Below are 56,290 nucleotides of genomic sequence, written 5' to 3'. Positions count from 1 at the left end.
TAAGTGGATGCACGCGGTTAACGATCATATGAATATGCGGCTGCGGCTCATCGTGGTGGCAAGCGATCAAGGTCTGGTGCTCTTCTAGGCCAAGGCGCTTGAGCGACTCCTTGGCAGCTTGCATCATTTCACGCCTGGTCGGGGATTGCTCAGGGTGCCAGCTTAGCGAATAGGTGAAGACAGGTTTTTCTAATTTACGGCCTGTGTTCTTAACGCAAGCGGCCTGCTTTAGACGATCATGACTTTGGGCGGTGTAAGCCATAAACCGCCATGCTTTTTCGGCGGTATCCGCCATCAAATTCAGCGTTTCTGTCCACGCAACCCGCGCATCGGTCAGCGCGTCTTTGTCATGACAATAATACAGGAACGCCCCTTTAAAGGACGTTCCCATGCCTGCGATTACAGGAACCATTTTGATTTCTCCCTAGAGTTGCGCTTTATCCATCAGCGCATTGATGCGTTTGCATAGCGTTTCCAGATGCCTCGGGGTGTTGCCCGTGATATGAAACCGCTTGGTGATCTGGTTGAGGTTCACGCCGATATGGTGAAGCTGCTGGATCAGCGCGGGGTCGGCGTGATTATGCGTTCTAACCTGAACCGTTTCTGACCCGCCAAGAGCCATTTGCCGCGCCAGCGCATTAACGCTTACTCCCATCGCCGCCGCTTTGTGTGATAAGCGAAGGTATTCGCTTTGAGTAATCCGAAAGATCACGGTCGCAGATTTTTACTGGTCAGCATGTTTCTTTGGTCTAGCCATCTAGTATCCTTTACGCTTGGCAGGTGGGCGTGAACGACAGACACAAAAAAACGCGCTCAATGGCGCGTTTTGTCTTGGGTCTGAAATGGGGTTAGTTTGAAGGGGCAGCGCCCCATCATTCAGGGGGAGGTTCAGGAGCGGGGCAAAGCCCCCTCCGACAAGATGTAGCGAAGCGGTTTTTGTTTACAAAAACACATCTTGCTACGCACTCAAGGACACAACGCTTATGACAACATAAGTTCGTCGTGTATTTTGAATCGCCTCCTTACAAATTCATTATTTTTGCGAATACCTAAATTCCGCGGCCTCTGAAATTCTACTTTGAAAACGCTATCAATCTGCTTAGATTTCAACCCGAGTAGATAGACACAATCCGACAAAAAAATAGCCTCTTCGATATCATGTGTGACGAGAACAATAGTTTTGCCACTATTCTCACACGCACTGAGCAAATCAGTATAAAGCTTTTCTTTTAGAAGCGGATCTAGACCGTTAAACGGTTCATCGAGGAGTAGAATATCCCCATTCGAAACAAATGCTCGTGCTAGAGCAACCCTTTGCTTCATTCCCCCGGAGAGAGTATCTATTGAGCTCTTTTCTGCGTCCCTAAGACCAAACCGATCCAGCCACGTATTAACATGGTTTACTATTTCATCAGATGACAACCTTTGAAGCTTAAGAGGTAGTGCAATGTTTTCGCTAACATTTAGCCATGGAAATATTGAAAGATCTTGGAAAATCACCGACCTTGAGGTGGATGGGCCAAGGACATTTATGTTTTTGTGGCGAATACTACCTGTTGACGCTGGCACAAGACCGGCGATTGCGTGTAATATAGATGATTTCCCGGATCCAGATTTTCCAATAATTGTGGAGAAGCTTCCCGCTTCTATTTTTAAATTAATATTCGCAACAACAGGATTATCTCTAGCAGCATCGTAGTTAATCGAAACATTCGATAGTTCAACAGCAACTTTTTTCATGATACCCTCCTAAAAAAGGAAATGTCGAAAAGTAAAAGCTGGGCCACATAATTACAGAAACCCAATGAAACGATACCTATTATCATCCTTTCGACATTGTAAACTTGGTTCGATACATCGATCCGATATGCGATTCCATGAGTCGCACCCGCTATTTCTGCCGCGATCAAACAATAAAAAGAAATTCCCAGCGCAATCCGAAGACCGTTTAGAAGAGCATTCTTATTTGCTGGCAAATAAACATATCTAAGTTTCTCCAAGAAATTCATCCCAATAGTCTCTCCATACCAAATATATTTCTTATTCGTTTGAGAAAGTGAATAGTGGGTCGTTGTCCAGATAGGAACTACAGCACCTATGAAAACTAAAAAATATTTTGAACTCTCACCGAGTCCCATAAAATAGACAACAAAAGGAACATAAGCAATCGGAGGTATAGGCCGAGTGATCGATATAAGGACGCCTACGGTATTGTTTGCAATCTTGGAGAAAAAAGTAAGCAAACCCAAAGGTAATCCTATAGCAACTGCAGCTATAAAACCGACACTTACTCGTTTGAGACTTGCTATTAGATCTTCCACGAAAAGACCTGTTTTTAAATCTTCTAAGAATTGGTGTAATACACTGCTAGGAGCTGGAAAAAAGGTAGTATCGTAGAACTCAAAAATAGAGGCAATGTGCCAGATTATCACTACAGAAAGTAGAGTGATATATTTCATGATCTGTTACACCTCCTGCGCGATGAAAAAACTTAACTGTCGCACCGAATATATCTTTTCGACCTATTCTTGAAAGAATTTGATAACTCTGGCCAAGATTCATCTTTCACGTCTGATAGCTTGGTTGTTATCGAAGGCCTACCGCTAACTACCAATGAAAAATATCCTATTCTAGAATAACCGTTATTTAATAAGCTTTTTAACCACTCTAAGCAAGGGACTGTTTTGGGAAGCCAATCATAGAATCCTAAGATGTCAACGTCACCGACTTCGTAAACTTGATCAATTGAAAATACAAACGACTCCGGTAGGTTCATGAGACTATTCTCGATAATAGGGCGATTATTCTTTAGCAAACTGAGCATAACCATATGAAGCTCTCCGTCTTCGGATAAGAATTCAGGGAGTCTTTTTACTAGACGAAAATACACCTCCAAACCATCACTGCCGCCATGAGAATGCACAAAATAGTCGAAGCTCTTTGGTAGAGGCACAAATGGAGGATTGCAGGAAATCGCATCGAATTTCTCTTTGTTCGAAAGATGTTCGTAAACGTCGCTAAGAATGAATTCACACTTATTTTCTAAGCCGTTTAATCGAGCATTAAATTCAAACTCTTCTTTTGATTCTAGTGTTATGTCGGTCGCGACGACGTGGTCGGCAGAATACTTAGCTGCAGCAAGGGCAACGATGCCAGACCCAGTACCTACATCTAAAAATCTATGAGATTTTTTCCTTGTTGCAGACTCCGCTAACAATATCGATTCATCTTGAAAGGGAGGGAATACACGATTTAAGTTTTGATCATCGGGTCGGTCACTTACGATGAATAGGTCCCTAAACTTCGTAATCGATTTATTTGTGCTTACTAGGCTACTAGAATCATCAAGCAGCCCAATCTCGGAGAGTGGTTCAAGCTCTACTCCCTCAAGTTCTTCAGCTCGAATAGTCTTCCCCGTTTGAAGCACGTCATAAAATGCGGACCTGTGTAACCCATACCAATTCCTCAATTGAATATTAGCATGCTCAAAAACCGACTTATCAACTGTTATTATCATCTCAAATATTTTTAGTTAGACACAGTGTTTAGCGGGTTGCGATACATTAACTGGGAAAAATCAATATCTACTTGAGATGCTTTTTGTATTATTTTCTCAGATACAGCCCACTCATATTGGCTCGACAACAGATCTTCGAAGCCCGGCATTATCTCCACCTTAAAATCATAGTTTTCCCAAATATCAGAGAGCTCTTCGATTTCCATCCCTGTCTTCTTGGCAACTATTCTGATGGCTTCCTCTTTCTCAGTGTTTATAAAGTTCTGTGCATCTAATAGTGCCCTTAAAAACTTCACATGAACTTCATCATTGAGAGTTTCTGAATCTCCTACAAAAGCAATGTTGAAGGTTTCTGTGTAAAAAGAAGCCCCCGAGAAAAACGTCGCATCACTACCGATAGACTTCATACCCCTAGACGCATGGGGCTCCCACATCGCGTAACCATCAATATCTCCTCGCGAAAAAGCCGCGGGCATCTCAGTTGGCCTCATCGATAAAAATTCAATATCCGAAAAAGATAAGCCATTTTCAGAGAGGAACTTTGATAGAAAATAATGGGAACTGGTCCCTTGGAGTGCTGCTATTTTCTTCCCCTTCAGGTCTTTAGGATCTTCAATTCCTTTAATCGTATTTACTACTAGCTTACAATCGTCTGGTGAAGATGTGAAAGTGCCGAGAACTCTAACAGGAAGTGAACGAGCTCCAGCAAACATTATTGGAGTCTCCGCAACCGTCGCATAATCAGCAGAGCCGCCCAAAACTGCGTCAAGGGCAGCTTTTCCTGAGGAGAATGTAACTGTTTCAACATCAAGCCCATTGTCAACAAAATACCCATTGATCTGAGCGATTATCGTTATACTGGATAATGGAACTAGATTTTCTGCTAGAATTAAACGCTGTGATTCCTTTTCTTTAGGGACGCATGAACAAAAGCCTAGTAAAGCCAGTGTTACTATTACAAATGTGAAGGTTTTTTTAATCATAGTAAGTCTTAATTAATTTTGGCTATTTTCGAAAAACAAGCGCTCAATTCATCCAGCTCCTCCCTGTTAAAATCTATCCCATTCCTTTTTGAATTAACAGTTTTTTCAAAATCCGCCCAGGTCTTATGTTTACTGAAAAAGCCACCATTTTGTTCACGTCTCTTCTTAATCTCTTCCTCCATTTTATGAGTGAAAGTTCTTGCTGTAGACTCGCTCACGTCAGGAGGTTCAGTTGCTTCGACTCGTCTTCCAGCATCAACGTTTATATTCTGCAAAGAAAATACACCAGACATGCAGTTGTAATTCCATCTTTCATGCTGAAGTTTTTCATTCATAAAAAATAAATCATTCTCGAAGTGATTCTTTAGTCGCTCAATCTCGTCACCAAAGATATTTTCTTCACCATCATTTATTGCACTCATAGCGACGGGGATCTCTCGACCCAATGCAATCGCTTCTTCTTTTCTATGGGTAAAGCCTAACGAATGTAGCAAAAACACTGCAGAATCACCCCACATGTGCCAAGCTGGGTATGTATCTGTTCCTTTATATGAAATATAAATCGATACATTAGCGTTGAACCTATCATTTTCTGCCATTTTAGCGGATAAATTTTTTAATACTGTCAAAGCAAAGTGGCGAGCGGAAGCGACATAGGTATTGAGACCGTTTATTTCCGTCTGGTCCTCATCAACTAATCCCGGGCAAGCGATGAAGCACTCCTCAAACGGCAATGAAGATATACTACCAGAATTACTTGCGCAATTTTTTATTCTCTTGCGGTGTAAAGCATCAATACTTTCTACGAGGTCATATCCTTGTTTTCCAGATCCTCCAATCATCGTCCCGACAAGCCTAACTTGTTTTGTGTTAGTTGAGACCATATCGTCGCTAGCGATCAACTTGAGCATAGTTTTGTCAGCATTGTCGGTATAAAATATTCGACGTTTGGCGATCAGGTCCTCATAGTTTTTCAGTTTTTCGAAATCTGACGCGATCGTGTTCAGTTCTGCAGATAAGCTTCGAAAGGTATCAACTATCGATTCATTACCTTCATTTTGATCGACACTACTATGAATCAAACCAATGTTTGTTTCTAATCTCTTATTTGCATCAACAAGATCCCTGCTATGGTTCACAATCCAAGGAGGCTGATATAGTTGCAGCAGCCAAGCCACTACCAGAAAAGCTATTGTTACGAGAGTCCCGTAGAAAAAGACCAGCCCTAGGTATTTTAGATTCGTCAAAGACTCTTTGACTTCCGAAAACTCTGCGAACGCGTTATTTGTAAGAAATATTGTAACCGATACGGAGGCAAAAAGAAGTACGGTCGAACCGACAAATTTGCGAAGCTCGCTTCCGTCGACTGGTATCCCCTCTTTCATTTTATTACGCATAAATTTTGGTATTTGACATTATACACCCGCTATAATCAGAGAAGTCCCCAGCAATAAATATTCAATTCAAATAAGCCTGAGGCTAATATTTCATTTTAGAAGATCCACCTGAGACTCCTTCGCCTCCAATAAAAAAAAGTATTAAGTCTCAAATAATCGATATTTTGCAAATCGAAAAGCATCAATATCACAAGGCTAATAAAGTTTCCGAATCAAAGTAATAATCAATGCATTATATCGCTATGAGCGAATAGCATCAGCGTTCCACAGGCAGATCATCCTAAAACGGCGAATTAAGACGAGCCTATAAGGCATTTTTCTCAATCCAGCTTGAAAAAGCGCCAATGAGCATCCTCGAACTTTCTCCTCCAAGGTGCGCCATGGCTTTTTCAGGGTCGTTGATTTCTTTTAAGGCTTTGAAAGGTAAAGACAATTCTGGGGTTCGAAATCCCTCACCTCTCTCGTAGAACAACGGACTCGAAAAGGTCAATTCCGTAACAAAACCGCGCTTCTTCGGATCGCCGGAATGCCAGTAATTCTGCGGGTTTTGGAGGAATTTCAGGGCATGTTCGAAACCATTCCTGTCAGGTGTCTGTATCTTGGGGGCTTCCAGCTGCTCAATCACCTCTAGTTTTTGGCTTTCCAGTGCTGAAATCCGGTTTTCCATCGCACGGACAACGGTGTCGCTTTCGCTGGTTACGATGCGATCCACTAGCCCATCGATCTGATTTTCGATCTGCTGGCGCTGTTTGCGGAGCAATTGCCGCTCGTCTTTTTGGAGCTGGAGCTGTTGATCGGTGACATCGTTGACCAGCGCTCTAACCATATCCACGAGGTCAGCGCTGGGCGTAATATCTGTCAACAGCGCGTCGAACTCGGTTTCGATGCGCTGTTTGGGGATCGACTTGCGGCCATGTTCACAATCGCGGTTACGGCATTCGTAATAGGCGTATTTCGTGTGCCTGCCTTTCGCCCAATAAGCGGTGAGTTTTGTGCCGCAGCTCGCGCAGAAGACGGAGCCGCGCAGCGGGAAGTCTTCGCTCATATCTTTGCGGCGTGGTGTCGGGCGATAGTTGGCGTTGAGCTTGTCCTGTATCGCGTTGAAGGTTTCTACGCTGATAATCGGTTCATGATGGCCTTTTCGTCGTGTCACGCCCCACTCTGGCGCTTCGACCATTCCGGCATAAATGGGCCGCGTCAGCAGGTCTTTGATCCGTTGCTGTGGAATGGTTTTATTTGATCCATGCTTCGGGAAGGCCGCAGACGCTGATAAAAAGCATGTCACATCGGCCTGCGTGGAGAAACGTCCGGTCGCAAACCCCTCAAGCGCTTCTTTGATGATCGCAGCAGCAGGTTGATCAGGCACCAAGACTTTCCCTTGGCCGCGCACGGATTGATAGGCATAGCCGACTGGCGCTTGAAAACACCAATAACCATTGAGCATACGCGAACGCATGCGGTTCTTGGTTTGCTCGGCATTTTTCTGGCGCTGGTGTTGGGACACGCTCGCCAGTAGGTTCTCAACAAGGATGGAATCACTGTCTTCGCCAAATTCGATGGTGGGGCTTTCCAACTTTCCGCCAGCCTTTGCAATATCCGTGCGAAGCTCAATATGTGCCTGAACCCCGCGCGCGAGGCGCGAAACATCGTCGATGATGACAACAGGGTTCAACTTTTTGATCGAGCGGATAAATTTGAGCATCGCAACCATGCCAGGGCGTCGCTTAGTGGCTCCGGTCACATCATCACTAAAGACCTGCAGGACGTCGTAGCCTTTGGCTTTTGCAAATTCACGGCAGCGCGTTTCTTGTGATCCAAGGCCGTCTCCGCGCTTAGTTTGAGCAGCGCTAGACACTCGCGTGTATATAACGGCGACATGGTCTGTCGCTGGTAACGTATCGGGCATTCATAGCCTCCTTCTGCGAAATATGTATTGAGAAGGATTATACCACAGCCACACGCATAAGTCATGAAAATCACGACTTATCCCGATCAATATTGCAGGCATAAAGAGCCAGACGAAAACAGCTATTAAGAAGCTGCTGCTTTTGCTCTTCGCTCAGATCAAAGCGGTCTAAATACGGCCTGTATTTTTCGCGATTTAAGAGAATGCCATGATAGGCAGTCTCTGTGGAATCAGTCATAGAGTGCTCTTGAATGTGAATGCTAAAATCAGGAGGTGTGGGGAGGATGTGACCGTCTGGACGCAAACCGCCCATCCTATAAAGATCATACCGTATTATGCCGGAATGTGTTCGCACAACGGTGTGCGCATAGCGTTCACACTCTTGGTGGCTCCCGCGCTGAGAGCTTTCCGGTGATGAGGGCAATGGCGGCCTTATAATCCTGCCATAACGCTGTTTTCCCTTTGCTCAGCTTGTCTTCAATAATCTTCCACGGAATGCGGTTTGCCCGCATCCAGACGAGTTTTTGGCTATAGGGATCAAGCCAGCGCAGCCAGGCCATGATGGTTTCATGATAGGTGACTTCATGCGGCATGGGAGCGCCGAGGCGAGTTTTGGCGTTTATGGCATCATAGAGTCGCTCCCAGTCATCTTTGAGGGCCTCTGGCCAGAGATTGAAGTAGCCCTGCACCTTTACGGGCGGTAAGCGGCGGTGAATGGCGGCGGCCTCTTCCAGATAGGCCATGACCATTTTATCGCTCCAAATTGTATCAGTCATCATACCTCCCGGTGTCTCCGTAAAGGCGGTCACCCACCCCGATAAGCCAGTTTTTCTCTTCCAGACCGAGCAAGGGTTCGGATATCGATACGATCAAAACCCCGTCTTCCAGCCAGGCGCATGTGCGTAGGGCTTCGATGTCTTTGGCGTTATAGAACGCATTCATATCATTATAGCGCGTCATTCTTGCCTCCTGCTTTCCTGTGGGCGTCTTGCAATGCGCCATAGCTTTTTTCGTATTTGATGATTTTGAGCCAGTTCAGCAGCTGGGTTGCGTCGGCTTTACGGGCGACTGCCTCGTCAATGAAGCTATCCAGCCGATCAAACGGCAGTGCTTTGAGATCATCCGCTGTGACGTAACGGATATCGTCGTAAGTAATGTTTCCACTTAAAACCATGTGTTTTCCTCCTGTTGGTTTAACAATGCGGTCATCATCGCGCAGCTTGGGTGGTGCTGGCGTGGTGGAGGGTTGGTGCTGGGTTGGTGGAGGTCGGCACGCAGCTGTATGCGTCAAGATATGTCAGGTGGTGGAGAGGTCGTGGAGCCTTGGTGGAGGTGACAATGTTCTACAAAAGTTCTCCCAGCCCATTGACTCGAAAATCGCATTTGAGGCATAAGAAAAAACCACTGCGTGTGTGTTTATATTTTAATGACAAATTGAATGATCAGGAGGTTCGACAATGGAAAACCCATTGCCGGAGACAGTATTTTATACTTTAGACACTGCTAGACGTTCTATGAACATTCATAGCGATGATCTTGAACGTATGATTGTTGCTGGAGACATTCAGGCATGTGTTTGGCTTCCTCTACTGAGCGCCTTTGAACGATCAGGTTCGACCTATGGGGATCTTATTCATTTTGAAGGCTATGGCATCATCAGTCGTCATCTATGTTCACGGCTTTTTAGAATGGGAAACGCATCGATACGTGAATTTAGATGCATCAATAATCACATGACATATGTTTTGCCCGATTCTGTGCCTGATATCGGCATCGCAATCGATCATCTACGCATCGCTGATAACGAGCTTATTATGCCGCCCTATCGTGGATCATTGGATACGGATTTTCAGCGTGTCATCATTGACGATAAAACATATACGCTCGGCGCAGTGCAGGCAAAAATCTGTCACTTGCTGCATGAAGCTGCATTGGCAGGCACGCCGTGGCAGAATGGAAAACAACTTTTGCACAAAGCAGGATCACAGAGCCTCACTCTTGGTAATGTCTTTAAACGTCACCCAGCAAAACATCATTTGATTGAATCGGATGGTCGCGGCTATTATCGACTGCGCCTTGAGACGATCAACGCCATCCACCAAAAGAAATCTCCCGCAGGGTTCATGCGAAATGCGTGAAACCCTGCCTTTCTGGCGAAGAACGGGGGTGCAAGGTGCAATATAAAGCTGCGGCGGGCGCACAAGCGAAGCGCGGAGCCTCGGGAACCGCTGGTTTATCTTGTCGCCGCGCCGGGGGCAGCGCCCCAAGTTGACTGGTTTTGAGTGACATACTGCGCGCATCAGAGGCATTTTGTAACAACAATCTGATGACGTTTATTTGCTTCAAATATTCTCAAACCTGAATTTCTTCAGCTCTTCATTCAACCACTCGGGTTTCATGATTGGATAGTAAAAATAATCCGGGCTGAAGCCATAGGTCTTACAAAGCCTGAAGAGCTGAGCGGTGCTGATATTGGCCTGGCCTTTTTCGATCAAGGCAAGCTTTTCGGGTGAGATGTCTGCAAATAGGCACGTATCGTGAACTGGCAGATCACGATTGGCTCGAATGTGTTTCAGCATTAAGCCTAAAAGCTCGTTCAAAGATTCATCGTCGCGCACCCATTGATCATCCATGGAAACCTCCTCCTTTTTAGCGATTGCGGGTGAACACTTCATCGTAAAGTGTAAACCTTCAATTTCACATTAGCACAAATCATTGAAAATCAATAGGTTAATACGCCCGTGTGTCAGTGCCGCCAGAGCCTTGAGGCAAATTCGCGCTCCTCTTTGCCGATGATATCCAGATAAATGCGGGTCGATTCCAGCCGTGAATGACCCATAAATTTCTGCACCAATGTCAGCGGAATATTGTTTTCGATACAGGCCACAGCAAAGCCGTGGCGCAGCCCTTTTGAAGTCGCCTTGATTCCTGTGATCCCAGCACGTTTCATAAAATCTTTGACGATTTTGTAGACCCGTGTGCGCGAAAGCGGGAACAGCTTTCCGTTCAGACGATGAGCCAGCAGTAAATCTTCAATCAGGCTCTGAGGCACGGGCACAGCCCGATAGACGACTTTCTTCCTTTGTTTGAGGGTGCGGAACATGATCACATTTTCGCCTGTGTCGATATTGCTAATATCCAGCGCCGAGGCTTCGGATGGTCTGCATCCTGTGTAATAGAGCGTCAATCCAAGCGCCCGGTCGCGCGGATGATTGATCATGCTGACAGCGCGGTAAAAATCCTGCCGCTCTGCCTTATTAAGGTATTTTCGCTGCCCTTTGGCATCAAACAATTGTGTCTCTCCGGTCAAGAGGGTGAACAAAATACGATGAAGTGTTCAGCATACAGATGAACCTAAAAATATCATAACAGTTTCTAGGGCAGTTATTTGTGAAACCGCGACTGCGCTTCACCTGCTTTTGATGCTGTTCTTCTTCAAGCTATGGCAAGACACACATCTTTGATAGGTTGCCTCTGGGTAGTCGCCTTGATTTTCAGCACTCACGCAGACGGCAAAAAGCCGGAAGTCGATACGCAAAAGCTACGCGATGCACATTGGAGCGCCGGACTATTCATGGGCTCAGCCGCCAAGAATGTCGCTAAAACGCGCATTGTAACAGGTGATGATGGCGTGCAATGGATTGAAGCGGGAAATGACAGCTTGCACGCCGCTAAGACGTTTTCGTTTCTGTCTTATCTCTATGAGGACATGTCGATTTTCATCCTGACACCTGAAAAACACAAAGCGCGAGCGGTTGAACACGCGCAGACCGTGAAAGACTTCCTCCTCAAGCAAGAGAATGCGCCGCCTGTTATCCGTCTTTACGGCAACATCTATGACGGTGATGGTTTAGCCTATATCTTTTCAACGGCTGGCGTGCCGTATCTTATTGAAAAGAATAATGAACTAGTAAGTTTATTAAATATGAAGGAAAGCGCTACCGGACTTGGTAAACTTCTCAAGCAATGGCGCGTTCATAAAGAACTCATCGCCGATTACAGACAAAATGTTTTAAATGCTCAGTGATACCCGAACGGTTATTTCATCATAGCTGGAGTCTAAAGCTTCGGTTAGGTCAGAATTTTTAGTTAACTCGCGGATTCCCGGATTATTTGAAAGAATATCCTCTTGTTCCTGCTCCAACATCATGAGGCGTGCTTTATGTTCCTCACGTTCGCGCTCTGCTTCTAAGCGCCGTCTTTCGATGTCCTCAAGCGCTTTGGTGTCTTCGCGCTGCCGCGCTTCAAGAAATTCAATGATCTCATCCTCATCCATGTTGACGATAATGTCTCCATAACGCTCAACCAGAAGAGTGCGCTCTTCATCCGTCAGCCCGTCTTCGATCATATCAATTGCATTGGCAATATCGACAAGGCTTTGATCGCGGACGGCTTTATCGATTGCTAATTGCAGCAATTCCGCATCAAGCGTAGCGATCTGAGCCGTCAAAGCGGCGATCTGCGCATCCAATTGATTGAGCCTGTAGACCAACCGCATGAACTCCGCCCGCTCGCGCTCTTGTCTCTTCTTGATTTCGTTATTCTTGGCAACGCCTCCGGGCAGAATGATTGGAACGTTTTCCGCCGGCCTTTGTTCACTTTCGACAAGCGCAGCCATCTGTAAACGATACTTATCTTCGGCTTCAAGCGGCGTTAAACCGGATTTCTCTCGATCTACATTTGCTGTGTAGAGTCCCCGTAGCATGTCGTTTCAGCTCCTTCCATTTGATTCCGTATTGGAATCAAATTTCTACAATCATAACGCATCACGGCTTAAGATTGGGTTAATGGGTAGAAGCTACAAAATTGACAAAACAGCTTAAATGTGCGAACATAATCAAATGGCAGTCATGACATCCACAGAGGCACGAAAAAATTTTGGTCAGTTCCTGGACATGGGCAGTCGCAAAGCTGTTGTTATCAAACGCCAGAACCGTGAGATCGGTGCGTTCATTCCGATGGAAGATTACAAAAAACTGCGTGCCCTCCGTTTGAAAGAACTCAATGACGCAGCTGAAAAACTTTCTGAACAGGCCAAAGCCAATGGGCTGACCGAAGATATCCTTGCCGAGATTTTGAATGAGGTAAACCCTTCGTAGTATAGGAAATCCCAGATGCTGGTCATTGATACAAATATCTGGGTGAGCTATGCCTTGATGCCTCAAGGGCAGCTAGGGTCAGCGTTAAATGGGCTTATTGGACGCCATTTATATGCGTTTTCAGAGGCGACATTTATTGAGCTTACAGATGTTATCATGCGCCCGAAATTTGATCGTTTCGCAGCGCCAGAAGCCCGGGGCGAGGTTCTGAAGCAGATTGCTGCGGGCGGTGAATGGTTCAAACCGATGGAACGCGTGAGAGATTGCCGTGATCCCAAGGATAATAAATTTCTGGAACTGGCTCTTGCCGCATCAGCCGATGGGATTGTAACAGGGGATCAGGATTTACTGGTTCTTTCGCCGTATCGCGGCATTCCAATCTTAACCTTGAGCGATGCTGCCGGGAAATTTTAATGCTACCATAACCGATTCCAAGCCGCGCGTGACAGTATCATTTGATCCTATCAAATTTTAACATCAAGAGGGCCATCGTCTTTGTATTCAAAAACTGGGCGTTGCTGTTTCTGGGGGTTACGGTGTTGGCGTATCGGGGGCAGCGTTGGGACGGATATATTTTCGGATTTTTTAATGTCGTGCACATGGCAGAATTTGCGGACGGATTCACCGCTGATTTTTAGGTTTTTATAGTCTAAAAGCCACTGCGCGATTTTTGCATTTGGCCAATTGCGGCGGCGCATCTGTTTGATCTCAGTGCGGTATTTTTCCAAGCGGCTGATATTGGGGCGGATGTGATATTCAATCTCTTGCGTCATATTTATGATATGCGCCAAAAGTTGGATTTTTATCCAAAAAACGTTGGAAAATCAGTTGTAATCAAAACGGTCATACATTGGTCAAAGGGTTGGACTGTCTCAGTCGTTACACGGTCAAACCGTTGTAATAGCTTGGTCATGACTAGGTCATAGCCGGATAATTGGTGGCAAAACGGTAGCGGTAAAAGTGGTGAAACAGTCGCGAAACGGTGGCGAAAAGGTAGCGCTATGGTTGCTAAGATTTTCATTCCTAAGCCCGTTTAGGGCTTAGGGTATTGTGTCTTTCGGATTTCTTTCGGATTTTTAGCCCCGGCACTCTGCATGGACTTATCCATAAGCCCGGGAGCAGCCCCCACACAGCAAGCGGACGGGCTTGTGGGTAAGTCCATAGCGCTATTGTTTTTCAAAGAGGAGAGATTGACCAAAATTTTGAAGCTTCGGTTTTTGATACCATCTTAAGATAATGCTTGCGGATAATGGCTTCGGTATTGCCCGCCTGTAAGGCCGTGCCCCCCACTGTTTGGAACTGAGCCACATGATAAGAAATGTAGGAATGCCTTAAGACATCGTGACCAATCTGAAACTGTTGCCTGATAGCTTTATAGTCTTTTTCAAAATTAGTGCCGTAAATCGGGGCTTTACGTCGTGCAAAGCTTTTGAGCCATGCTTTGAGATTGGGCTGAATATCAACAGTTCGATATTCTCCTGTTTTTGAGATATCCGGCGCAATTCGGATCACATGATTACGCAGATCAATATGCTGCCAGATGTTAGAGCCTAGCATGGCCAGCTTACCAAGCTCACCTGAGGGGAATTGCGGACGAATGCCGGCAAACAGAGCTAAAGCAAAATAAGGAATAAACGCGCCATCATGGACGATTTGGACATGCTCCATCAGCTTGGCGCATTGCTGGACGCTTAAAATATCCGGCACCCCGCGCTCAATCTTAAATTTCGGCAGATCATGCGCCGGATTATCGTGTATCCATTCTCGCGGCTTTGCTTTTGTCCATTCAAAGAAACTATGCAGATCAGCGCGGACATTATTTTGCGTTTTGCGTGACCACTCATGTTTGCTCATAAAGCCTTGTAGATGCTCCAATTGAATGTCGTGCAGCTTCATACGCTCCGCATAGGTCGCAAAGCGTTTTAAGGTGCTTTTAAGCTGCGTAATCGACCGCTCACGCACACCTGCGGCACGCTTGTCATGCAAGAAATCATGCACAACATCTTTGACCGCGTAGTCGCATACAGGCTCACGATAGTGCTTAAGAAAGTAATCAACCGCAAAGCTGAGCGAATGCCGCTCCCCCAACCTGTTAAAAGCATCCTGCGCCTCACTAATTTGAACATCGCTTAAAACGGTCACTGCTGTGCGGTGCGGCGTATCCAGTGCCAAGATTGTATTGTAATGCTGTTTTTCGTTCAGCGCCTCGGCATGGCTTTCAAAATTTTTACGGATACGTTCCCCGTTGATCGTTCCACTGACCCGCCAAGAGCTATTGCCGCTACGGTTTTTAAACTTGGTAATTTTGACCTTATTGGGGCTACTCATTCCCAAACGGTTGCCAATTATTTTGGCAACCGCAACGTAAATCGTTGATTATCAGCTGAAAAGTCAGGCTCATAACCTGAAGGTCCTCAGTTCAAATCTGAGCCCTGCACCCATCGAAGCCGTTCAGCGAAAGCTGGACGGCTTCGTCCGTTTAAAGTCAGGTCACTTCACTACAACACAAAAATTAGGAAATGTATCCTATTCATTCGTATGAATTCATGCTATCGGTCTTATACAGACTTAAAGGGATTGATCACGGTCAGATCAGCGTAAATCTGCCCATGATTAAAGTCTTCGCTCCAAAGCGTTTTGGCACCTGATCGTAGCGCTGCGGCCAAAATAAGGCTGTCCCAATATGAGGTTTGATAGCGGCTTTTTAAATCCAGCGCGTGCTCAAAACTGTCCCGATCATTGGGCACCACGTGCCAATAGCGAAATGTGGCCATAATGATTTTTATATCCGCGTCCTTGTAATCCCAGCGATAGAGACATTGCCCCATTTCATGCAAAACTTGAGCGCTGATCGCGGCCTGTTTGTGCCCTATAAAATAGGGTTCTAACAGGCTGCGGCTGCGGGTCTGTTTTCACCCGCTTTATCATCAAAAATATAAGCGATGATGTTCGTATCGACAAAGATGAGGGACATTATGAAACCCGATCATAGAGAGCGTTACGGTCGAGTTTTTGGCCATCGCCCTGAACGCCGCGCGTCATCAGTGCCCATGCTTGCATGCGCACCGCGTCAGGATTTTCACCGCTTTTTTCATCAATGCGTTCCTTGAGCATGCTTGTCACCAAGCCCGAGAGTGTTGTACCCTCATCAATCGCGAGGTGTTTGGCCCGTTTACCGAGCTCTTCGGGGATGCGCAGTGTAATGTTCATAAAAAATTTCTTTTTTTTTTTTACGGTAGCATATAGTGCACAGCAATACAAATTCTGTGCAGCACGCTAAGACATCTCTATTCTCTGAAAAAAAATTCCCCGCAGGGTTCATACAAAACGCGTGAAACCCTGCCTCTCTTGCGAAGAGCGGGAGTGCAAGGCGCAAGATAAAGCTGCGGCGGGCGCACAATCCTTCAAAGCCTTGACGAAGAAGGAGCGGAGCCTCGGGAACCGCGGGTTTATCCTGTCGCCGCGCTCGGGGCAGCGCCCCAAGGTGGCCGTTACTGCGTTCTTTGATACAAGGTTGATGCCCTATCGCCTGTTTTCAGTAGCATAATGTTTTGAATAGTTCATATAACACAGATTTGCACACACTTTTGATTCCGCTAAGTATGGAAATATGAGATCGGATCTAAACTACGCTAACCGCGGGACTCCCGTGATGTATCAGCGGTGGGAGGATCTATTGTTTCTGCATTGGGAATGGGATGCCGACGCGATTCAGGCACGCCTGCCGGAAGGCCTGAGTGTCGATCTCTATAAGGGAAAGGCGTATATCGGCGTGGTGCCATTTCGGATGCTTCGGGTGCGCCCTCGTGGGCTTTTTGCTGTGCCAGGGCTGTCTAATTTCGTTGAACTCAACCTGAGGACTTATGTGCGCGACGCAGAGGGGCGGCCTGGGGTTTGGTTTTTTTCGCTGGATGCTTGCCAACGTATCGCTGTCTGGATCGCACAGCGCTGCTTCCACCTGCCATACCATTACGCACAGATGCAAGCAGCGCACAGTGTGGACGGTTCTATCCACTTTCAATCACAACGTGGGGATAATTCCCAACAAGAGTTCTCCTATCGCGGCCAAGGCAGCGCACGCCTGGCGACCGATGAGAGTCTCGACCATTTCCTCGTCGAGCGCTATCGTCTCTTTGCATACCGGGAAAAGGATGGACAGCTCCTAACTGGACAGGTGTCTCATGCACCCTATGCCATCGAAAACGTGGACATATCCAAGTTTTCGACCCAGCTCTTCACGCTCAATGGGTTTGAACCCCCTGAGTGTGCTCCCGATCACAGTTGCTATTCAAAAGGCGTTAAAGTGAGCATCTACAGACAGAGGACGGTATAAAACAATTGGACTGCTCAGCGGCATGAGCTGAAAATTCAATCTATCAAGATAGTTGATCTTGATCTGGGATGACACGGAAGGCCAGATGCCTAGAGTTGATTTCGAATATCAGACTCAATCACCACCCATACCGGATGAACTCAAAACTCTCTTTAAGCAGACAAGCTGGGCTAATGAACGAGAGCTCGTCAGTATCGCCAACATGCTGGCTCATTGCGATCTCTTTGTGACGGTTCGGCTGGATGGAAAGCTTATAGGCTTTGGCCGGGCAATTTCGGACTATGCCTATCGGGCTTTGTTGGACGACATCATCGTAGACGAAGCGCATCGGAAGCAAGGGATCGGCAAAGAAATCGTCCAAAAACTCCTCGAAATGACGAATGAGGTGGAGCAGGTATTTCTAAAATGCCGAGAAGCTGTGGGGCCCTTTTATGAGGCACTTGGATTTACTCCGTCGAATGGCCTGACTATGGTTTATACGAACTAGTGACTGACTGTTCGGATGATCACGAGCTATCGGTCGGTTTTGAGACCAGACGCAGATAATTCTGCGATTGTGCTCATGCCCTCCCGGATCTCGATTAAGAACACGACTACGATTTACCATAAAAGGTCACGTGTTGGTGTAAATTTATCTGACCCCACCTCGCGCCTCAATATTCGCCCGTTCGCTGTGGGGTCTTTGGGAGTAGATCGAAGGTCCGATCGAGGAGTTTTTTACGTAGAAGATGAAGGCGGTCAGCGCAGGAGGGATCCGAGGCGCGATCGTTGATTTGAGCCGGGTCGTCGGAAACGATGTAGAGGCTCTCGGTGCCATCGTTGCGGATTTCGTAGAGGTGCTCCCGGGTGCGGAGCGCGCGGTAATAGTCCCCTTTCAAACTATGGCCTTGCTCGATGTAGGCAGAATCACGGAAAGCGAATGAACGACCGTGAAGTGCGTCTCGAAAGGAACGCCCGTGTAGCGTGGATGGCACTTCGACAGCGCAGAGGTCGAGGATTGTCGGTAGGATGTCTACGGCCTCGACGATGCCATCGCATATCTGACCACGTGGGCCATCCATCCACTTGGGTAAGGACATGATAAGGGGGACGCGGGAAGCAGAATCGAAGGCGGCACTCTTTCCGGTGCGTCCATGATCGCCCATATGTTCTCCATGGTCCGAAGTGAAGACAATGGCAGTATCCTCGGCCACTCCGGCCCGGTCGAGAGCTTCGAAGATGACTCCAAGCTGATCGTCAAGGTGCGAAACGAGAGCAAAGTAGTGAGCCCGAATATTGTGCCATTCCTCAAGCGATAGGTTGTAGCGCTCGGCGTCTGCATGAGTCATCTGAGGGATGGGCAGATCGGCGTTTTTGTAAATATCGAGGAAGCGCGCGGGTGGATTGAAGGGGCAGTGCGGAGCGTAGAATCCACTAATACAAAACCACGGGCGACTCGCCTGTTCTTCAATATAGTGGGCAGTTTCCTCTGCAACAAATGCGGAGTGCGTCAAATGCTCGGGCCCCTTAAATGCGTAAGGAAAACGCGCGTGCCGGGGATGGTGATCGATTTTCTTGCCCGTCCACGCCGGCGGCGTATTTATGCGGCAATTATCTACCTCCTCAGGCGCCTGTTCTCTCACCCAGCGAATGTAGGCATCATCGTAGCATCCGGGCTCGTCCGAGATGATAGCGGTATCGAAACCATAGTCCGGGTAGGGCTGAGAGTGATCGCGGTCGAAGCTAGCATGATTGATGAAATGTAGCTTCCCAATGTTCGCAGTGTGGTAACCATAGGGCTTGAGGTAATTGGGAGCAACACGAATACCGTCGGGCATCTCGACCCCATTGATAGGTTGGGAAAAAGCCGAGGAGTAGAGACCACTCAGCATGCTCATGCGGCTGGGCATGCAGACCGGGCAATTGACATAGCAGTGGTTAAATAGGGTTCCTTGAGCCGCTAGACGATCGAGGTTAGGCGTATGCATCCAGTCAAAACCCCCAGCGCGAATGGTATCCCAGCGTTGTTGATCTGTGTAAAGGAGTAGAATCTTGGGGCGCTTCATGGGAATAGTATAGCTGTACACACCTAAAATTCGCCATGGTTCATATTGCCTAAAACATGTGATTTCTTTCTATCTTTTAGATGCGTATATTTGTCCCTGAAAATAGGAGCGAGAATGCTTTTGGAGTTCAGCACCTGGCGATACGCCATCCATTGGAGTCTCCATTTTTTGAATTTCAAAGAATTTCTGCCTGGAGAATCATGTATTTCCATGAAGCGACTGAGTTGACGATTAATGGCTTAAATTCAGTAGAACCGGCCGGAACACTTGTCATTTTTTCTCCTAAATCCCTCTCAGGATATCAGGCAAAAGACGCGAAACTACACCACTCATGGCTACGCGCATCGGGCAGCCTTCCTGAATCGCTGGCAAACGCCTACCACTTACCAATTGACCAGCCCATTCATGTCGGAGAGCAGATGGACCCCACGCCATGGTTGAACCTAATGATGCGCGAGCTCGATCTATACACTGAGGGCCCCAATCTAGCGCTATCCAGCCTACTGCGCGGCTGGCTTTCTCAGGTCTCCCGAGGGGTAAGCATGGGCCATGCCGCACCCGAGCGCCTGTTGACTGCTCGTAGCTCTATTGAAGCCCATTGCTTGAGCACACGAAATCTCGCCGATTATGCAGCACAGGCAGGCATGTCAGAGAGCCGTTTCTGCGATGCCTTTAGCAAGGCATTCAGCATCAGTCCCATACACTACCGCAACTTCTGCCGCCTGGAGCATGCGAGGGAGCTTCTGGAGTCCACTCAACTGCGCGTGAGTGAAATCGCTGAACGCTGCGGATTTGGAGATGCATTTCACTTCTCAAAGAGCTTTAAGAAACACTCAGGAAGCTCTCCGCGCGATTATCGCAGCGGATAGCGTCATCTGACTCTAATTTTCTTTATTTCACTGCGGTTCCCAACATGTTAATCACCCATGGCAATCTTCAAGAAACCGCAGTATTCGACCGTCGCTGTAAAAAAGAAAGATATCCCTAAGGGTCTTTGGACTAAGTGTCCGAAGAGTGGTGAGATCGTATACAACAAGGAGTTGAAGGAGAACCACATGGTCGTCGCAAAGAGCGGCTATCATTTCGCGCTCACAGCACCTGATCGCATCGACCTGCTTCTAGATGAAGGGAGCTTCGAGGAAAAAGACACCGGACTGACCGCGGTCGACTCTCTAGAGTTTGTGGACACTCAGGCCTACAAAGAACGCCTCGATCGTTACAGGAAAAAGTCTGGCCTAGCGGATGCTATGATCTCTGGTTCAGGGACTATCGAAGGCATACCTGTCTCGATTGCTGTGATGGATTTTCGATTCGCCGGAGCCAGCATGGGATCTGTGGTGGGCGAGAAAATTACCCGGGCCATTGAGCGTGCAGTCGAAGAAAAACGTGCCGTCATCATTGTCTCAGCATCCGGCGGAGCACGCATGCAGGAGGGGATTTTTAGCCTCATGCAAATGGCTAAAACGAGCGCCGCTCTTGCGCGGCTGAGCAAAGCTCATTTACCTTTTATTTCCGTCCTAACACACCCGACTACCGGTGGTGTAACGGCAAGCTTCGCGTCCTTGGGCGATCTTATCATCGCCGAGCCGGGTGCTCTCATCGGTTTCGCCGGACCACGGGTGATTAAGGACACCACCAAGCAGGACTTGCCCAAGGGATTTCAGACTTCTGAATTCCTCCTTGAGCATGGCCTGATCGACCAGATCGTTGATCGCCGAGACATGCGAAAGCGTCTTAGTTCTTTCCTAAAGAGTATGCACCCCGCCGCTCGCGAGAGCGCCTAGGATCCAAAAGCAATGACCATGGGGCACGCTCCTCATCCCCCACTGGATTCTTACGCTGAAGTCCGCAATTTCCTATTTGGTCTACGCAATACCGGGAAAACCTACGGGATCGAGCGTATGGAACGCTTAGCTGCGCTGATTGATCATCCCGAACGCAGCTACCCTGTCATTCACGTAGCGGGGACCAATGGCAAGGGTTCCACCTGCGCGATGCTAGAGGCACTTTGCCGCGAGATGGGTTTACGCACGGGCCTGTATACCTCTCCTCACCTCATCAGGCTCAACGAACGCATTCAGGTAGATCGTCAGTTTATACCGAACGAAGCCATCGTCGAAAAAATACGAACACTGACTACGGTAGCGGAGACCTTGAAAGAGGAGGACCCGGATTTATACCCGTCTTTTTTTGAGTTTATGACAGCGGCGGCGTTTTTGCATTTCGCCCAGAAAGAAGTCGATGTCGCACTCATTGAAGTCGGATTAGGCGGACGACTGGATGCCACGAATGTAGTCCACCCCGCCGTTACCGCCATCACTTCAATCGGTCTGGATCATACACAGATACTCGGTGACACGGTGGAGAAAATAGCCGCTGAGAAAGCCGGTATCATCAAGCCAGGCATTCCCGTCTTCCTGGGCAATATCGATTTAGGACCGCGCAAGGTTATCGAGACGATAGCCCAAGAACGCGGAGCACCCGTTTATTATGCAGCAGATTTCCCTGCTCGAGATACCAATCTCCAGGGTTCTTACCAGGCCGACAATGCGCGGCTGGCAGCCGGGATCGTAAGCCATCTTTATCCGGAGCTGGTAAAGCCTGAGGCCATGGACAAGGCCTTGAATCAAATCCAATGGAAAGGTCGCTGGCATGAGACTCGGCTGAAAGACGGCACCCATCTAATCATCGACGCAACACATAATGCGGAGGGCGCTAGAGGACTTGAAGAAAACCTCAAAAACTTAGCGTGTAGCAAATTGACGGTGGTCGTCGGTATTTTGGGAGTGGATCGCGCTGCGGTGATTTTAGATATCCTTTCGCGCTATTCAAAGGAACTCATTTGGGTGGTTCCTAATCAGCCCCGAGCCTCTTCTTGGGAAGAAGTCAGTCATCTTTGGGAGAGCAGCATTCCGGTGCGCCAACTCAGGATTGATGATATATTTTTCAAAAATCGATGTAATTTGGGTCCGGCTCTTGCAGCGACAGTCTTGGTGACTGGATCTTTATACCTTTTGGGAGAAGTCTATGCACTGATTGAGGGTCAGAGCGATACCAGCGATGAATCTCTTCAGGATGATGTTGCCAGATTGAGAAATTAGTTCTTACGTATTTTTAAATCTCCCCTCTCAAAAAATGAGCCAGATCAAAGTAGCAGCCTATTTTCTCCACATGGCTTTAGCAGCCTTTGCACTAGCGCTGGCTACGGGTTTTCTCTTTTCAACTCTTTTAGAAAGACAAACAGGGGCTCTACCTTATGCGGGTGCCCTATTGCTTATCACACTGGCCTGGACGCTATGGCGAGTTCAGCTCCAAAAACGCTTCAGATTCAAAATGTCGCGCGACGCCTATCGAGTGTTTGCACCGACAGCTCTTCTTTTTTTCGCAGTTCTCGCACTCTCCGCTAATCAAATAGCCAGTGAGTATTTGGGCTTTCGCCCTGAGAGTAAGCTGCTGGTTTTTGGGATGTTTGGTGTGGGGGTCATGGTGGTTGCGGCTCTTGGCCTGAACTACCCAAACATGGTGCGCAAAGAGCGGATCATCTATCGGGACGATCGCGAAACACGGAGTCCCCATCGCGGCAGATCTATTGCTAAAAGACGGGAATTAAAAAATCAAACCCACCACGCGTGATTGCAAGTGGCTATTTGGTTCTGCCCGACCTCTCAGGCGACAACACGATCACCATTCAAAAAGGATGGATTGAATGGGACGGCCCTATCGTTGTACGCGTCGAAATTGGTGATGACCATCCCAATCCAGACCTGGGTGGGCCCGAGTCACTCATCAGTCCCGGTTTCATAGATACGCATCTGCACCTACCGCAGGTGGATGCCATGGGAGCCTACGGGATGCAGCTTCTCGACTGGCTCGAACAAGTCGTCTTTCCCGCGGAGGCAAATTGGGCAGATCCTGACCATGCTGCAAAGCGCACAGACACCCTTCTCGATCAACTTATCTCTGTCGGCACCACGGGATTCTTTGCTTTTTCGGCAAACTTCCGCGAGGCGACCCTCGCTGCATTAGAACGGAGTAAAGAGCGCGGCTTTCGTGCTAAAATCGGTCAACCCCTGACGGACATGCACATCCACGACGCTCTGATCAAATCGGTTCAGGAAAATATGGATGACGCCCGTACAACCATAGAAAAGTTTCCCGAATCCTCCACTTCCCGCGTTGCCGCTGCAATCGCACCTCGCTTCGCCCTCACGTGTTCCAGCGAACTCCTTGAAGCATGTGGTGTGCTGGTAACCGACACGGGCGCCTATCTGGAAACCCACCTCGCCGAAATGGAACCCGAGTGTGTTCTGGCCTGTGAACGGCATCAGGCCTCCGACTACACAGCCATTTACGAACAAGCAGGCTTATTGGGACCGCGCAGTTTTTTTGGTCACGGCATCTATCTGAGCGATTCCGAGCAAGCCCGCTTGGCAGCCAGCGGCTCCGTGATCGCGCACTGCCCCACGTCGAACACCTTCCTCCGTTCTGGCACCATGAACCGCCGTCACTACGAGACCATCGGTCTAGCCACATCTCTTGCGAGTGACATCGCAGGCGGACCCGATAAATCGATGATTCGCGTCGCCCGGGCCATGATGGAAGCCTCCTTTCACGTCGACGCTGAACCAGCCCCCTCTCTAGAAGCCTGGTGGCAGATAACCCAAGGGAACGCGGAGCGCCTCGGGTGGAATTCAGCGGGAATTATCCACGAAGGCGCTGATGCAGATCTCGTTGTCATACAGCCCCACCCGGATTGGCTGACTGCTCGTGACCCGCTGGGTTACGTCATTTTCGGCTGGGATGATCGCTGGTTGGAACAGACGATCCTGCGCGGCAAACCCGTATTGTAGCTTCCTTACCCGTTGGCTTTCCAACATCTCATCGTGAAAAGCTGGGCAACAAATGTTTGATCCCGGGCTTGGTTCTCCTCACGAATCTTATTTTTGCACTCAATTCCATGGCCAAGGCTCAACAACACGCGATCTCCCCCACGCGCTCGGAAGACTACCCCGAGTGGTACCAGCAAGTCATCAAGGCTGCCGAACTCGCCGAAACGTCTCCGGTACGCGGCTGCATGGTGATCAAGCCTTGGGGATACGCCATTTGGGAAAATATCCAGGCCATCCTCGATGCCGATTTTAAGCGCACGGGCCATCGGAATGCCTACTTCCCCATTTTCATTCCTAAGAGCTTCCTCGAAAAAGAGGCTGAGCACGTCGACGGTTTTGCTAAGGAATGCGCGGTCATCACCCATTCTCGCCTTGAGGACGATGGCACCGGCAAACTTGTTCCCGCAGGAGAGCTGGAAGAACCGCTCATTGTGCGCCCCACTTCTGAAACGATCATCGGCGAGTCCTTCTCCCGCTGGGTCCAGAGCTATCGCGACCTGCCACTGAAGATCAACCAGTGGGCCAATGTCGTTCGTTGGGAAATGCGCACACGCCTGTTCCTACGGACTGCCGAGTTTCTCTGGCAAGAAGGCCACACCGCCCACGCTACAGCGGCGGAGGCTGAGGAGGAAACATTACAGATGCTCGATGTCTACGTGCGCTTCGTCGAAGACTACCTGGCAATGCCCGTAGTTTTTGGCAAAAAGACCGAGGACGAGAAATTTCCTGGAGCAGTAGAAACCTATACCATCGAAGCAATGATGCAGGACCGTAAAGCCCTTCAGGCGGGCACGTCCCACTTCCTTGGGCAAAATTTCGCCAAGGGGAGCGATATCAAATACCTCAGCGCCGACAGCACCGAAGCATATGCCTGGACCACCAGCTGGGGCGTAAGCACCCGCTTGATCGGTGGGATGGTCATGGCGCATTCAGACGATGACGGTCTGGTCTGCCCACCTCGCATTGCGCCGGCTCATGTGGCAATCATCCCCATTATCCCCAAGCCAAACATGGCTGAATCGGTCAACGCCTATTGCCAGAAACTCGCCGACGACCTAAGCCAGCAAACCTACCTCGGCCAACCTGTACGCGTGGAACTCGACACGCGCGACATGCGCGGTGGCGAAAAAGCTTGGGGATGGATCAAAAGAGGCATTCCTATACGCGTTGAAGTGGGCCCCCGCGATTTGGAGAAAAACGCTGTGTTTGTGGGGCGACGTGATCGCGGTCCCAAAGAAAAATACGGTGAAGATCGTGACGCTTTTGTCCAAGGCATCGTCGCGACGTTGGAAGATATCCAGCAAAGCTTGTTCAATCGGGCCAAATCATTTCGCGACGACCACACCCAGATTGTCGAATCGCGCGAGGCCTTTTACACTGCCTTCCAACAAGACGACGCCGGCTTTGTTATCGCTCACTGCAATATGAATGATGCGCTCGCTGACCAATTACAGAGAGACTTAAAAGTGACTGCTCGCTGCATTCCACTTTCTGAAAACGATACACCCGGCAATTGCATTTTCTCAGGCCAACCTGCTGAAAAGAAAATCGTGTTTGCCCGCAGCTACTAACCCCTGCGATCCTAATATTTTCCATGGCACGCATCGTACAGAAATACGGAGGCACTTCCGTCGGCGACGTCGAACGCATTAAGAACGTCGCAAAGCGAGTGAAAGCTTGCTGGGAACAAGGCAACGAAGTGGTCGTTGTCGTCTCAGCTCGCTCAGGAGTCACCAACGAACTCATTTTGCGCGCCAGCGCGATCAATGCCCATCCCGAAGAGCGTGAAATGGACATGTTGCTCACCGTGGGTGAGCAAGAGACCATCGCCTTGACCGCCATGGCTCTGCACGCGATTGATGTCCCAGCAGTATCACGCACAGGAGCACAAGCTGGGATTTTAACTGACCCATTTCACACCCGCGCGCGCATAATCGATATCACCGGAGGTGACATCAGAGAACGACTCGCTGAGGGTAAGGTGGTCATCTTGGCAGGTTTCCAAGGTACGAATGGCGACGGCCAAATCACCACCCTGGGCCGTGGGGGCTCTGATCTCTCAGCAATCGCGATCGCTGGAGCACTCGATGCAGACCTGTGTCAGATTTATACCGACGTGGATGGCATTTACACAGCCGATCCACGCATCGTTCCAAGTGCGCGCAAATTACAGGAGATCGCTTACGAAGAACTCCTCGAAATGGCCAGTAGCGGCACAAAGGTCATGCAGTCGCGCGCCGTCGAGTTTGCCCAAAAATTTCAAGTCCCCTTTGAAGTGCGCTCGAGCTTCAACAACAATCCAGGAACTATCGTGAAACAGGAAATCGCATCCATGGAAGACGTCGTCGTCAGCGGCGTAGCAATTGATAAAAAGCAGGCCAAAATTACCGTGGCACATCTGCCTGATCGGGCTGGAACAGCGGCTACCCTATTTCAATCTATTGCCGCCGAAGGCATCATCGTAGATATGATCGTCCAGAATGTGGGACGCGGTGGCCTGGCAAATATGACCTTCACGGTGCCACAAGAAGATGTCTATCGGGCAGAGAAGGCAGTTAAAGCGACCTTCTCTGACGCCCCCGAGCTTGAGTTTTCTGCCTCAGACATTGCCAAGATTTCGGTCGTCGGCATCGGAATGAAGTCACACAGCGGTGTCGCTGCGACCTTCTTTGACGCCTTGGCCAATGCAGGCATTAGCATCCAACTCATCAGCACCTCAGAGATCAAAATCTCAGTAGGCATCGCCCTCGATCGTGCCGACGAAGCGGTCCGCGCTGCTCATGAGGCATTTAAGCTAGGGGTAAGTTCGTAGGCCCTTGCACAAGAACCGTTCGGGGAGATTCCGGTATCCCCAATTCACCGCGCAAGAGATTGCCAATCATCCATTCTACCGCAGCCTCTCCCCCTTCGGCATGACGTGTGGAGACCGATCCCAGACCGCCGCCCGAATCCTCATCAACTCGTATGATGGTGCAGTCTTGTAGCCCACTGTTTATTAACAGCCGAGAAGCACGCCCATGAGTCGACAGTATCGCCCGACACCGATATTGATCCTGCCACCGAAGCAGCCGCCTTGCATCGTTGTCAAAATCCGTTCCCAATTCAAAAACTGGAACCGTCGTCGTCCCTGTCGGGAATTCCCAACCACGGTAGGATGAGGACCAAACTCGATTAAGCCGACGATCTTGTTCGCCATCTACGATAAGGCCAACAGGCCCCATATTAGGTTTGATGTGCGCCGCCATCAATGCTCTCAGGACTCCATAGTGGTCTGGGCTCACCCGATGAATCTGAGGCTCTTTCAGGCTCATTCCCAATGCCATCAATGAAAAGGGTGCGAGCAATCGATCGTCTATTTTCAAGCACTCTAGTGACTCTGGCACTTGGGTAAAAAGCAGCGCCTGAACCCCTCGACTCTTAGCCACTCTAAGCTGATTCTCAAGTTCGCGAACATCGGCGTAGGGTAAGAGATCGACAGTCCAGCCCAATTTGCTGCAACGCTCATACACTCCACTGCGAAATGCATTCTTCGACTGCGGGTCCAACCAACTACTCCGAAATGGAACCGCGACCAGCACGCCAAGCACAGACTGTAGCTCAGAACGGTCTGCCTTTCTCACGCGACTCATCCAAGCCGACAATAAGGCGTTCGGCTTATAACCTAAATCGTATGCGGCAGACTGCACGCGATGGCGCGTTCTCTCTGATACCCCCCGATAGCCACACAACGCTTTAGTGACAGTCGATGGCGCGACTCCTGCCCGCTCCGCGATATCTTTAATCGAGATTGCCATCCTGAAAAACTACTCGGGCAATCGAGATTTGGAAACGATTTTCCATCGCAAAGAGTTCACCCAGATACTTCAGTGATATAACGTTATAAAATGAATCAAGTCCTCGACCTCCCGAAGCGCAAAGACAAGCCAAACATCATCTGGATCCTAGTGGACCAAATGCGCCACGACGCTTTGTCATGCTGCGGTAATCCAAACCTTCACACGCCGCATCTTGATAACCTGGCCACAAAGGGTGTGCGCTTCCAAAACGCCTATAGCGGCACACCCTGGTGCACCCCCTTTCGGGCCGCTCTTTTGTCCGGCCGCTATCCACATCAAACGGGCGTCACACGCACACCGTCTGCTCTCGATCCGAATCTGCCCACCGCCGCAACACACTTTAACCAAGCAGGTTATCACACTGCATATTGCGGTAAATGGCACGTCGATGGATCGAACCAGCGCAATCATTACGTAGCTGAAGATCGCCGCGGCGACTTTGATTGGTGGCAAGGCTATGAGAACAATAACAACAATGATGAGTGCTACGTTCACGGAAGCGATATTGAAGGTTTTGAACGCCTGGAAACTTACGAGACAGATGCCCTTACCGACCGGCTTATCGATCACCTCTCTGAGCATACACAAGACACTGATGCCTATACACCCTTCTTTGCGTGCCTCTCAGTCCAACCGCCTCATCCACCCTTCGTGTATCCTCCACATACTCCTGGCGGACGAGGTATTGGCCCAACGAGTGTTAAGCTTAATCCGAATGTCCCGAACCAATCAGATCGAATGCAGAGAGCCCGTCAAAAGCTCGCGCCTTATTATCAAGCTGTCGAACGTATCGACCACAATGTAGGCCGCCTGTCTAGAGCATTGCGAGAGATGAACTTAGACCGCGACACATGGATCGTATTCTTCTCAGACCACGGCGAAATGGCCGAGAGTCACGGAAAGTCCGGTAAAGTGCTCCCCCATGAAGAGTCGGCACACATACCCTTCATCATCGGACATGTCAGTGGATCCAAAGCTATCAGCAATGGATCCCATTGGATTGGAAAACGACCGCTTAACCACGTAGATATTCTACCTACATCACTCGGCCTGTGCGGTATAGATATCCCCGAGACGCTCACTGGCAACGACTACGGACGTGCCATTAGCGACCCGGCTTTTATGTCTGAAGTGCCTAATCCAGATGCAGTTCTCTTACAGCAATTCCACTCGCTGCCCAGGCAACAGAATATCACCTCTCCTTGGAGGGCTGTTGTAACACGAGATCGCTGGAAATATGTCTGCCTGCCTCGTCAGCCCTTTATGCTATTTGACCTCAATACAGATCCATACGAGCAGACTAATCTTATTCATGACGCTGCGTTCTCTGAAATTCAACAACACTGCCACAAAACACTTACCCAGATGCTCGAATCCGTCGATGATGCTTTTGATCTCACTGCATAGCTTGTCAAAGAAACGCACGCACACTCTGCGCGTGAAGCATGCCGGTAGCTCCTGGGGTTTTGTTGTATCCCCCGCCAAAAAGAATGACGGTCGCACACGCGAATTGGTGGCAAAGACCCGCCACAAAGCGGTCACGTACCGCCATCTGCTCAGTAGTCAGTCTCATCTGGCCAAAACGATCGTCAACATGGCAATCGGCACCGCTAATCCAAAATACCAGGTCGGGCTCTAGCTCTGCAAAGACGGGCGGCAATGTTTCACCCAGGACATTCAGATAGACCTCGCCGTCCACGAACCGCTCGAGAGGAACGTCCAGGTCGCCCGGCTCCTTTTTCGTTGGATAGTTACGGCCCACATGGATTGAATAGGTGAAAACGTTCGCATCACCTCGGTAGATAGCGTGTGTGCCATTTCCCTGATGGGCATCGGTATCAACCACAAGAATCTGCTGAGGCAGTATGGAATGCGCACGGAGGTATTCGATGGCAACAGCCACATCGTTCAGGACACAGTAGCCCAATCCTCGATCTGGAAAAGCGTGATGCGTTCCACCGGCGAGGTTGGTAGCGGTTCCATCTTCGAGAGCTGCCAAGGTCGCCGAGACCGTCCCCGCAGTCTCGAGAATTGAACGTGCCAGGAGCTTTTTATGGGCGGGAAGCCCCAGGCGGTTACGCTCATATACAGTCAGGCCTTGAGGTGGACCCGCAACATCGTCGTGAGACACAGCATCAAGATACTTGGCCTCGTGAACACGCTCTAAGTCTTTTCGCTCGAGCACACGTGGCGCAGCTAGCTGCAACCGATTTTCAAGCAATCGAAAAGCATCCGCAAACTTCTCCATCGGGAATGGGTGGCCTTCCGGCAAGGGCAGGAAATAGTCGTCATGATAAAATGCGTGCACTCACGGAGAAAGAAGTCCAGCGAACGTGGTTTTCAAGTGATTGCTTAATTACCTAACCGTCATAACATTAGGTTTGACCATGAATGTTACCCCACGTTTCAATCGTAAAATGAATGAGGTTTCAGCAGAAAGGCGCTGTGACTTAACAGCGCTTCTCGAAGACAGTTACCTTGGCGATTCAAATGTAGCCAGGGCCGCTCAAACCTTGACTCTCCTTAGTAATCGTCAGCGATTACGCATATTATGCCATTTGGCTAAAGAAGGTGAACTTTCCGTAGCTGAGCTCCTAGAGCGCGTCCATCTAAGCCCATCAGCGTTGTCGCAACATCTGGCCAGGCTCCGCGAAGACGATTTCGTTCGTACGCGCAAGGTCCGCCAAAGCGTATATTATCGAATCGTGCGTGATGACATTCACAAGATTCTCGAAGTGCTAAACGAGCTCTATTGTACTGCCGGCTTAGTCGAGAGCAGCTGATCAATCGAAAAACCTGAATAGATCACGGTTTTCGGAACTCCATGTTACGAACTGCATCCATTCTTCCAACTCCGCTTCCACCCGATCGACCTGGGCTTGATAAAACCCGTTCCAGTACCGACGTTCCGTTTGGTTAAATCGGCTGAGCACACGCTCCATGGATTCTCCTTCTTTAACATAGATATCCTTTATTTTTCTACGCTCAAAACGGTTGATTCGACTCAAATCATTCGGACTGACTCGATCATTGAGCCGATTCTCCAACCGCGCTGCATTGTCATTCTGAACATCTACGAAGTCGCGCACATAAGATGAGGCCGCGTCTGGTAACTCAATAGGATCTAGAGGTCTTGAAACCGCAGGTACAGCAACAGCGAACCATCCTGAAAAATCCCTCAAAAGACTGTCTAGTTCCTTACCACTTTCTGCGTAAAGGGCCCAATCGACCTCCTGCCAAGGAAACTCCGCATACACGCGTAAACCGAAGCGCCGCGTTTCACTGTAACGGGTGTCCTGATTAGTCCAGTCGACCCGTTGTGACCGAGTACGCATAAGATAGGATGCCACACCCACCACCTTCCCGTCTTCTGTAGCAATGGGACCTCCACTGTTGCCGGGGACAATCTCTGCGTCCACCTCCACCTGGGTAGCTCCGAGTCCAAGAATAGACCCTGGGTTTGACGTGACCACGTCTGCTCCAGCACTATTACCATAGGCGCTAATCCGCTCACGAATCCGAGGATTTGGATGGGCCAAAAGTCCAGAATCTCGGGGAACCAAAATGCGTGCGAGATCCAGTTCAGGAACGACTTCTAAAGGTCCGAGAGGCAACTGATCTAGTTTACTATTTACCACCTCAAGGTCCTCTCGACGAGCACCTTGGATCACATGCTGGTTCGTCACCAAATAGCTCAGGCCATCCATCTGCATGAGAAATCCCGTACCCGCAGACCCAACGTTTCGTATCGTATAGACAGCCTCTTCTATCGTGGGCGTTCTCAAAAGACCAGGCTCCCACTGCTCGACGTATTTCTGGTCTTTAAAGCTAAGTCGCGATAACGGGATGGTAAATATGCGCCCGTCTGTCATGAGTAATCGCACACTCTGACCCCCTACTTTACCCGCTGTAGATCCTCTAATCTCGCGACCATCTGCCGAGGTCCAAGTTCTGACTCCAGAACCCTCCAAACAGGTTAAGAGCGTCAAGAGCCAAGCTATGAGGATAAACAGTATTCCTTTCATGGAGGTGGATGCGATTGGCGAATATTTTTATGAACTCATCAAACACACAACGGTTTGAATAAGTCTGCCCAAATTTCGGTTTTGTCAAAGTAACAGAAATTCAGACAAACCGCCGAGGTATCATCGTCATCATGATAGGAATTTTTAAGATTCAGTAGCACCATTGATCCATTCGGGCGCTACTAAATGCCTGGCTGGATACTCTGGAATACCCTGTTCGCCATTTTGAATCATTCCATCAAGGAGCCTAATTGCTGAGCCTCCAAGTAAGTGACGTGGAAAGCTAGTGCCCGTTATTTTGACTGAGTTAATGCCCTCAGAGCTCATTACAGAAGCAAAGGCTCTATGGGTCGAGAGATGTTTCCAGTCGAGAGATTCAAGGGCCCAATACACGGCGTCATTAAATCCGATGATGGCATCTGGCTCATAAAGCCTGATCCAATCGTTCAAACGAACTTTTATGTCAGTTTTGTCTAAGTCCTTTCCATATAAAACCGGAACGATCTCTTCTGCCTGTAGAAACTGTTCTTGGAGAAAGAGAAATTCTCCCGCGAGGGTAGATACCTTGGGACTCAGGTCTTCTTGCAAGAGAGCAAAGCCCGGGCGCTTGCAACCTTGAGCTAACAGATATTCCCAGCAACGACGCAAGGCGCTCCGATAATTTGGCCGCACCGAGTGAAAAGGCAGATCTGCGTGTCCCTCATCGGAAGCAACAACAGAGAAGCGCGACCATGACATCTCGGGGATTTCTGATCCCGGAAGAATCGGTGCGAGGAATACACCGCGCACGCCGCGATGGAACAGCATGTCACTCAGTCGGCTGGGTGAGGGATATTCCGACAATTCAACATACTCTAATGTGTAGCCTAGTTCCCGGGCCATTGAATCAGCCGCAGGAAAAAGCCAAGGGTAGCGTTCTTTCTTATCTGGGTAGTGAGCTAAATAAACAATTGTTTCGCGCGATCGCCGACTGCCCTCCCAGCGATAGCGTGAGAAACGACTCATTGCCGGATCTCTGACATAACCCAATTTGTCAGCTACCGAGCGTATGAGATCTTTTGTGATCGACTTAACACGTGCATCGTCCCGCAGGGCAAGTGATGCGGTCGACTTAGACACCCCTGCAGCCTGAGCGACGTCAGCGAGAGTTACCGCCTTAGTGCTGCGCGGCGTTGTTGGTTTCATGATCTTAGTTATGAAATCGCGGCCTCCTTGTCCACAGGAAATCGAACTGGTTCGATTTGGCCTGTGTTGATTAACATTAGGTAGTCACGCCATAGTTAAGTCATCTCACGTATCGTGGCAGTTTAAAACCGAATAAATGATATGAATCACCTCACCAAAATCTTTTGTCTTTCAGCATCGGCTGTATCCCTCGTCGCGCAAACAACGATTGTCGACTTCGACACGGAACCCAATGGGAGCGGCTCTTTCTTCATTAATGATAACCCGTTAGGAGGGTGGACGGTCGGTTCTGGGGTATCCACGTTTGATACGGGCTTTAGTTCAACTACTGTCATTGGAGTTGGAAATAGCCCCGCAGGGACAGCTCCTCTTATGATCGGTGGTGCCTCAGGTAGTTATGCATCCGATACTTCATTGCCTAGTGTTCCAGAAATAAGGACTCTCCAGAACTCAAGTGCTGGGGCTAACAACACATTCGTAAACCGCGTCGATACAGGTGGAGTCCTCTTCTCAACGCGTGCTGCTTTTGTGGTGGAATCAGAAAATTGGCTCTCATCAACTGCTGGGGGCGTTAGTCTTGACTCCTACCAAATTGATATAGTCCGACTCGACGGCTCATCAGCGAATGCAAACTTGCGCGCCCTTGTCCGCGATGGAGGCAACTACCATGTATCCACGACAGCTGTCACCAGCGAAGACACATTAAGCTTAGATTTTAGTGCTGAAACTTGGGTAAACCTTGGGTCTTCCGGAGATTCTCTGCTTACTACTGAATTTAGAAGTTATAGTGGCGCTTCTTCTATCACGTTCTCACAGGTGGACGCTGTCGGTTTCATATATGAGTATAGCATTATGGGCGATTCAGGTGATGGTAACCAAGACCTTCGAATTGGGAATTTTGAGGTGACTGCGACAGCTATACCTGAGCCATCTACTTACGCACTGTTTGCTAGTATCCTTGGCTTGGGTGTCATATATTTCCGCCGGCGCAAGGCATAAGACACTTCACAAAGATTTCTTAGAGCTCATCGGCAAAACGCTGGTGGGCTTTTTTTTGTTTAAAAATCTAGGTCAGAATAATTGCTTCCTCAAAATCGGGCATCCTGATTACGGAATTGCGCACAGGATCAATATAACATGGAGTTGTAAGCTATGCTCCTCGTCATCGATAACTTCGATTCATTCACCTACAACCTGGTCCAATACTTTGGAGAGATGGGTGTGGAGCAGAAAGTCGTGCGCAATGACGCGCTTACCGCTAAACAAGCCTGGGACCTCAACCCCGAGCGTATCCTCATCTCACCTGGCCCTTGCTCCCCCATCGAGGCTGGGGTAAGCCTAGAGATCATAGCCAAATTCGCCGGCCATCGCCCGATTCTTGGAATCTGTCTGGGGCACCAGAGCATTGGGCACCATTTTGGTGGAAACATCATTCGCGCGAAAAGCCTTATGCACGGAAAGACCTCGTCCATTTCCCACCAGGGCACAGGCCTATTCTCAGGCATTCCGGATCCGGTAACGGCTACCCGTTATCATTCGCTCATTATCGAACGGCCCAGCTGTCCAGATTGTCTAGATATTACGGCCGAGTCTGAAGACGGAACCATCATGGCGGTCCAACATAAATCGATGCCCATACACGGGCTTCAGTTTCACCCGGAATCCTATGCTACAGAGCAAGGGAAACAAATGCTCCGGAATTTTTTGTCTCTCTAGCTCAAACTACCGCACCTCTTCACCATGCGTTGTCCTCGCTGCGGCAAAAATGAGAACAAGGTCATCGACTCCAGAATGGCTAAGAATGGCCTGACCATCAAACGGCGTCGGCAATGCCTGAATTGTGACCACCGCTTTTCAACGCTCGAGGCCATCGAGGCCCAGGATTTGCCAGTCCGCAAAAGCGACCGAACCAGCCAAGACTTCTCAACGGATAAACTCCGCGCCTCCATCATGAAGGCGACGGAGAAGACTCAAGTCGATGCTGAGCAAATCGACCTGATGGTCGCTGAGATTACGGAGCAGCTTCACAATGAGTTTGTTCTCGAGATCCCAAGTAAGGCCATCGCTGAGAAGATCATGACTTACCTGAAGCGGATAGATAAGATTGCATATGTCCGTTTCGCTATTGTATACAAAGATTTCCGAGAGATAACCGACTTAGAGCGGGAGATTTCTCAGCTTCACACCTAGCCCTCGATTGATCCGAGGCTGATTCGGAACAACTAGAAACGAAAATGCCCAAACTTATGCGCCGTCATGAATGCGTCACAAGATCTCGAGAAGCTTTCCACCATCCACTCCCTTTTCACGGCCGCTAGCGGAGGCGACAATTACAACGCTGAGCAGATATCGGCGGCTCTGCGATATGCTCAAGATCGCCCCGGTCTGGGACTAAAAAGAGAAGAGCGTCCCTTTGACGTAGAAGTGCGCAAGTTGATCGATCTGCACTTAGAAAGCCAGAGTCAGCACCACGGTGTGGCGGTCTGGGACATGCGTGATCGGCCCTACGACCCTCTCTGGATTCGCTATCATATCGTCAGCCAACTCAAGCAAATCGCCGGATATCTTGATGCGACGCTCATTGTTGTCGGTCTTAAAGAGGCGATTTGCCCACAAGGTCGCTATTTTACGAAATCAAAGAAAGAGCGCTATCAACAGGCAGTGAGCTATGTCGAAGAGCTTGCCCTGTGCTATAAAACCCATAGCACCAAACTAAACATTCTGTTTGTTTAGACCTTATGGCTGACAAAACCCTTTTCCAGAAAATCGCCGACAAAGAGATTCCGGCGAAACTCGTTTATGAGGACGATGTATGCATCGCCTTTCATGATATCGCCCCCCAAGCACCAACCCACATATTGGTTGTTCCGCGTAAACCCATCCCACGAGTCGGGGCCGCGACGGTTGAAGACCAAGCCACCTTGGGCCACTTACTCCTGACAGCTGGAAACGTGGCACGCGAGCTCGGGCTAGAAAACGGCTTTCGCACGGTGATCAATAACGGACCCGACGCAGGTGAGACCGTGCCCCACCTGCATGTGCACGTGCTCGGAGGAAGACCCATGACTTGGCCTCCTGGCTGATGCAAGCGACTTTCGAGAAACACTTATCACGGCACTTATCCTTGCTGATATCCCAAGGCGCTGTAGCTTAATTGTTTATGCAGTTCACCGCATTCGGACTCACAGATATCGGACGCAGCAGACAAAAGAACGATGACGCTTTTTTGCTCGATGCAAATCTCAAGGTATTTGCAGTGGCGGACGGACTCGGTGGCCTGCCCGGAGGAGACTTAGCGAGTCAGACAGCGGTCGCATCTATCTTGGAAGACGCCAAAGGTAAACGAATCGAGTCTCTCTTGGATATGCATCAAGCTGTGCGTTCGGCAAACTCTGCTGTCTATCGCGAAGGAAACAAAGTCAGCGAGGAAGTGGGTATCGGCACCACCCTGACCACCATGATGGTTCGCGAAAAAGACATCATCTTCGCACATGTGGGAGATACATCGCTCTACCTCTATCGACGCGGAGCCCTGCGAAAATTAACTAAAGATCACACGATGGCTCAAGAAGTGCGCGACTCGCTTCGTCCTGGTGAAGAGACATTCATTCCAGAATATTTCGCCCATACGCTGACTCGATGCCTGGGTCAGAAAGAGCAAGTCGAAGTCGATCTCGGGCATCAAGCAATCAACGAAGGAGATCGCCTGTTCCTGTGCAGTGATGGCGTCGACAAAGTGTTCGAAATTGCCGAAATTGAAGATTCTCTCGCCGAAGCAACTAAGCCAGAGCCCCTGATCCGTTCTCTGATCGAGGAAGGAAACATTCGCGGCGGTCCAGATAACATCACCGCGATCGCCATCTTCTTCGCCTGATTTAGATGAAGACGGACGCCTATGATTTCGCTCTACCCGACGAACTGATCGCGCAAAAGCCCGCAGCTCAACGCGATCAATCGAAACTTTTGGTAGTCGATCGCAGCTCTCAAAGGATTTCCCACCACGCCTTCTCAGAACTTCCCCAGATTCTCGGCCCGTCGAATCTCCAGATCTTCCGTAACAATGCCACTGTCCTCCGCGCACGGATCTATGGTAAGCGTGAAACGGGTGGCAAGGTAGAGTGCGTGTTGCTCGAGCCCAAGGATGACGCTCCTCTTGTATGGGAATGCCTTCTCAAACCGGGCCGCAAACTCCCTCCCGGAACTCGATTTAGGCAAGAAGGTGTCTACACGGCAGAAGTATTGGAGAAGTCCGACGAATCAGGAACAGCCTGGGTGCACTTTTATCCTCAAGGCTTAAATGACGTGGTCGCCATCGCCGACACCTGCGGAGAGTTGCCACTCCCCCCTTACATTCAGCGAGAGGGACCTGAAGCTGATGACGATACGCGCTACCAGACAACATATGCGGACCCAAACAAGAAAATCGCTGCAGCTGCTCCAACTGCCGGACTTCATTTTACCCAGGAAATCAATGATGCCCTCTCATCTGCGGGCCACAGATTCCACGACCTCACATTGAGAGTTGGGCTGGGCACCTTCCGACCGGTAAAATCGGAAAATATTGAAGATCACAAGATCCACCGTGAACGCTATTGGATCGAAGGCTCTACCATCGCGGCTCTTCGGAATAGCACAGGCAAGCGCCTTGCCATCGGCACAACTAGCGTGCGCACCGTCGAGGACGCTCTGAGGCATGCTCCCGCAGATTTGGCTGAGGGCTCTTTTTCTCGAGACGCTGATTTATTTATCATTCCCCCTTTTAACTATCTGGGTGTCGACCAACTCATCACAAATTTTCACCTCCCGCGCTCAACACTATTTGGTCTGGTGGCGGCCTTTCTCACCCCTCAAAGCATCGACGGTGTAGATTGGTTAAAGACAATCTACGCCGAAGCCATTTCCAAGAAATATCGCTTCTTCAGTTATGGTGATGCGATGCTGATTATTTAGGTTTCGGCAGTAATTTGGGCTAGTGGCCACAAAGCGCCGCCCACAAGCGACCAAGTTTGCTTAGAATGCACTACAGTGAAAATATGCTTTTCTAAATGGGATCGGGAATAAGCCTCTAAGACTACCACTCCATGTTCTCAGAAAACCCAATTTCTTTTACAAAGTGACTTTCGACGAGATAGTAAACGAATTCTATGCTCCGCTTTATCGCTTCGGATACAGCTTAGCAAAATCCGAAGACGGAGCCGGAGACCTGACACAGCAGACCTTCTACATCTACGCAGAAAAAGGCGACCAGCTCAGGGATAAATCCAAGGTCAAATCTTGGCTCTTTACCACGCTCTATCGAGAGTTTCTACGCACCAAGCGAAAGGACGATCGCATGGAAAATACTGAAGATGACGTGCTCGAACGCACAGCCCCTGCCACACAGCCGGAAGTGCTCCGCGCAGTAGACGGCAACACCGCAGTCGAAGCTCTTCAAGAGGTCGACGACGTCTACCGAACACCGCTGATGCTCTTCTACCTTAAAAATAATTCCTACAAAGAAATCGCTGAAATCTTAGCCGTTCCGATCGGCACGGTAATGTCCCGTATATCCCGAGGAAAAAACCAGCTCAAAGCGATCCTAGCAGAACCCCGCGCCGAAACGGCATAATCCCCATTCCCCATGAACATCGAAGAAGCCAAGTTCATTCTCCAATCCTATCGCCCCGGCGACGAAGATCATGATGATCCCGTGTTCGTCGACGCACTCGCAATGCTCAAGCAAAGCGATGAGCTGCGCGCATGGCACCGATCAGAAGTAGCCTTTGATCAGCTCTTTCAAAGCAAAGTGCAAAGCATCGAACCTCCCGCAGATCTACGTGTAACCATACTTGCCGGGATGCGTGCTGGCGCCACTCATAGAGCAGAAACTGCGGCACTGAATAAAGTAGATACGACCCAACGTAGTTTCTGGGCCGCTAACAAATGGCTCGGGCTTGCTGCAGCCATGGTAGTCATCCTTGCTGTCGGAAGCCTGATGCGCTGGGCCCCTCAACCTGGAACAGCCTCAAATCGAGTCGCCGCTGCTCATACCCCGGCGCTACTCAGCTATCTGACCGATCATTACACTGCATTCTCGGGTTTTGACAAAAACTCCAATGACGCAGCAACGCTAGTCTCTTATCTAGATACTCAGGGTGCCCCGCATCCCAAAATGACGGATCTTCCCAAATACTTGAACGGCGCGCCGACCATGGGCTGCCTACAGACTTCATTCGATGGCGAGTCTATTAGTATGATCTGCTTTTATACCGAAAAAGGCATGGTCCACCTCTACACCGCAGATCCCGTTGCACTCGATGCTGAGATGCGAACTCAGATGCCATTTTACCACTCGGACCGGAATCGCAACTATCGCGTGTGGGAAGATGAAGGGCGACTCTTCATGCTTGCGAACGAAGGTAAAAAAGAAGTCTTACGTGACGTTTTTTAAGCCAGTTAGTTGCTATCGATCATTACCCAATAGTTTCTAAACTTCATCAACCACACTATGAAAAAACTGATATCATTCCTTGCACTCAGCACACTCACCACAGCTTTTAGCCTTCATGCCGCAGGTCATGGGGAAAAGCTTCCTGTATGGAAAATCGATACCGTTCACTCCGGCGTTACCTTCAAGATCCGCCACTTTTTTAACAAAGTCCCCGGTTCTTTCGGCGAATTCGAAGGGGAAATTCATTTTGATGGTGAGCACATCGACAAATCGAAGGCAGTAGCGACCATCAAACCGACTTCTGTTGACACCAATAACGAAGATCGCGACGAGCACCTCCAAAATGCTGATTTCTTCAATACTCCCGAATTTCCCGAGGCTACTTTTGAATCCACCAGTTGGGAAGCAACAGGCGACAGCACATTCAAAATCACTGGCAACCTTACCCTCCTAAATACCACAAAAGAAGTCGTGCTGGAGACAGAGTTCCTCGGAACAGGTGAAGGCCGTGGTGGAAAAATCATCTCAGGCTGGGAGGCTTCCGCAACAATCGACCGCCGTGATTTCGGTATCACTTACGGTCAAGGTGTGGTCGGTAACGAAGTCGACATCGTCCTCAACATCCAAGCCCATAAGCAATAATTTCCTCCCTCCTCTGCACACCAAAAAAGGTCACGATCCCCCCGGTCGTGGCCTTTTTTATTTTTTAGCGCGCAGGTGCACTAAAAAACCGTTATGCAACCCAGATTATGCAATAGATCGTATAATCCAGGTTCATGGATCTGCCGTCCAACGCCCATACAGAGACAAGGGCAAGAGTAGACCATCGCTGCTTTGCTTCAACACCAGCTCACCGACCTCAATAGAGCCCTTACGCTGGCCAAACAGGCGTGCCAAAAGATGATGCAGCATCAGCGAAGATGCCTCTAAGTTATACATAGTTAAGAGCATCATCTTTGGCGATGGCCCCATCACTTGACGGCAAGTTTCTAACAACTCAATGATTCCCTGCTCTACCTTCCAAAGCTCGTTTTTAGGACCCCGTCCGAACGAGGGTGGATCTAGGAGAACGGCATCGTATTGACGGCCTCGGCGCACCTCGCGTTGAACAAACTTTAGTGCGTCATCCAAAATCCAACGCACAGGTAGGTCTCCCATACCGGAGGCCTCCTGATTACTCCTACCCCACGCTATTACCGGTTTCGAAGCATCGCAGTGCGTCACCTGGGCCCCCGATTTCGCAGCGATTAAGCTCGCAGCACCTGTGTACCCAAACAGGTTGAGTACCGATTTCACATGGCCCGAGGCTATCTGCTGATGGATAAAGTCCCAATGCGGAGCCTGTTCTGGAAACACGCCCACGTGCTTGGAGCCTCCGGTGAGTTTTACCTCAAACCGCACGCCTCGGTAGGAAATCCACCAAGAGGCAGGGCATCCTTTCTTACGCAACCATTTGTTCGTGTCTTCGTCGAATCGGGCATGTGCTGCCTCCCAATTCTTTTTTGGAAGAGAGGGTTTCCACCAAGCTTTGGGCTCACTCCTGACTAAGATATACTCTCCAAATCGTTCCAACTTCTCTCTATTGCCCGTGTCGAGAAGAGCGTAGTTGTCCCAATCGGACAGTGCTAAATCAATATGCATGCTCAATACTCTCAGTCCTCGTGCGCACCCAGAAAGCGGCGACGAATGTTAAGCCACTCCTCAGATTGGGTGACTTTCAACAGCCCAAGGTTTACCTGCTCCTGCCACTCAGCATCCTGTGGGAAGCCAAAAGCAATGAATGCATCATTCCTAGTTTCATCGATAGTAGTGAGCTGTCCAGCATAGTGTTCTTGGATGAAGTGTTTGAGCACCGCATCGTCGTTTACGAAAGCATCAATACTCTCAGTGACAATTGCGGATAAGCCTTCCTCGGTACCAATAAAACCAACTGTCGAAAAGCCGCGCTCACGCACATAACTCTCTGCCAGACTACCAATGACTACACCGATCTTTTTGCCATACAAATCATCAAATGAGGTAATTGATGTAGTCAGCGAGCTAATCGTAAATGCCGTCGCTATGGCTGCAGTGAAGCCAGAAATGAGAATGATCGAGGCAAACATCCAAACAAGACCAACAAGCCTTCCCAGTAGTGTGGTGGGAGCCTTATCGCCGTAGCCTACGGTAGTCATCGTGACTGCCGACCACCAAAAGCCGTTTCCTAATCCCTGCCACCATGGCCCGCCAAACTGCTCAGCATTACGACTCCGCTCTACCAGCCACATTGCCAAACCCACCAGAGATAGAACCAAAGAAAGCGAACCTACAGCGCGCAGTGCTTGCATGGAAAAAACCTGCTGGGCCACAGAAGCCCATAACGAGCTTTTCACCGGCGCTGCTACGGAAACTCCGGAACGGAAAAATGCGTGAGAGAAATCAATTATTTCTTCGCGCTCAGCAGTCACAGATAGAGCAGCCGTAGCCAAGTCAATCTCTCCGCTATCCAGACCCGTAAGCATTTCCTCCAGAGAGACCTCAATATAATTATATTCGACACCCGCACTCTCAGCGATCGCTTCCCAGAGGCTGACAGAGACACCCGTCCATGCACCCGAATCATCCTGGAAAGAAAATGGAGGAGATTGAGTTACCGCCACTTGTAAGGGTTGACTTGGAAACAAATCCTGCCCGAAGGCGGCAAGCGCTCCTGAGAAAAGAACGAAGCATATAAGCAAAAGCCGAATCATACAGTCCACATCTAGAGCACATGATCCGGCATACAAAGATAAATCTATGTCTTAGTCTGACAGGATGTAACTAGAATTGGGGGCGGACTTATGTCCTCTAGTGTGATCTCGAAAGCGGTTGCCACGGGCAGGCCAAAGTTCAAGTCAAGCCAGCTAAGTCGCCATAACTCTACCAGGGAATCTGAGTTTAATATCAGCCACCTAGGCCCCTGTTCCAACGCGTCCTGAAGAAAGCCCCTCTAAACGTCGTCATTCCCCTTTTTTGGATCACCGATAGTACGATAGACACTGCTCGGGAAAGGACGCTGCAACGACTTTAGAAAGCGCTCCACATCTTCATCTACCGAGTAACCAATAATGTTGAGAGTCGGTCGTTTACTCCGTCCGCCGTAAATAGCTTCAGCACGCTCTTCCATCCAATTGACGAAGAAATCGTCCCCCTCGATTCTCTTCCAGGCCTTTGGACCGTTGCCCCAGGGCGGCTTTGGAAGACCTTTTGCTCGGCTTCCACCACCCGAGATCACTTCACCTAAGCCCTTCGTTGCACGCTCCTCCTTCTGTCTTTTACGAAATTTTTTGTCCTTCTTGTACCATTCGGCAAGTTCCTTTTCATACTTTTCAATCTCCTTATCAGAAAACTTCGCTTTGCCTTTTTCAAACTCAGCAAGAGCCTTCTCGTAATCCCGGATTTCATTTCCCATCAAATCTCGGGTAATCGATGGCGTTCCATCCGTTATCATAAAAACCGCGTCTGCTTTTTGCTCAAATGAAGCCAAAAGAGCCAGATCCATCCTGGACCCTCCACCGACTCTCACATTTTTTTCAGCCGCTCCAAGCACAGGCACGTCGCCAAGGTCGGGATAATAATTACGCAGATAAACGCCTCGCTGCCCTGTGATAAATCCACCGTCGGCATCCCAATAGGGTTTAAAAAAATCGATGGCGCGCTGCTTATTTGCCTCAGTAGCAACGACCAAACTCTCACTCATCACATCAACGCCTCGAGCAAATACCATGAGATTGAACAACGTGGCTGAATTGAGTCCTTGAATCACTTCACCTACTTCACGTTTTACGCGCATAAAACCAGGAATATCCCCCCGTTCCGGATCGAGCATGCTTCGGGCAATATCTACAATGATTACGATGCGCTCGCCCTTGGATTTGACGCCGAAAAAGTCGACTGCGCTAACTCCCATCCGTAGGCCCGATCCACTAAAGGAGCCCACGCCGATATCTGCTACTCCGACACCGACGTCTACCGCCGCTCCGATGTTAGGGGCGGATATCTGAATATTAGGCAGATTAACGCTATTGAGCGATTTCACCTCGATGCGCCTCTGTCGAGGTTTAGCCGACTGCTTCTGCCGGTCTTGTGTCTTCATCTTATACTCAAGCTTTCTCGGCTCGAGTGGCTTCATCGGAGGAGGTGCTTCAAATTTCGGCTCGGTCGGTTGAACGTATTTGTAAACGGTATAGCCGCCGACTGCAACCAGTACGACGGCATGGATAATGCCCGCAACAGTCAGCGCAGCGCCCAGCTGAGCATTTTTCTTTTTCTTCTTTTTGGCCATAGGGAGTAATCAGTCGGGTGCCTTTAAGAACTAAAATAGGTGTTAGACTATCGCTGTTTCGGGCTTTCGATCAACTCGATCTCGTAGCCCTCAGGTGCATCAATGAAAGCGAATGTGGAGCCCGAACTACTCTCAGTTGGGCCGTCAGAAAATGAAACGCCATGAGACTGTAAATGTTTTGCAAAAGCATCCATGCTCTCGACTTCAAACGCCAGATGCATCAGGTCTTCTTGCACCTCCACCTCGCCACTTCCAGGGTAGTAAGTGATTTCTATCAGTTCATCCGAATTTGGAGTCCGCAAGAAAACCAATTTCGATCCGCGCGGGGACTCTTTTCTATCAACCTCTTCAAGCCCAAGAATCTTGGTATAGAAATCTACTGTGCCATCTAAATCGCTCACGCGCATTCGCGTGTGCAAGAGCTTTTTTACTATATCTGCCATGGATGAATATATCTAAATTAACTGCCTGTGCCAAATGAGACCATTTTCAACTCGGCCTCAGCACATGCGTTGAGGACGTCGATGGAACGTTGGTGCGGCGATTCGGGGTCGGCTTGAATTGTGATGACCGTTTCAATGCCCATCCGCTTATCTGAAGCAGCAATACGCTGTAGAGTCCGACGAAATTCGGGAATAATTGGGTCGACCGGATCGTCCTTGGGAGCTCCGTTCAGCAAGAGCTGCCCATCATAGAGGATGTCGACAATGTGCTCGGAAGGGATGTGTTCAGGATTTTCTACAGGTGGCGTATCGGCTGGGAGCTGAAAGCCCAGGTCGGTCTCTTCCTTGATAAGCTGGGCAGTTACCATGAAGTAAATCAACAGCAGGAAGACAACGTCGATCATCGGCGTCAGGTCCGGCTTATCCTCTTGGGTGAGCTGAGAAGGTAGTTTAGCCATGGAGATTAATTGGCAGTCTGGAATGTCCCAAAAACGATGTTAAATGCGCCGTTCTCGGCACTGAGGTTCATGACATCGCGAACGAACCGATGGGGTGTATTCGCATCTGCTCGAAGATAGACTTTGAAATCGGGCGTATCAGCGACTCTTTCGGAAACGATTTCCGCGAACTGCACCTCATCAATCAAAACGGGCCCTGCATATAGCTTTCCTGTCTCATCGATCGTGAATGTCGCACGATCGTTGACTTCTTCTGGGACGATCGCCTCCTCAGCGATCGGCAAATCTACTTCGACCTTATCTGAGGTGATAATGACCGCGACCGTCATAAAGAAAACGATCAACAGGAACACCACGTCGATCATCGGAGTGAGATCGGGTGAATCGTCTTCTTGCGGAGGTTGCCAAGTTTCCATATCTAGGCGCCTCAATGTCTAGGCGTGTGCGCGACGAACGGCCAAGTTGAGTTTGAAAAACACATCACCGACGACGCGATTCACCGAGGAAGTGATCTTTCCATAGCGGTTTTTAAAATAGTAGTAGGCGACGAGTGCTGGAATCGCGACGATCAGCCCAGATGCGGTGGTGATCAAGGCCTCAGAAATATTATCAGCAAGCACCGCCGGATCGCCCATACCTACCGTTGAAATAGCGCGGAACGCTTTGATCATACCAGAGACAGTTCCCAACAGTCCGACCATGGGAGCGATCGCGCCGATAACCGAAAGGTAGTTAATGAAAACAAAAGCCCCAGAAAGCTCCTCAACTGAAGCGTCGCTCACGGCTTTCTCCATCGATGCTTGGTCGATCTCACCATCTTGAATTCGCTCCAAGCCTGCTCCGATGATATTGACTACCGGAGAACTGTTTTCCTCGCACAATGCTTTCGCGCCTTCGATATCCAAGCTCTCCACCATGGTGCCTATTTCTTCAACCTGCTTTGTGGCAAGAAATGGAGCACTGCGTATGGCAATAAGGTTATAGATCACCAACGCCGTCCCTACCACTGAAAGGAAACCAAGGACATACATGGTATTTCCTCCCTTTTTCAGTAGGTCGATAATCTCGGTTTCGGCATTCTCTTCAGCAATCGGCTCGGCCTCTGGTGCGTCTTGCGCGACAACGTAAGTCATGCTGCCCAAGAACAGCGTAATGATGAGGCTAAGGTATTTGAATTTCGGGGATTTCATTTAGGGGATTACGGACTTCGTTTAATTTGAATAGGTAAAAAGTTAAGCTTCTGAGTTTTCTTCAGGAACCAGAACGGGATCGTTGCTACGATCACGAGTTTCAAGCTCCTGTAAACGGCGGCGCGCTTGATCGCTCCAAGATGAACTCGGATAAAAAAGGATCAGCTCTTCGTAAATTTTCTCCGCGACCCAGGGCCGTTCTACCGCCTCGTATGCTTTCGCCGATGTAAACATCAGTTCTTCACTCCATTCCAGGCCCAGGCGGGAGAAAACAATGCCCTGGCTCACAGCGGTCATGGCGTCACGAAACTGATTTTCTTCGAAGTATATCTTAGATTCGACCAGCTTCATGAGCGAATATTCGGGAAGACGCCGATCGATGTTGCCAACGAGGCCTAAGAAAATTTTAGCGGAATCGAAATTTCCCTCTTCCATGTAACAATAGGAGATCCAAAGGAGGCACTTTTCACGAAAACGCGTTTCAGGCAAAGTATAGATCCTCTCGTAAATTCCGATGGCCTGACCAAAAAACCCACCCATTCGCAGGCGGTCACCGATTTGCATGGCAACCTCCTGGAGGCCAAGTGCGGGATTTTCTAGAGGCAAACGAGCCAAAAGGCGTCCCGCGTCCTCTTCGCGACCTTTTTCAAGGAGGAGGTCCACGACTCCCATAACATTTCGAAAAAGCGCAACATCGATTTGGTTGAAATCAAATTCGTTCACAATGGCGAAGGCCTCATCTACGAGCCCTTCTGCGATCAGTGCCTTAAAATAAGCCTCAACGAGGGTATGGAAATTTGTCGAACTACGAGGTAAGGCCATAAACTTTATTAGAGGCCATACCGTGGGGCGCATTAGGGGGATGACCGTACCCATGTCTCCATTCACAGCGATGATATCCAGACCTGCTTCCAAATTCCCCTCTGGTTCGACCCGGATGAAGAGCGATCCCTGCTGAAACTCAACTAGGGGGAATCCGATCATACCTCCGTTGCGATCACCAGGAAATCGAAGCAATACTCGGCGCTCTTGGAAATCGACCAACTCAAAAGTTCGATAATTTATGTCGTCAGACTTACAGAACTTCACATCGACTGATCGATTTATGAGGCCATCCCACGCGTTGCTCTGGCCCGAGAGGGATGCCATGAAAAAGACAGATGCGAGCAGGATAGTTTGGGGTAAAATTCTCATCTAATGCGGGGTAAATCGAACACTATTGGATCAAGGATTGGTAAAGGTCTTGAAGCTCAGGGAACACTTCCGTTTTTTCAAGGCCAGCAAAGCGGATCGCCTCGCGCAAAGTGCGCCCTGCATCTTCAGCCGCGCCCATACTGATCAGGGATTCAGCATCCCTGAGATAAGCCCGCGCAGCCCATTCCTTGTAAACGCTAAAAGCGACAAAAACGCGCTCGAAATAGCCATGAGCCTCGCGATACAACCCTTGGTTAAAGAAAGTCATTCCAATTTTAAATTGCGCTTCTGCCCAACGTTCTCCGCGCATCTCACGGTCGCGGAGGATCGACTCATACCCAGCAATCGCCTCATCATACTGGCCAGCAAGCACATGAACATCTCCCAAATATATGACCAGCTCGCCGATCAGATCGTTTGTGGGAAAACGATTACGCGCCTCACTCAAGTAACCAATGGCCGCGGCGTAGTTACCGAAATCCGCTTCCATACGCCCAAACTCGTAAAGTGCCTGAAAAAAGGCTTCTTCATCATTACGGTAGTCTGAAATGACCTTTTCGAGCGCGCGCCGAGCATAGATCTCAAGACTCAGGTCACCACTTTCGCGGATCTTCCCAGCGAGCCAAACGAGTGACGTAGGAGACGCCACATCAAGATCTGTTTCTTTGAAGGACCTCAGGGGATCCATCGGCTCGCCTTGCTCATCGATGGCCATCATCATACGCAGCTCGAGTGTGCGGTTCGACTCAGACCGCGCGACTTCTTTCAAATTATTGAATATCTCGGAAGGAGTCCCTGCTGGCAAACTGGCCAACTTAGTTTGGAAGGTCTGTAGAACTTCACCCGGATAGGCACCCTGATCTTCTAGATCTGTCCTAAAACGAGCATCACGCATGACCAACTCGCGCACCTCAATGTCCACATCGGGGTGCTCACCCAGGTAATCAAATAAAGAACGTCGATCCGTTAGGATCTCCGAACGAAAGGCGTCGTCGTCCAAGAGTCTATTGAGAAAATTCACCGTGGCAGTGAAGCGGTTCTTGTGGCTCCAGTATCGGGTTGGATAGGCTCTTATGATCTGATCTACCCCATAACTCGTAGCAACATGTCCAAAATTTCGGATTGCCTGCTCGTATTCACTTAATGCCTCCACTGGTCTGCCCTGACCCTCCATGGACTGGCCAAGCATAAAAATAGCTTTTGAGAGGTTAGGACTCGAAGGATATTTCAGCGCATATTCACGCAACAATGCCTCTTTCTCGTCGAAGCGATCATTCTCCTCCCAGAGCGCTGCTGCTTGAAAATAAGCGTGATCGATGAAATCCATCTCCTCGGTAAAATTTGGAACTTCGCTGTAATTCTCGACCGCCTCGTAAACCTGGGCATCTGCAGCGAGAACGTCCCCGAGGAACAAATGGGCCTCTCCACGCAAAACACTATTCGGATACGACCGCACAAAACTGCGGAACAATACTTTGGCCGCCTCGAAATTGTCTGTAGCAAACTCTATCACACCCAGGCGAAATTGCGCATCTTCAAGGTAACTGCTGTAGGTGTATTGATCCACCAGCTGCGTGAAGGAACGTTTCGCTAATTCGTAGTCTTCTTGGAAAATCGCGGCCAATCCCACCCAGTAATAGAGGCCGTCTAAAACTTTTGCTGAGTCAAAGCTCGCGATCAATTCGGTGAATCGATCAATAACGAGCTGAAGTTGGGCTGCTTGGAACCAGCTGTCGGCCATGAGATAAACCATGGCTCCAGCGAAGTCATCATTCGGGTACTCAATGATAAATCGAGTCGCAAGGCTCTCAAACCGTGCCAGCTCACCCGATTTTTTGTAAACCTCGGCCAGCTTAAACGTCACCACTTTTGTGAACTGCTGGAAACCTTGATTCAGGATGTATTGCTCCCCCAACTCGATGGCGTAGTCGTAGAGCGCTGACTTCTCAGCCTGAACGAAGGCTGCGTAAATGTAGTTCTCTAGCTGATCGGTTTTTTCCGGGTAGTTTTGATAGAGACGATAAAAAGCCCAGAATGCCTCGAAGTCTCGACCAGTCTGCTGAAACATGCGCGCTTTTCGCCACTCAAGGTCAGGAGTATAATCCGGAATCTTTTCCAATTGCTCCACCTGGATCTGCGCCAGGCGCTGCTGCATACTCAGTTCGTCTAAGCCCCCAGCGCCTAGACCTGTTTCCTCGATAAATTCAATACGTGCATTTATCGATTCGAGCTGGGCCTGGTGGTGCTGCATCAGCTCTGCCCGAGTCAACGTCAGATAATACATCAACGCTGCCTCAGCGAACCGTTTGTTCTTGGAAAGCGCATCGCCGCCCTCAATCAGCTTTACATTAAGCCGGATGTTGTAGCGAGCGTCTGAGTTTGAGGCGAGTACTGGAACTAGCTCCAAGACCTCTTCAAATCTACCAGCATTGATATAGCTCTCAACCAAGGCTGCAGCTGCGAGCGCGACCTTTTCAGGGAAGTCTTTGTAAGTAAACAACTCGCTGAACCAAGGGATACCCATTTCCCAGTCCTCTAAAATATAATAAGCTTGAGCGAGCTTCTCCACCACATCGACGCGGACCGAGCTTTTCATATACTCTACGGAGGGAGGTCGGAGTGCACGCTTGAGAATAGCCGCCGCCTCAGACCACTTAGCCTGAGCGCGAAGCGCATCGGCTCGATTGGCCAACACATTCGGCAATTCACGCCCGTTAAGATACTTTTTTAGATAGCTGTCGGTGATCTCCACCGTTTTGTTTAGCCAAGTCGAATTGCGGCTGCGCGCATAGCTTTGGAGGTAGGCTATCGAGAGATAATAATAGGTATCTTCAAGGGCATCCTGTTGATTCTCGGGAAGCTCCTCTACGCGCAAAACGATCTCCTCAAGAAAAGGAATCGCATCGATCAGATCCCCGTCTCGAACCAGGTCAACTGTCACCTCTTGGAGTTGACTGGTCGCTAATGAAGAGGGATCTTGCGCCCACAAGAAACCGAAGGTGCCTGACAAGAAAAACGCCATGCACACAGCGAGGGACGGGTTAAAGAGGGTCTGTAAAACGTTAGAGATCCGCGAAATCATAAACGGAAAGGTCTCCAGGGAACTAGAGTGTGGGTTAGAGGAAAATGGGATGAATGAAGAGAAATTTGGTACTCGGGGCGGGGGTCGAACCCGCACGCCTTGCGGCACCAGATCCTAAATCTGGCGTGTCTGCCAATTTCACCACCCGAGCAACGAGACCAGGAAAAAGTTATAAGGGAGACGATCTGTCAACTAAAAGAGGGCGATGACCTGACAAAAGGGGTGACCAGAAGTGCTTGGAGTCATGCGGCCTCTTTGAGACATTCTTGACTTTCGATGTAGGTGGCCCGGTAGACTCTAGCTGAGATTAAGGCATCTGCGTTTGCTGTGAGCCAAGCCATGCCTATGCGCACTTTCGACTATGCCTGTGCCAACAGGCAGGTTGCTTTCGAGGGCCTTTGGGTAGTCCATTGGCTCTTTTCGATTATTTAACCCGGTTATGTATCGGCGGATCACCAAAAGTGTTTTTCGCGCTCCGAATCGAAGTTCAACTCTACTTCAAAGACTCCGGCGCTTTCAAGATCAGCTGGATGACATATTCCTTCAGATAGCGAGGGTAGTCCCGGTGACCTTTGCAGAAATAAAACTCAGGCCCTCGGATGATTAATTCGGCTACGCTGCTCTTGCCAACTACAGGGCGAACCGCCCAGCCAATAAACACTGTCCCATATTTTCATCCCTGGATCTTGTTTCTGTCCAAAAGGTAAACGCCACCAGCAGTTAAGGCGATGAGGACATCCCGCCCGATAAGCCACGGATAATTCGCCTCAGTTTCACTTTTTCCAAAACAACCACAGGAAATGTCGAGGCCCCGGCCCCAGGCCAACGCCAGAGCCACGACGAAGACAGCCATCATCACCCAGATCATACACACCGCCTCGCGTCGCAGTGAACCAATCCACAGCGCAACCGCTGTGATAATCTCCACTGCGGGCAAGACCAAAGCTGCAAACCAAGCTACCCGATACGGCACCAGTTGATAGCTCAGGATATCCGTCAACATCTGATCCGGGCGCAATAACTTGAGCACACCCGCATAGAGGAACAGCCCGGACAAACCCAAGCACAAGAGCAGTAACACTAATCGCCGAGCTCCAACCATGCGTCCCAGCCTCCTTTGAGTACCATTACATCATCAAAACCCACCTCCTCGCGCAGCCGCACAGCTACCTGCTCACTCGCCTGACAAGCCTCACTTCCACAATATACAACGACGCGCTGTCCCGGCGCCCAGGCGTCGAACACTTCAGGCAATAATGCCTCCCAGTCGTCCTCATTCAATAAAAGCGCCCCAGGAATATGATCTTGAATAAAATCCCCCTCACTCCGCGCATCCAGCATCAGCCATTCATCCAAAGCCTGACTCAATTCAGCAGCGCTGACCTCATTGTCCCCCAGCACATCATCACTCCAAGGGGCCACGTGCGGATTCAGTGCAAAATTCACTCCCGCAATCCCACAAACCAAGACTCCTATCAAAATCCACTTCCTAAGACTCATCCGTCTTATCTCCCCACATACTCACTTCACATAGCCGTAGACGTAAAAAGACCGCGGCTTCTCTTTGGGATAATTAGTCGAGACTTTAAAACGCGTGCGAATGGGACGGTCGGTTGAAGTCGTAAATAAATTCAAACGAAAATGGCCCTGCCCGATCTCCTCGAGCTGTCCCTGCACGGCCTCATTATCTGGCGTAACAGAAACGATCTCCACAGCCTCATCAATTCCCGAGCCGACCTTCAAATCAATCGACTTCATATCCGGATCCTCTCCCTGTTTCCAAAACACAAAGCCCGGTTTTATGTCTAGCACTGTGGGGATCAAAGTCCGCATCATGAGCGTTGTTGTCTCCCCGTCGTCAGTTTTCACCCGGATCGACTTTCGCTGCATACCTTGCCGATTCCCCACATTCAGTGAAGCCACGATTTCGCCCGACTCGCCAGGCTCGTAAGTCTTTTTATCCAACGCAGCGGTCGTACAGCCACAACTCGACTTGATCTCGGTAATAGTAACTGGTTCACCGCCAATATTTTCAAATCGAAACACAGCTTCAGCTGATTTCGCCAACGGACTAATCTTCTGTGTAACCTGGGTCGTCTCCCACGAGACAAGCCCAAAAGCAAAATTAGATAGAACGAGAAATAACAATATGGAGAGCTTCATCGCTGCTAGAAAATGCGGAGTTTAACTGGCAGACAAGCAAAGAGAGCACCAGATCTTCAACGACAATCTAACGCCCCTGAAGTCAGATTGAAGACGACGCCAACATGCAAACGAGCTGCCAGTCCGACTTCATTTGATTGAATGGCGAAAAAACCTCAGCCCCGACAATGCCTAAAACTAGTTAATCCAGATATTGCCTTTGCATCGATTTGCTTGGGCTCACGCTTCCTTCGGTCACCGACCCGTTCTGCCCATTTAGCGATATACTCTTCGACAAAAAGAGCAGATCCGATCACGGCACCCTGGGTGAAATAGCGAATCCGTTGACGCAGCATCACGGGCAAAGGTAACACTCCCTCAGCATCCATCACCTCACGAAAAGTCTCATCGCTTATCCCAGCCCCTTCGCCATTGCGTTTCGGCCCGACCCCTTTCGCAAAGATCACAGTGCGATACAGCGCCAAAGCCTTGGAAAAATCATCATGAAGGGTCATCGCACACAGAGCTGTCCGCAGCTGACCTTGTCCAGCCAGGGCCTCAGCATAGCCACAGAAACGATAATCCTTCGGATCATCCACCAGTTTCGCACGCACCGGATTCAAATCAATATAAGCCGCCACCGTGCGCAGCACCGCTGGATCATCTTCAACAACAGTGCTCTTAAACCGATCACACCACACCGGCCCATATCGCTCGCGACTGCGATTAAACCAAATCGAAAAGCGCTGCTTCAGCGTCTTCATAAATTCCGACACATCCCCCATCCGTGCCTGAAGCACCGCACGTATCCGCTGCCCCTCATCAGAATTCGTCTTCAACGCCTCCTCCAGCACCGCCAAATCCATTGGCTGGTGATCCGTCGGCTTCGGATAGAGCAACGCATACCGCCGCACCAACTCCACATCCGACACCTCCTTCGCCGCACCACACACCCGCACCAACACATGCAGATGATTCGACATTACCACATATGCCAACACCTCCACCCCAGAAAACCCAGCAACCTGCCACAACATCTTCCGCATCACCTCTTTCTCCCGATCCTCAAAGAAAAACTCCCCATTCACCGTCCGCGTCATGCAGTGATACACCGCACTCTCAGCAGCTCCATAAATTCGTCGCGTTCGCATAATTCAGAAACGAACACAAATCACAGTCATCCCATAGGAATTCGAATTTTTCCTGGACCACAGATTACGCAGATATACACAGATAAGTATTTTGTTATTAGGTGTTTATGATTGTCCTCTAGAAGGATGAAAGTTACATGAACACCCTGCGAATTGGCGAAGTATCCATACGCGTTATCCCATAGATTTCCGCGGACGATTATCTCTTTCGTAAATCTCTCTTATTCATAAAGATCTGTGAATATCCGTGTAATCTGTGGTCAAAATTATGGGATAGTTGTGAAATTCTGGGTTTTTTACTTCAGTCGGTTCAATGGGTGGCGACTTTGAAGGATGAGGCAGTCTCTCTACTGTCTCACCGTCAACGTCATCAATGAATTCCTGGAAATCACTGCCGCCTGCTTTCTCTGCATTTGTATGGGAAGCATTGAGGCTTCGGAAACACGCAGTCCGTGTAAGAATAGCTGCGTGGTGTGCTCCCTGGGCAAGGACGCCCAGGACACCGCTTCTGAATGAGCAGCGGGTATCCAGCCGCCGTGGTCATATACCACTCAACTTCCGTTCATACCTTCTCGAGCTATGTCATTCGAAATAGGCCCAAATATATCTGGATTCAACACGCCGTCCTATCTCAGGGAGGGGCAGGACAAGGCTGTTAAAAGAGAGAAAGCGACTCAGGCTTCCTCTGCAGAAAAGACTACAGATAGCGCCAAAACCTCTAAAAGCTCCTCCGTAGAATCCAGTCCCACTGCGCGACTGTACGATATCGCCAACCGAGCCTTCGAAAGCCAAACTGTCCAAGAGGAAATATCTCTTCTACAGTCTCAGAGCGCCGCTCTGGAAGAGGCTTTTCAGGTATTAGAGAGGATCGACTCTCTTGTGTCTGAGGATCAAACCGGCGATTTCTCTGAACTACAGGCCTCGCTCGCCGAGGTCGGCAATGCGTCTTTTAACAACCGATCGCTCTTTTTGTCTGAAGACTCAGAGGGCGAGCCGGTGCCCTTCCGTCGAAGTTCTGGGGACTACAATGTCTCACGTGAAGAGCTTTTGAATGCGATGAATCCAATTCTTGATGCGCAGGAGGCCTCCGACCTTTACGAGAATACTGTGCGCAGTGCTTCTAATGCGGTGAGTGAAATGATCGGGCGTACCGGAGCGGTGGAAAGTCAGGTGTCTTCGAATGCAGTCGCCGCTGTCGTGGATCCAGCCGAGTATGATCTTGGCGCTCTTTCCGACAATGTTCGCACGACTCTGGATCCGCGTATCCATGGAAATCTGCAGCCCGGCAACATCCCTCGGTTAATCACGTAGACGCATCCGAGGCGAGCTAGACTTTGCTCCGAAATTGATGAGCGCGGTAAATATTAGTGAACTGCTTCAACGCCCTGAGCCTAGGGTAAAGGTGACGCCACTACAGTTTTTGCGCGTATTCGAAAGGGTCTTTCGTGAAGAGCTAGATCGCGTTGGGCTATTTGCCGACGATGCAATTAATGTTGAGCGCGCGATGAACTTTAACAAGCGTTCCTCCCAGCTTCAACTTTGGCAAAAAGTGGAGAAAGAGGGGCTTCGTGAGTTCAAGATGGTGTTGACTATCGACGCGCAGATTATCCCCCAGAAGGATTCTTTAAATGCCATCAACTACTCGCTGTGGCATCTGCCGACGGATAACCAAGCGCGCTATCTGAGTATCATGGAGGAATTGGAGTCTGTTCCGGGTGAGGCCGCCCGTGCCGTCGTGGTGTGTTTCAGCATGTTGGATTCGGAATACAAGCCAACGGACCCGATAAAAGAGTTGACCGACACCTCTGTTAAAAGTCAGCGCGGCATCAGTTTGACCGACGATTTGACTGCTGCGGCTCGCCGAGGCGGGGGCGCAGCGACGACCGACCAGGCACAGGATATTTTGGGCGTGAATCAGTAATACCGTGAAAAACGGCTATTCGAATGACTTGGGGCGGCCTAAGCCCACGCCCCCGGGGAATTACCTCGACGTACAGATTGGGGCAAACGGCTCTGAGTCTCCGGCAATTGAGGCTAGCGATCCGACATCTCCGGGCGCTTCAGAACCCGGCGTACCCAAAAAATACTTGGGCGTGCATTTTGTGGAATGCCACGCATACGGCCGCATGTATCCCAACTTTACGAACACGCATTTCGTGGGCCGCTGTCCTAAATGCGGTCAACCGATACGAGCGCGTATTGGCAGCGACGGGACAAATGCACGCTTTTTCCGAGCGAGTTGCGAACGGCATCAAAAGGGAGAGACTCAGCCCAGTTGGCCCATGCATTGATCCATGCGGTTGTAGGAAACAGCTGTGCGTCTTGTGGATCATCCCCAGCTCCTTATGGAGAAATTGCACAGTCGTGATCGCGATCCTTGTAGTTGTCGTAATCGAGACACAACGGTTCCCGGGTTGAAGTAATTTCGGGATTGGGGGCAGATTTCTTTGGACTGTGGGATGGACTGAGCGTTTGGATTTTCGACCACGACCACGACCACGACCACGACAACGACAACGACAACGACAGGCGATGGCGATTTCAGGCTCGTCGGCACTGAGTAAATCGCGATGCTTCGCGGTAATGAAGTTTGGCCATGAACAACTGGATGTTCATCAATTGTCGTTGGAGTATGTGGCCTGGGCATATGAATTGGCGAAGGTTTTGAAGGGCCAGAATCGG

General features: G+C 49.5%; 65 protein-coding genes and 1 tRNA gene (1 of these 66 cut by a window edge). 28 read left to right on the top strand and 38 right to left on the bottom strand.

Annotation, left to right across the window (positions count from 1 at the left end; translation table 11 throughout):
• From HRU10_03980 to HRU10_03925, 12 genes are all read right to left on the bottom strand, one after another.
• Positions 1–412, bottom strand: partial view of a relaxase/mobilization nuclease domain-containing protein gene (locus HRU10_03980; protein NRA26392.1) — the 5' portion only. It extends 899 nt beyond the left edge of the window; the window shows 412 of its 1,311 coding nt (coding positions 1–412); its start codon is at positions 410–412; the stop codon falls past the left edge of the window.
• Between the two features lie 12 nt (positions 413–424).
• On the bottom strand, positions 425–712 hold the full coding sequence (gene mobC / locus HRU10_03975; protein NRA26391.1) for a plasmid mobilization relaxosome protein MobC: 288 nt from the start codon (positions 710–712) through the stop codon (positions 425–427).
• A 269-nt stretch (positions 713–981) separates the two neighbouring features.
• Positions 982–1,740, bottom strand: a complete 759-nt coding sequence (locus tag HRU10_03970; protein NRA26390.1) for an ABC transporter ATP-binding protein — start codon at positions 1,738–1,740, stop codon at positions 982–984.
• Complete coding sequence (locus HRU10_03965; GenBank protein ID NRA26389.1) at positions 1,737–2,459, bottom strand: ABC transporter permease; 723 nt, start codon at positions 2,457–2,459, stop codon at positions 1,737–1,739. The genes HRU10_03970 and HRU10_03965 overlap by 4 nt, the downstream gene beginning before the upstream one ends.
• A 32-nt stretch (positions 2,460–2,491) precedes the next feature.
• The gene (locus HRU10_03960) at positions 2,492–3,517 is read right to left on the bottom strand and encodes a methyltransferase (protein NRA26388.1); all 1,026 of its coding nucleotides are present in this window, start codon (positions 3,515–3,517) and stop codon (positions 2,492–2,494) included.
• Positions 3,518–3,528: 11 nt separating this feature from the next.
• Positions 3,529–4,500: an ABC transporter substrate-binding protein gene (locus HRU10_03955; GenBank protein NRA26387.1), complete on the bottom strand. Its 972-nt coding sequence runs from the start codon at positions 4,498–4,500 to the stop codon at positions 3,529–3,531.
• An 8-nt stretch (positions 4,501–4,508) separates the two neighbouring features.
• Positions 4,509–5,885: a hypothetical protein gene (locus tag HRU10_03950; GenBank protein NRA26386.1), complete on the bottom strand. Its 1,377-nt coding sequence runs from the start codon at positions 5,883–5,885 to the stop codon at positions 4,509–4,511.
• Positions 5,886–6,201: 316 nt separating this feature from the next.
• On the bottom strand, positions 6,202–7,803 hold the full coding sequence (locus HRU10_03945) for a recombinase family protein (GenBank protein NRA26385.1): 1,602 nt from the start codon (positions 7,801–7,803) through the stop codon (positions 6,202–6,204).
• A 70-nt stretch (positions 7,804–7,873) separates the two neighbouring features.
• Entirely contained in the window at positions 7,874–8,041 is a 168-nt protein-coding gene (locus HRU10_03940) for a hypothetical protein (protein ID NRA26384.1), read from the bottom strand.
• Positions 8,042–8,177: 136 nt separating this feature from the next.
• Positions 8,178–8,582 (bottom strand): helix-turn-helix domain-containing protein, encoded by a 405-nt coding sequence (locus HRU10_03935; GenBank protein NRA26383.1) that lies wholly within the window; start codon positions 8,580–8,582, stop codon positions 8,178–8,180.
• Complete coding sequence (locus HRU10_03930) at positions 8,572–8,763, bottom strand: hypothetical protein (GenBank protein ID NRA26382.1); 192 nt, start codon at positions 8,761–8,763, stop codon at positions 8,572–8,574. Before HRU10_03930 ends, HRU10_03935 begins: the two co-directional genes overlap by 11 nt.
• Complete coding sequence (locus HRU10_03925) at positions 8,750–9,094, bottom strand: hypothetical protein (protein ID NRA26381.1); 345 nt, start codon at positions 9,092–9,094, stop codon at positions 8,750–8,752. The genes HRU10_03930 and HRU10_03925 overlap by 14 nt, the downstream gene beginning before the upstream one ends.
• Positions 9,095–9,260: 166 nt before the next feature.
• On the opposite strand from HRU10_03925, the gene HRU10_03920 reads away from it, so the two are divergent.
• Positions 9,261–9,941, top strand: coding sequence for a hypothetical protein (locus HRU10_03920; GenBank protein NRA26380.1), 681 nt, complete (start codon positions 9,261–9,263; stop codon positions 9,939–9,941).
• A gap of 204 nt (positions 9,942–10,145) precedes the next feature.
• Here HRU10_03920 and HRU10_03915 read toward each other — a convergent pair whose 3' ends face one another.
• Together HRU10_03915 and HRU10_03910 are read right to left on the bottom strand one after the other, a co-directional pair.
• Positions 10,146–10,478 (bottom strand): helix-turn-helix transcriptional regulator, encoded by a 333-nt coding sequence (locus HRU10_03915; GenBank protein NRA26379.1) that lies wholly within the window; start codon positions 10,476–10,478, stop codon positions 10,146–10,148.
• 71 nt (positions 10,479–10,549) lie between these two features.
• Positions 10,550–11,125: a site-specific integrase gene (locus HRU10_03910; protein NRA26378.1), complete on the bottom strand. Its 576-nt coding sequence runs from the start codon at positions 11,123–11,125 to the stop codon at positions 10,550–10,552.
• Positions 11,126–11,245: 120 nt separating this feature from the next.
• On the opposite strand from HRU10_03910, the gene HRU10_03905 reads away from it, so the two are divergent.
• Positions 11,246–11,830, top strand: a complete 585-nt coding sequence (locus HRU10_03905) for a hypothetical protein (protein NRA26377.1) — start codon at positions 11,246–11,248, stop codon at positions 11,828–11,830.
• Here the strand turns inward: HRU10_03905 and HRU10_03900 are convergent.
• On the bottom strand, positions 11,816–12,508 hold the full coding sequence (locus HRU10_03900) for a hypothetical protein (protein NRA26376.1): 693 nt from the start codon (positions 12,506–12,508) through the stop codon (positions 11,816–11,818). The two genes, HRU10_03905 and HRU10_03900, sit on opposite strands and share 15 nt — an antisense overlap.
• Positions 12,509–12,653: 145 nt before the next feature.
• On the opposite strand from HRU10_03900, the gene HRU10_03895 reads away from it, so the two are divergent.
• A complete protein-coding gene (locus HRU10_03895) occupies positions 12,654–12,902 on the top strand; it encodes a type II toxin-antitoxin system Phd/YefM family antitoxin (GenBank protein ID NRA26375.1) in 249 nt (82 codons plus the stop codon).
• Positions 12,903–12,917: 15 nt separating this feature from the next.
• Positions 12,918–13,316, top strand: coding sequence for a putative toxin-antitoxin system toxin component, PIN family (locus tag HRU10_03890; protein NRA26374.1), 399 nt, complete (start codon positions 12,918–12,920; stop codon positions 13,314–13,316).
• Positions 13,317–13,366: 50 nt separating this feature from the next.
• On the opposite strand, the gene HRU10_03885 is transcribed toward HRU10_03890, so the two are convergent.
• From HRU10_03885 to HRU10_03870, 4 genes are all read right to left on the bottom strand, one after another.
• Positions 13,367–13,675, bottom strand: coding sequence for a hypothetical protein (locus HRU10_03885; GenBank protein NRA26373.1), 309 nt, complete (start codon positions 13,673–13,675; stop codon positions 13,367–13,369).
• Positions 13,676–14,078: 403 nt separating this feature from the next.
• Entirely contained in the window at positions 14,079–15,230 is a 1,152-nt protein-coding gene (locus tag HRU10_03880; GenBank protein NRA26372.1) for a phage integrase N-terminal SAM-like domain-containing protein, read from the bottom strand.
• A 230-nt stretch (positions 15,231–15,460) separates the two neighbouring features.
• Positions 15,461–15,730, bottom strand: a complete 270-nt coding sequence (locus HRU10_03875) for a PIN domain-containing protein (protein NRA26371.1) — start codon at positions 15,728–15,730, stop codon at positions 15,461–15,463.
• A gap of 145 nt (positions 15,731–15,875) precedes the next feature.
• Complete coding sequence (locus tag HRU10_03870) at positions 15,876–16,112, bottom strand: hypothetical protein (protein NRA26370.1); 237 nt, start codon at positions 16,110–16,112, stop codon at positions 15,876–15,878.
• A 400-nt stretch (positions 16,113–16,512) separates the two neighbouring features.
• Here HRU10_03870 and HRU10_03865 point away from each other — a divergent pair, with 400 nt between their 5' ends.
• Both HRU10_03865 and HRU10_03860 read left to right on the top strand, forming a co-directional pair.
• Positions 16,513–17,235, top strand: a complete 723-nt coding sequence (locus HRU10_03865; GenBank protein ID NRA26369.1) for a DUF2071 domain-containing protein — start codon at positions 16,513–16,515, stop codon at positions 17,233–17,235.
• Positions 17,236–17,320: 85 nt separating this feature from the next.
• A complete protein-coding gene (locus HRU10_03860; GenBank protein ID NRA26368.1) occupies positions 17,321–17,722 on the top strand; it encodes a GNAT family N-acetyltransferase in 402 nt (133 codons plus the stop codon).
• Between the two features lie 166 nt (positions 17,723–17,888).
• Here the strand turns inward: HRU10_03860 and HRU10_03855 are convergent, their stop codons facing one another.
• Positions 17,889–19,280 (bottom strand): sulfatase-like hydrolase/transferase, encoded by a 1,392-nt coding sequence (locus HRU10_03855; protein ID NRA26367.1) that lies wholly within the window; start codon positions 19,278–19,280, stop codon positions 17,889–17,891.
• 80 nt (positions 19,281–19,360) lie between these two features.
• Between HRU10_03855 and HRU10_03850 the strand changes: the two genes are divergently transcribed.
• The 7 genes from HRU10_03850 to HRU10_03820 all read left to right on the top strand — a co-directional run bounded on the left by HRU10_03850 (position 19,361) and on the right by HRU10_03820 (position 26,981).
• Positions 19,361–20,149 (top strand): helix-turn-helix transcriptional regulator, encoded by a 789-nt coding sequence (locus tag HRU10_03850; GenBank protein ID NRA26366.1) that lies wholly within the window; start codon positions 19,361–19,363, stop codon positions 20,147–20,149.
• A 57-nt stretch (positions 20,150–20,206) separates the two neighbouring features.
• A complete protein-coding gene (locus tag HRU10_03845; protein NRA26365.1) occupies positions 20,207–21,064 on the top strand; it encodes an acetyl-CoA carboxylase carboxyltransferase subunit beta in 858 nt (285 codons plus the stop codon).
• An 18-nt stretch (positions 21,065–21,082) separates the two neighbouring features.
• Positions 21,083–22,381 (top strand): bifunctional folylpolyglutamate synthase/dihydrofolate synthase, encoded by a 1,299-nt coding sequence (locus HRU10_03840; GenBank protein NRA26364.1) that lies wholly within the window; start codon positions 21,083–21,085, stop codon positions 22,379–22,381.
• Between the two features lie 34 nt (positions 22,382–22,415).
• Positions 22,416–22,913, top strand: a complete 498-nt coding sequence (locus HRU10_03835; protein ID NRA26363.1) for a hypothetical protein — start codon at positions 22,416–22,418, stop codon at positions 22,911–22,913.
• Positions 22,910–24,130, top strand: coding sequence for an amidohydrolase family protein (locus HRU10_03830; protein ID NRA26362.1), 1,221 nt, complete (start codon positions 22,910–22,912; stop codon positions 24,128–24,130). The genes HRU10_03835 and HRU10_03830 overlap by 4 nt, the downstream gene beginning before the upstream one ends.
• A 107-nt stretch (positions 24,131–24,237) precedes the next feature.
• Entirely contained in the window at positions 24,238–25,740 is a 1,503-nt protein-coding gene (locus HRU10_03825) for a proline--tRNA ligase (protein NRA26361.1), read from the top strand.
• Between the two features lie 23 nt (positions 25,741–25,763).
• Entirely contained in the window at positions 25,764–26,981 is a 1,218-nt protein-coding gene (locus tag HRU10_03820) for an aspartate kinase (GenBank protein ID NRA26360.1), read from the top strand.
• On the opposite strand, the gene HRU10_03815 is transcribed toward HRU10_03820, so the two are convergent.
• Positions 26,959–27,963, bottom strand: coding sequence for a LacI family DNA-binding transcriptional regulator (locus HRU10_03815; protein NRA26359.1), 1,005 nt, complete (start codon positions 27,961–27,963; stop codon positions 26,959–26,961). The two genes, HRU10_03820 and HRU10_03815, sit on opposite strands and share 23 nt — an antisense overlap.
• 90 nt (positions 27,964–28,053) lie before the next feature.
• On the opposite strand from HRU10_03815, the gene HRU10_03810 reads away from it, so the two are divergent.
• Positions 28,054–29,412, top strand: a complete 1,359-nt coding sequence (locus HRU10_03810) for a sulfatase-like hydrolase/transferase (protein ID NRA26358.1) — start codon at positions 28,054–28,056, stop codon at positions 29,410–29,412.
• A 4-nt stretch (positions 29,413–29,416) separates the two neighbouring features.
• Here HRU10_03810 and HRU10_03805 read toward each other — a convergent pair whose 3' ends face one another.
• Positions 29,417–30,313 carry a histone deacetylase gene (locus HRU10_03805; protein ID NRA26357.1) on the bottom strand — a complete coding sequence of 299 codons (897 nt, stop codon included), beginning with the start codon at positions 30,311–30,313 and terminating at the stop codon, positions 29,417–29,419.
• 109 nt (positions 30,314–30,422) lie between these two features.
• Between HRU10_03805 and HRU10_03800 the strand changes: the two genes are divergently transcribed.
• Complete coding sequence (locus HRU10_03800) at positions 30,423–30,788, top strand: winged helix-turn-helix transcriptional regulator (protein ID NRA26356.1); 366 nt, start codon at positions 30,423–30,425, stop codon at positions 30,786–30,788.
• On the opposite strand, the gene HRU10_03795 is transcribed toward HRU10_03800, so the two are convergent.
• The gene (locus tag HRU10_03795; protein NRA26355.1) at positions 30,789–32,030 is read right to left on the bottom strand and encodes a trypsin-like peptidase domain-containing protein; all 1,242 of its coding nucleotides are present in this window, start codon (positions 32,028–32,030) and stop codon (positions 30,789–30,791) included. It lies immediately after the preceding gene.
• Positions 32,031–32,174: 144 nt separating this feature from the next.
• Complete coding sequence (locus tag HRU10_03790) at positions 32,175–33,215, bottom strand: LacI family DNA-binding transcriptional regulator (GenBank protein ID NRA26354.1); 1,041 nt, start codon at positions 33,213–33,215, stop codon at positions 32,175–32,177.
• Between the two features lie 141 nt (positions 33,216–33,356).
• On the opposite strand from HRU10_03790, the gene HRU10_03785 reads away from it, so the two are divergent.
• From HRU10_03785 to HRU10_03740, 10 genes are all read left to right on the top strand, one after another.
• Positions 33,357–34,214: a PEP-CTERM sorting domain-containing protein gene (locus HRU10_03785; GenBank protein NRA26353.1), complete on the top strand. Its 858-nt coding sequence runs from the start codon at positions 33,357–33,359 to the stop codon at positions 34,212–34,214.
• Positions 34,215–34,367: 153 nt separating this feature from the next.
• Positions 34,368–34,931, top strand: coding sequence for an aminodeoxychorismate/anthranilate synthase component II (locus HRU10_03780; GenBank protein ID NRA26352.1), 564 nt, complete (start codon positions 34,368–34,370; stop codon positions 34,929–34,931).
• Between the two features lie 24 nt (positions 34,932–34,955).
• On the top strand, positions 34,956–35,405 hold the full coding sequence (nrdR, locus tag HRU10_03775) for a transcriptional repressor NrdR (GenBank protein NRA26351.1): 450 nt from the start codon (positions 34,956–34,958) through the stop codon (positions 35,403–35,405).
• Positions 35,406–35,471: 66 nt separating this feature from the next.
• Positions 35,472–35,948, top strand: coding sequence for a hypothetical protein (locus HRU10_03770; protein ID NRA26350.1), 477 nt, complete (start codon positions 35,472–35,474; stop codon positions 35,946–35,948).
• Positions 35,949–35,953: 5 nt separating this feature from the next.
• Positions 35,954–36,298, top strand: coding sequence for a histidine triad nucleotide-binding protein (locus HRU10_03765; protein NRA26349.1), 345 nt, complete (start codon positions 35,954–35,956; stop codon positions 36,296–36,298).
• Positions 36,299–36,375: 77 nt separating this feature from the next.
• Positions 36,376–37,089, top strand: a complete 714-nt coding sequence (locus HRU10_03760) for a serine/threonine-protein phosphatase (GenBank protein ID NRA26348.1) — start codon at positions 36,376–36,378, stop codon at positions 37,087–37,089.
• A gap of 5 nt (positions 37,090–37,094) precedes the next feature.
• On the top strand, positions 37,095–38,165 hold the full coding sequence (gene queA / locus HRU10_03755; GenBank protein NRA26347.1) for a tRNA preQ1(34) S-adenosylmethionine ribosyltransferase-isomerase QueA: 1,071 nt from the start codon (positions 37,095–37,097) through the stop codon (positions 38,163–38,165).
• A gap of 163 nt (positions 38,166–38,328) precedes the next feature.
• The gene (locus tag HRU10_03750) at positions 38,329–38,823 is read left to right on the top strand and encodes a sigma-70 family RNA polymerase sigma factor (GenBank protein NRA26346.1); all 495 of its coding nucleotides are present in this window, start codon (positions 38,329–38,331) and stop codon (positions 38,821–38,823) included.
• A 12-nt stretch (positions 38,824–38,835) separates the two neighbouring features.
• Positions 38,836–39,645: an anti-sigma factor gene (locus HRU10_03745; protein NRA26345.1), complete on the top strand. Its 810-nt coding sequence runs from the start codon at positions 38,836–38,838 to the stop codon at positions 39,643–39,645.
• Between the two features lie 57 nt (positions 39,646–39,702).
• The gene (locus HRU10_03740) at positions 39,703–40,287 is read left to right on the top strand and encodes a YceI family protein (protein ID NRA26344.1); all 585 of its coding nucleotides are present in this window, start codon (positions 39,703–39,705) and stop codon (positions 40,285–40,287) included.
• Positions 40,288–40,419: 132 nt separating this feature from the next.
• Here HRU10_03740 and HRU10_03735 read toward each other — a convergent pair whose 3' ends face one another.
• From HRU10_03735 to HRU10_03670, 14 genes are all read right to left on the bottom strand, one after another.
• Positions 40,420–41,286 (bottom strand): class I SAM-dependent methyltransferase, encoded by an 867-nt coding sequence (locus tag HRU10_03735; protein NRA26343.1) that lies wholly within the window; start codon positions 41,284–41,286, stop codon positions 40,420–40,422.
• 11 nt (positions 41,287–41,297) lie between these two features.
• Positions 41,298–42,374 carry a transporter substrate-binding domain-containing protein gene (locus HRU10_03730; protein NRA26342.1) on the bottom strand — a complete coding sequence of 359 codons (1,077 nt, stop codon included), beginning with the start codon at positions 42,372–42,374 and terminating at the stop codon, positions 41,298–41,300.
• Between the two features lie 239 nt (positions 42,375–42,613).
• The gene (locus HRU10_03725; protein NRA26341.1) at positions 42,614–43,948 is read right to left on the bottom strand and encodes a hypothetical protein; all 1,335 of its coding nucleotides are present in this window, start codon (positions 43,946–43,948) and stop codon (positions 42,614–42,616) included.
• Positions 43,949–43,995: 47 nt separating this feature from the next.
• The gene (locus HRU10_03720; GenBank protein ID NRA26340.1) at positions 43,996–44,391 is read right to left on the bottom strand and encodes a VOC family protein; all 396 of its coding nucleotides are present in this window, start codon (positions 44,389–44,391) and stop codon (positions 43,996–43,998) included.
• Between the two features lie 17 nt (positions 44,392–44,408).
• Positions 44,409–44,849 carry a biopolymer transporter ExbD gene (locus HRU10_03715; protein NRA26339.1) on the bottom strand — a complete coding sequence of 147 codons (441 nt, stop codon included), beginning with the start codon at positions 44,847–44,849 and terminating at the stop codon, positions 44,409–44,411.
• 5 nt (positions 44,850–44,854) lie between these two features.
• Positions 44,855–45,265, bottom strand: coding sequence for a biopolymer transporter ExbD (locus HRU10_03710; protein NRA26338.1), 411 nt, complete (start codon positions 45,263–45,265; stop codon positions 44,855–44,857).
• Positions 45,266–45,283: 18 nt separating this feature from the next.
• Positions 45,284–46,039, bottom strand: a complete 756-nt coding sequence (locus HRU10_03705) for a MotA/TolQ/ExbB proton channel family protein (protein ID NRA26337.1) — start codon at positions 46,037–46,039, stop codon at positions 45,284–45,286.
• Between the two features lie 42 nt (positions 46,040–46,081).
• Positions 46,082–47,188: a tetratricopeptide repeat protein gene (locus HRU10_03700; protein NRA26336.1), complete on the bottom strand. Its 1,107-nt coding sequence runs from the start codon at positions 47,186–47,188 to the stop codon at positions 46,082–46,084.
• A 67-nt stretch (positions 47,189–47,255) separates the two neighbouring features.
• Entirely contained in the window at positions 47,256–50,315 is a 3,060-nt protein-coding gene (locus HRU10_03695) for a tetratricopeptide repeat protein (protein NRA26335.1), read from the bottom strand.
• Between the two features lie 66 nt (positions 50,316–50,381).
• Positions 50,382–50,466: transfer RNA gene (locus HRU10_03690), tRNA-Leu, on the bottom strand.
• A gap of 522 nt (positions 50,467–50,988) precedes the next feature.
• Positions 50,989–51,396, bottom strand: coding sequence for a DoxX family membrane protein (locus HRU10_03685; GenBank protein NRA26334.1), 408 nt, complete (start codon positions 51,394–51,396; stop codon positions 50,989–50,991).
• Complete coding sequence (locus tag HRU10_03680) at positions 51,396–51,815, bottom strand: rhodanese-like domain-containing protein (protein ID NRA26333.1); 420 nt, start codon at positions 51,813–51,815, stop codon at positions 51,396–51,398. Before HRU10_03680 ends, HRU10_03685 begins: the two co-directional genes overlap by 1 nt.
• Before the next feature lie 21 nt (positions 51,816–51,836).
• Positions 51,837–52,478, bottom strand: coding sequence for a DUF1573 domain-containing protein (locus tag HRU10_03675; GenBank protein NRA26332.1), 642 nt, complete (start codon positions 52,476–52,478; stop codon positions 51,837–51,839).
• A gap of 155 nt (positions 52,479–52,633) precedes the next feature.
• Positions 52,634–53,608 carry a transposase gene (locus tag HRU10_03670; GenBank protein ID NRA26331.1) on the bottom strand — a complete coding sequence of 325 codons (975 nt, stop codon included), beginning with the start codon at positions 53,606–53,608 and terminating at the stop codon, positions 52,634–52,636.
• A 579-nt stretch (positions 53,609–54,187) separates the two neighbouring features.
• Here HRU10_03670 and HRU10_03665 point away from each other — a divergent pair.
• From HRU10_03665 to HRU10_03655, 3 genes are read left to right on the top strand one after another with little or no spacing between them, the layout of a single operon-like run.
• On the top strand, positions 54,188–54,919 hold the full coding sequence (locus HRU10_03665) for a hypothetical protein (protein ID NRA26330.1): 732 nt from the start codon (positions 54,188–54,190) through the stop codon (positions 54,917–54,919).
• A gap of 37 nt (positions 54,920–54,956) precedes the next feature.
• Positions 54,957–55,529: a hypothetical protein gene (locus tag HRU10_03660; GenBank protein ID NRA26329.1), complete on the top strand. Its 573-nt coding sequence runs from the start codon at positions 54,957–54,959 to the stop codon at positions 55,527–55,529.
• Positions 55,530–55,533: 4 nt separating this feature from the next.
• Positions 55,534–55,899 (top strand): hypothetical protein, encoded by a 366-nt coding sequence (locus tag HRU10_03655; GenBank protein NRA26328.1) that lies wholly within the window; start codon positions 55,534–55,536, stop codon positions 55,897–55,899.
• The last annotated feature ends 391 nt before the right edge of the window (positions 55,900–56,290 follow it).

It is taken from the genome of Opitutales bacterium (assembly GCA_013215165.1).
Classification (GTDB): Bacteria; Verrucomicrobiota; Verrucomicrobiia; order Opitutales; family JABSRG01; genus JABSRG01.
The sequence above is the reverse complement of the archived record's forward strand: the minus strand, read 5'-3'. Positions and strand labels throughout refer to the sequence as shown.

Coding starts and splice junctions, on each gene's coding strand:
- HRU10_03970 (NRA26390.1), bottom strand. CDS start 1,740: ATGAAAAAAGTTGCTGTTGAACTATCGAATGTTTCGATTAACTACGAT.
- HRU10_03965 (NRA26389.1), bottom strand. CDS start 2,459: ATGAAATATATCACTCTACTTTCTGTAGTGATAATCTGGCACATTGCC.
- HRU10_03960 (NRA26388.1), bottom strand. CDS start 3,517: ATGATAATAACAGTTGATAAGTCGGTTTTTGAGCATGCTAATATTCAA.
- HRU10_03955 (NRA26387.1), bottom strand. CDS start 4,500: ATGATTAAAAAAACCTTCACATTTGTAATAGTAACACTGGCTTTACTA.
- HRU10_03950 (NRA26386.1), bottom strand. CDS start 5,885: ATGAAAGAGGGGATACCAGTCGACGGAAGCGAGCTTCGCAAATTTGTC.
- HRU10_03945 (NRA26385.1), bottom strand. CDS start 7,803: ATGCCCGATACGTTACCAGCGACAGACCATGTCGCCGTTATATACACG.
- HRU10_03940 (NRA26384.1), bottom strand. CDS start 8,041: ATGACTGATTCCACAGAGACTGCCTATCATGGCATTCTCTTAAATCGC.
- HRU10_03935 (NRA26383.1), bottom strand. CDS start 8,582: ATGATGACTGATACAATTTGGAGCGATAAAATGGTCATGGCCTATCTG.
- HRU10_03930 (NRA26382.1), bottom strand. CDS start 8,763: ATGACGCGCTATAATGATATGAATGCGTTCTATAACGCCAAAGACATC.
- HRU10_03920 (NRA26380.1), top strand. CDS start 9,261: ATGGAAAACCCATTGCCGGAGACAGTATTTTATACTTTAGACACTGCT.
- HRU10_03915 (NRA26379.1), bottom strand. CDS start 10,478: ATGAAGTGTTCACCCGCAATCGCTAAAAAGGAGGAGGTTTCCATGGAT.
- HRU10_03905 (NRA26377.1), top strand. CDS start 11,246: ATGGCAAGACACACATCTTTGATAGGTTGCCTCTGGGTAGTCGCCTTG.
- HRU10_03900 (NRA26376.1), bottom strand. CDS start 12,508: ATGCTACGGGGACTCTACACAGCAAATGTAGATCGAGAGAAATCCGGT.
- HRU10_03895 (NRA26375.1), top strand. CDS start 12,654: ATGACATCCACAGAGGCACGAAAAAATTTTGGTCAGTTCCTGGACATG.
- HRU10_03890 (NRA26374.1), top strand. CDS start 12,918: ATGCTGGTCATTGATACAAATATCTGGGTGAGCTATGCCTTGATGCCT.
- HRU10_03885 (NRA26373.1), bottom strand. CDS start 13,675: ATGACGCAAGAGATTGAATATCACATCCGCCCCAATATCAGCCGCTTG.
- HRU10_03880 (NRA26372.1), bottom strand. CDS start 15,230: ATGAGTAGCCCCAATAAGGTCAAAATTACCAAGTTTAAAAACCGTAGC.
- HRU10_03875 (NRA26371.1), bottom strand. CDS start 15,730: ATGGGGCAATGTCTCTATCGCTGGGATTACAAGGACGCGGATATAAAA.
- HRU10_03870 (NRA26370.1), bottom strand. CDS start 16,112: ATGAACATTACACTGCGCATCCCCGAAGAGCTCGGTAAACGGGCCAAA.
- HRU10_03865 (NRA26369.1), top strand. CDS start 16,513: ATGAGATCGGATCTAAACTACGCTAACCGCGGGACTCCCGTGATGTAT.
- HRU10_03860 (NRA26368.1), top strand. CDS start 17,321: ATGCCTAGAGTTGATTTCGAATATCAGACTCAATCACCACCCATACCG.
- HRU10_03855 (NRA26367.1), bottom strand. CDS start 19,280: ATGAAGCGCCCCAAGATTCTACTCCTTTACACAGATCAACAACGCTGG.
- HRU10_03850 (NRA26366.1), top strand. CDS start 19,361: ATGCGTATATTTGTCCCTGAAAATAGGAGCGAGAATGCTTTTGGAGTT.
- HRU10_03845 (NRA26365.1), top strand. CDS start 20,207: ATGGCAATCTTCAAGAAACCGCAGTATTCGACCGTCGCTGTAAAAAAG.
- HRU10_03840 (NRA26364.1), top strand. CDS start 21,083: ATGGGGCACGCTCCTCATCCCCCACTGGATTCTTACGCTGAAGTCCGC.
- HRU10_03835 (NRA26363.1), top strand. CDS start 22,416: ATGAGCCAGATCAAAGTAGCAGCCTATTTTCTCCACATGGCTTTAGCA.
- HRU10_03825 (NRA26361.1), top strand. CDS start 24,238: ATGGCCAAGGCTCAACAACACGCGATCTCCCCCACGCGCTCGGAAGAC.
- HRU10_03820 (NRA26360.1), top strand. CDS start 25,764: ATGGCACGCATCGTACAGAAATACGGAGGCACTTCCGTCGGCGACGTC.
- HRU10_03815 (NRA26359.1), bottom strand. CDS start 27,963: ATGGCAATCTCGATTAAAGATATCGCGGAGCGGGCAGGAGTCGCGCCA.
- HRU10_03810 (NRA26358.1), top strand. CDS start 28,054: ATGAATCAAGTCCTCGACCTCCCGAAGCGCAAAGACAAGCCAAACATC.
- HRU10_03800 (NRA26356.1), top strand. CDS start 30,423: ATGAATGAGGTTTCAGCAGAAAGGCGCTGTGACTTAACAGCGCTTCTC.
- HRU10_03795 (NRA26355.1), bottom strand. CDS start 32,030: ATGAAAGGAATACTGTTTATCCTCATAGCTTGGCTCTTGACGCTCTTA.
- HRU10_03790 (NRA26354.1), bottom strand. CDS start 33,215: ATGAAACCAACAACGCCGCGCAGCACTAAGGCGGTAACTCTCGCTGAC.
- HRU10_03785 (NRA26353.1), top strand. CDS start 33,357: ATGAATCACCTCACCAAAATCTTTTGTCTTTCAGCATCGGCTGTATCC.
- HRU10_03780 (NRA26352.1), top strand. CDS start 34,368: ATGCTCCTCGTCATCGATAACTTCGATTCATTCACCTACAACCTGGTC.
- nrdR (NRA26351.1), top strand. CDS start 34,956: ATGCGTTGTCCTCGCTGCGGCAAAAATGAGAACAAGGTCATCGACTCC.
- HRU10_03770 (NRA26350.1), top strand. CDS start 35,472: ATGAATGCGTCACAAGATCTCGAGAAGCTTTCCACCATCCACTCCCTT.
- HRU10_03765 (NRA26349.1), top strand. CDS start 35,954: ATGGCTGACAAAACCCTTTTCCAGAAAATCGCCGACAAAGAGATTCCG.
- HRU10_03760 (NRA26348.1), top strand. CDS start 36,376: ATGCAGTTCACCGCATTCGGACTCACAGATATCGGACGCAGCAGACAA.
- queA (NRA26347.1), top strand. CDS start 37,095: ATGAAGACGGACGCCTATGATTTCGCTCTACCCGACGAACTGATCGCG.
- HRU10_03745 (NRA26345.1), top strand. CDS start 38,836: ATGAACATCGAAGAAGCCAAGTTCATTCTCCAATCCTATCGCCCCGGC.
- HRU10_03740 (NRA26344.1), top strand. CDS start 39,703: ATGAAAAAACTGATATCATTCCTTGCACTCAGCACACTCACCACAGCT.
- HRU10_03735 (NRA26343.1), bottom strand. CDS start 41,286: ATGCATATTGATTTAGCACTGTCCGATTGGGACAACTACGCTCTTCTC.
- HRU10_03730 (NRA26342.1), bottom strand. CDS start 42,374: ATGATTCGGCTTTTGCTTATATGCTTCGTTCTTTTCTCAGGAGCGCTT.
- HRU10_03725 (NRA26341.1), bottom strand. CDS start 43,948: ATGGCCAAAAAGAAGAAAAAGAAAAATGCTCAGCTGGGCGCTGCGCTG.
- HRU10_03720 (NRA26340.1), bottom strand. CDS start 44,391: ATGGCAGATATAGTAAAAAAGCTCTTGCACACGCGAATGCGCGTGAGC.
- HRU10_03715 (NRA26339.1), bottom strand. CDS start 44,849: ATGGCTAAACTACCTTCTCAGCTCACCCAAGAGGATAAGCCGGACCTG.
- HRU10_03710 (NRA26338.1), bottom strand. CDS start 45,265: ATGGAAACTTGGCAACCTCCGCAAGAAGACGATTCACCCGATCTCACT.
- HRU10_03705 (NRA26337.1), bottom strand. CDS start 46,039: ATGAAATCCCCGAAATTCAAATACCTTAGCCTCATCATTACGCTGTTC.
- HRU10_03700 (NRA26336.1), bottom strand. CDS start 47,188: ATGGCATCCCTCTCGGGCCAGAGCAACGCGTGGGATGGCCTCATAAAT.
- HRU10_03695 (NRA26335.1), bottom strand. CDS start 50,315: ATGATTTCGCGGATCTCTAACGTTTTACAGACCCTCTTTAACCCGTCC.
- HRU10_03680 (NRA26333.1), bottom strand. CDS start 51,815: ATGAGTCTTAGGAAGTGGATTTTGATAGGAGTCTTGGTTTGTGGGATT.
- HRU10_03675 (NRA26332.1), bottom strand. CDS start 52,478: ATGAAGCTCTCCATATTGTTATTTCTCGTTCTATCTAATTTTGCTTTT.
- HRU10_03670 (NRA26331.1), bottom strand. CDS start 53,608: ATGCGAACGCGACGAATTTATGGAGCTGCTGAGAGTGCGGTGTATCAC.
- HRU10_03665 (NRA26330.1), top strand. CDS start 54,188: ATGTCATTCGAAATAGGCCCAAATATATCTGGATTCAACACGCCGTCC.
- HRU10_03660 (NRA26329.1), top strand. CDS start 54,957: ATGAGCGCGGTAAATATTAGTGAACTGCTTCAACGCCCTGAGCCTAGG.